The 57671-nt window shown below is 37.5% G+C and carries 59 protein-coding genes and 1 tRNA gene (2 of these 60 running past the window's edge); 47 read left to right on the plus strand and 13 right to left on the minus strand.

Annotation, left to right across the window (positions count from 1 at the left end):
* The 3 genes from glpK to AC6IWN_RS17230 form a co-directional block, all read left to right on the plus strand.
* A protein-coding gene (gene glpK, locus AC6IWN_RS17220) for a glycerol kinase GlpK (RefSeq protein ID WP_497989097.1) crosses the window boundary here: on the plus strand, positions 1-99 show its end. It extends 1392 nt beyond the left edge of the window; the window shows 99 of its 1491 coding nt (coding positions 1393-1491); its start codon lies off the left edge, out of view; it ends in the stop codon at positions 97-99.
* Positions 100-348: 249 nt separating this feature from the next.
* Entirely contained in the window at positions 349-1509 is a 1161-nt protein-coding gene (locus AC6IWN_RS17225) for a rhomboid family intramembrane serine protease (RefSeq protein ID WP_497989099.1), read from the plus strand.
* 42 nt (positions 1510-1551) lie between these two features.
* Positions 1552-2547, plus strand: coding sequence for an SCP2 sterol-binding domain-containing protein (locus tag AC6IWN_RS17230; RefSeq protein ID WP_497989101.1), 996 nt, complete (start codon positions 1552-1554; stop codon positions 2545-2547).
* A gap of 232 nt (positions 2548-2779) precedes the next feature.
* Here AC6IWN_RS17230 and AC6IWN_RS17235 read toward each other — a convergent pair whose 3' ends face one another.
* On the minus strand, positions 2780-3532 hold the full coding sequence (locus AC6IWN_RS17235) for an ATP-binding protein (protein ID WP_497989103.1): 753 nt from the start codon (positions 3530-3532) through the stop codon (positions 2780-2782).
* Between the two features lie 197 nt (positions 3533-3729).
* Between AC6IWN_RS17235 and AC6IWN_RS17240 the strand changes: the two genes are divergently transcribed.
* The 7 genes from AC6IWN_RS17240 to AC6IWN_RS17270 all read left to right on the plus strand — a co-directional run bounded on the left by AC6IWN_RS17240 (position 3730) and on the right by AC6IWN_RS17270 (position 9485).
* On the plus strand, positions 3730-4140 hold the full coding sequence (locus tag AC6IWN_RS17240) for an HIT family protein (protein ID WP_497989105.1): 411 nt from the start codon (positions 3730-3732) through the stop codon (positions 4138-4140).
* A 335-nt stretch (positions 4141-4475) separates the two neighbouring features.
* Positions 4476-4853 carry a BlaI/MecI/CopY family transcriptional regulator gene (locus tag AC6IWN_RS17245; protein ID WP_497989107.1) on the plus strand — a complete coding sequence of 126 codons (378 nt, stop codon included), beginning with the start codon at positions 4476-4478 and terminating at the stop codon, positions 4851-4853.
* Between the two features lies 1 nt (position 4854).
* Positions 4855-6177, plus strand: a complete 1323-nt coding sequence (locus tag AC6IWN_RS17250; protein ID WP_497989109.1) for a M56 family metallopeptidase — start codon at positions 4855-4857, stop codon at positions 6175-6177.
* Positions 6178-6181: 4 nt separating this feature from the next.
* Entirely contained in the window at positions 6182-7153 is a 972-nt protein-coding gene (locus tag AC6IWN_RS17255; protein ID WP_497989111.1) for a DUF362 domain-containing protein, read from the plus strand.
* A 13-nt stretch (positions 7154-7166) separates the two neighbouring features.
* Positions 7167-7349 (plus strand): twin-arginine translocase TatA/TatE family subunit, encoded by a 183-nt coding sequence (tatA, locus tag AC6IWN_RS17260; RefSeq protein ID WP_497989113.1) that lies wholly within the window; start codon positions 7167-7169, stop codon positions 7347-7349.
* A complete protein-coding gene (gene tatC / locus AC6IWN_RS17265) occupies positions 7333-8064 on the plus strand; it encodes a twin-arginine translocase subunit TatC (protein ID WP_497989115.1) in 732 nt (243 codons plus the stop codon). Before tatA ends, tatC begins: the two co-directional genes overlap by 17 nt.
* A 17-nt stretch (positions 8065-8081) precedes the next feature.
* Positions 8082-9485, plus strand: coding sequence for a 4Fe-4S dicluster domain-containing protein (locus AC6IWN_RS17270; RefSeq protein WP_497989117.1), 1404 nt, complete (start codon positions 8082-8084; stop codon positions 9483-9485).
* A 237-nt stretch (positions 9486-9722) separates the two neighbouring features.
* Here the strand turns inward: AC6IWN_RS17270 and murG are convergent, their stop codons facing one another.
* Positions 9723-10790 (minus strand): undecaprenyldiphospho-muramoylpentapeptide beta-N-acetylglucosaminyltransferase, encoded by a 1068-nt coding sequence (murG, locus tag AC6IWN_RS17275; protein WP_497989119.1) that lies wholly within the window; start codon positions 10788-10790, stop codon positions 9723-9725.
* Positions 10787-11038: a TIGR03905 family TSCPD domain-containing protein gene (locus AC6IWN_RS17280; RefSeq protein ID WP_497989121.1), complete on the minus strand. Its 252-nt coding sequence runs from the start codon at positions 11036-11038 to the stop codon at positions 10787-10789. Before AC6IWN_RS17280 ends, murG begins: the two co-directional genes overlap by 4 nt.
* Before the next feature lie 251 nt (positions 11039-11289).
* Between AC6IWN_RS17280 and AC6IWN_RS17285 the strand changes: the two genes are divergently transcribed.
* The 8 genes from AC6IWN_RS17285 (at position 11290) to AC6IWN_RS17320 (ending at position 18731) form a co-directional block, all read left to right on the plus strand.
* Positions 11290-11532 carry a hypothetical protein gene (locus tag AC6IWN_RS17285; RefSeq protein ID WP_497989123.1) on the plus strand — a complete coding sequence of 81 codons (243 nt, stop codon included), beginning with the start codon at positions 11290-11292 and terminating at the stop codon, positions 11530-11532.
* 88 nt (positions 11533-11620) lie between these two features.
* Positions 11621-11974, plus strand: coding sequence for a DUF5362 family protein (locus AC6IWN_RS17290; protein ID WP_497989124.1), 354 nt, complete (start codon positions 11621-11623; stop codon positions 11972-11974).
* 13 nt (positions 11975-11987) lie between these two features.
* Positions 11988-12602: a cyclodeaminase/cyclohydrolase family protein gene (locus tag AC6IWN_RS17295; RefSeq protein WP_497989126.1), complete on the plus strand. Its 615-nt coding sequence runs from the start codon at positions 11988-11990 to the stop codon at positions 12600-12602.
* Between the two features lie 37 nt (positions 12603-12639).
* Positions 12640-13026 carry an SdpI family protein gene (locus AC6IWN_RS17300; protein WP_497989128.1) on the plus strand — a complete coding sequence of 129 codons (387 nt, stop codon included), beginning with the start codon at positions 12640-12642 and terminating at the stop codon, positions 13024-13026.
* A 72-nt stretch (positions 13027-13098) separates the two neighbouring features.
* Positions 13099-13797, plus strand: coding sequence for a 5'-methylthioadenosine/adenosylhomocysteine nucleosidase (locus AC6IWN_RS17305; protein ID WP_497989130.1), 699 nt, complete (start codon positions 13099-13101; stop codon positions 13795-13797).
* Positions 13798-14101: 304 nt separating this feature from the next.
* Positions 14102-15046, plus strand: a complete 945-nt coding sequence (locus AC6IWN_RS17310; protein WP_497989132.1) for an AAA family ATPase — start codon at positions 14102-14104, stop codon at positions 15044-15046.
* Between the two features lie 69 nt (positions 15047-15115).
* Positions 15116-16324: a DUF58 domain-containing protein gene (locus tag AC6IWN_RS17315; protein ID WP_497989134.1), complete on the plus strand. Its 1209-nt coding sequence runs from the start codon at positions 15116-15118 to the stop codon at positions 16322-16324.
* Between the two features lie 22 nt (positions 16325-16346).
* Entirely contained in the window at positions 16347-18731 is a 2385-nt protein-coding gene (locus AC6IWN_RS17320; RefSeq protein ID WP_497989135.1) for a transglutaminase domain-containing protein, read from the plus strand.
* A 126-nt stretch (positions 18732-18857) separates the two neighbouring features.
* Here AC6IWN_RS17320 and spoIID read toward each other — a convergent pair whose 3' ends face one another.
* Positions 18858-19820, minus strand: a complete 963-nt coding sequence (spoIID, locus tag AC6IWN_RS17325) for a stage II sporulation protein D (protein WP_497989137.1) — start codon at positions 19818-19820, stop codon at positions 18858-18860.
* 314 nt (positions 19821-20134) lie between these two features.
* Here spoIID and AC6IWN_RS17330 point away from each other — a divergent pair, with 314 nt between their 5' ends.
* The 7 genes from AC6IWN_RS17330 (at position 20135) to AC6IWN_RS17360 (ending at position 27389) form a co-directional block, all read left to right on the plus strand.
* Entirely contained in the window at positions 20135-21337 is a 1203-nt protein-coding gene (locus AC6IWN_RS17330; protein WP_497989139.1) for a staygreen family protein, read from the plus strand.
* Between the two features lie 160 nt (positions 21338-21497).
* Positions 21498-22757 carry an MDR family MFS transporter gene (locus AC6IWN_RS17335; protein ID WP_497989141.1) on the plus strand — a complete coding sequence of 420 codons (1260 nt, stop codon included), beginning with the start codon at positions 21498-21500 and terminating at the stop codon, positions 22755-22757.
* 182 nt (positions 22758-22939) lie between these two features.
* Positions 22940-23662, plus strand: a complete 723-nt coding sequence (locus AC6IWN_RS17340; RefSeq protein WP_497989143.1) for a Crp/Fnr family transcriptional regulator — start codon at positions 22940-22942, stop codon at positions 23660-23662.
* Positions 23663-23910: 248 nt separating this feature from the next.
* Entirely contained in the window at positions 23911-24603 is a 693-nt protein-coding gene (ric, locus tag AC6IWN_RS17345; RefSeq protein WP_497989145.1) for an iron-sulfur cluster repair di-iron protein, read from the plus strand.
* A gap of 21 nt (positions 24604-24624) precedes the next feature.
* Complete coding sequence (locus AC6IWN_RS17350; RefSeq protein WP_497989147.1) at positions 24625-24852, plus strand: DUF1858 domain-containing protein; 228 nt, start codon at positions 24625-24627, stop codon at positions 24850-24852.
* Positions 24853-24866: 14 nt separating this feature from the next.
* Positions 24867-26081, plus strand: a complete 1215-nt coding sequence (locus AC6IWN_RS17355) for a DUF438 domain-containing protein (RefSeq protein ID WP_497989149.1) — start codon at positions 24867-24869, stop codon at positions 26079-26081.
* Positions 26082-26180: 99 nt separating this feature from the next.
* Positions 26181-27389 (plus strand): anaerobic nitric oxide reductase flavorubredoxin, encoded by a 1209-nt coding sequence (locus tag AC6IWN_RS17360; RefSeq protein WP_497989150.1) that lies wholly within the window; start codon positions 26181-26183, stop codon positions 27387-27389.
* Between the two features lie 82 nt (positions 27390-27471).
* On the opposite strand, the gene AC6IWN_RS17365 is transcribed toward AC6IWN_RS17360, so the two are convergent.
* Complete coding sequence (locus AC6IWN_RS17365; RefSeq protein WP_497989152.1) at positions 27472-29160, minus strand: methyl-accepting chemotaxis protein; 1689 nt, start codon at positions 29158-29160, stop codon at positions 27472-27474.
* Positions 29161-29415: 255 nt separating this feature from the next.
* Here AC6IWN_RS17365 and AC6IWN_RS17370 point away from each other — a divergent pair, with 255 nt between their 5' ends.
* Entirely contained in the window at positions 29416-30705 is a 1290-nt protein-coding gene (locus AC6IWN_RS17370) for a PAS domain S-box protein (RefSeq protein ID WP_497989154.1), read from the plus strand.
* A 14-nt stretch (positions 30706-30719) separates the two neighbouring features.
* Here AC6IWN_RS17370 and AC6IWN_RS17375 read toward each other — a convergent pair whose 3' ends face one another.
* From AC6IWN_RS17375 to rsmH, 3 genes are read right to left on the minus strand one after another with little or no spacing between them, the layout of a single operon-like run.
* Entirely contained in the window at positions 30720-32348 is a 1629-nt protein-coding gene (locus AC6IWN_RS17375) for a tetratricopeptide repeat protein (protein WP_497989156.1), read from the minus strand.
* A gap of 41 nt (positions 32349-32389) precedes the next feature.
* Positions 32390-32611 carry a hypothetical protein gene (locus AC6IWN_RS17380; protein WP_497989157.1) on the minus strand — a complete coding sequence of 74 codons (222 nt, stop codon included), beginning with the start codon at positions 32609-32611 and terminating at the stop codon, positions 32390-32392.
* A gap of 30 nt (positions 32612-32641) precedes the next feature.
* A complete protein-coding gene (rsmH, locus tag AC6IWN_RS17385) occupies positions 32642-33691 on the minus strand; it encodes a 16S rRNA (cytosine(1402)-N(4))-methyltransferase RsmH (protein WP_497989159.1) in 1050 nt (349 codons plus the stop codon).
* 457 nt (positions 33692-34148) lie between these two features.
* Here rsmH and AC6IWN_RS17390 point away from each other — a divergent pair, with 457 nt between their 5' ends.
* Together AC6IWN_RS17390 and AC6IWN_RS17395 are read left to right on the plus strand one after the other, a co-directional pair.
* Positions 34149-34676, plus strand: a complete 528-nt coding sequence (locus AC6IWN_RS17390; protein WP_497989160.1) for a YehS family protein — start codon at positions 34149-34151, stop codon at positions 34674-34676.
* 93 nt (positions 34677-34769) lie between these two features.
* Positions 34770-36167, plus strand: coding sequence for a DEAD/DEAH box helicase (locus AC6IWN_RS17395; protein WP_497989161.1), 1398 nt, complete (start codon positions 34770-34772; stop codon positions 36165-36167).
* Positions 36168-36295: 128 nt separating this feature from the next.
* Here AC6IWN_RS17395 and AC6IWN_RS17400 read toward each other — a convergent pair whose 3' ends face one another.
* From AC6IWN_RS17400 to AC6IWN_RS17410, 3 genes are all read right to left on the minus strand, one after another.
* Positions 36296-37372, minus strand: a complete 1077-nt coding sequence (locus AC6IWN_RS17400; protein ID WP_497989163.1) for an NADH:flavin oxidoreductase — start codon at positions 37370-37372, stop codon at positions 36296-36298.
* Positions 37373-37449: 77 nt separating this feature from the next.
* Positions 37450-38121 (minus strand): NAD(P)H-dependent oxidoreductase, encoded by a 672-nt coding sequence (locus AC6IWN_RS17405; RefSeq protein ID WP_497989165.1) that lies wholly within the window; start codon positions 38119-38121, stop codon positions 37450-37452.
* A 107-nt stretch (positions 38122-38228) separates the two neighbouring features.
* Positions 38229-38813 (minus strand): TetR/AcrR family transcriptional regulator, encoded by a 585-nt coding sequence (locus AC6IWN_RS17410; protein WP_497989167.1) that lies wholly within the window; start codon positions 38811-38813, stop codon positions 38229-38231.
* Between the two features lie 278 nt (positions 38814-39091).
* On the opposite strand from AC6IWN_RS17410, the gene AC6IWN_RS17415 reads away from it, so the two are divergent.
* The 6 genes from AC6IWN_RS17415 to AC6IWN_RS17440 all read left to right on the plus strand — a co-directional run bounded on the left by AC6IWN_RS17415 (position 39092) and on the right by AC6IWN_RS17440 (position 46616).
* Positions 39092-40801 carry a molecular chaperone HscC gene (locus AC6IWN_RS17415; RefSeq protein ID WP_497989169.1) on the plus strand — a complete coding sequence of 570 codons (1710 nt, stop codon included), beginning with the start codon at positions 39092-39094 and terminating at the stop codon, positions 40799-40801.
* Positions 40785-42188 carry a tetratricopeptide repeat protein gene (locus AC6IWN_RS17420; RefSeq protein WP_497989171.1) on the plus strand — a complete coding sequence of 468 codons (1404 nt, stop codon included), beginning with the start codon at positions 40785-40787 and terminating at the stop codon, positions 42186-42188. The genes AC6IWN_RS17415 and AC6IWN_RS17420 overlap by 17 nt, the downstream gene beginning before the upstream one ends.
* Before the next feature lie 212 nt (positions 42189-42400).
* Complete coding sequence (locus AC6IWN_RS17425) at positions 42401-42784, plus strand: hypothetical protein (protein WP_497989172.1); 384 nt, start codon at positions 42401-42403, stop codon at positions 42782-42784.
* A 275-nt stretch (positions 42785-43059) separates the two neighbouring features.
* Complete coding sequence (locus AC6IWN_RS17430; protein WP_497989173.1) at positions 43060-43227, plus strand: hypothetical protein; 168 nt, start codon at positions 43060-43062, stop codon at positions 43225-43227.
* 78 nt (positions 43228-43305) lie between these two features.
* The gene (locus AC6IWN_RS17435; RefSeq protein ID WP_497989174.1) at positions 43306-45651 is read left to right on the plus strand and encodes a P-loop ATPase, Sll1717 family; all 2346 of its coding nucleotides are present in this window, start codon (positions 43306-43308) and stop codon (positions 45649-45651) included.
* A gap of 194 nt (positions 45652-45845) precedes the next feature.
* Positions 45846-46616, plus strand: a complete 771-nt coding sequence (locus AC6IWN_RS17440; protein WP_497989175.1) for a hypothetical protein — start codon at positions 45846-45848, stop codon at positions 46614-46616.
* A 960-nt stretch (positions 46617-47576) separates the two neighbouring features.
* Here AC6IWN_RS17440 and AC6IWN_RS17445 read toward each other — a convergent pair.
* Positions 47577-47647 (minus strand) — tRNA-Gly (locus tag AC6IWN_RS17445).
* 264 nt (positions 47648-47911) lie between these two features.
* Here AC6IWN_RS17445 and AC6IWN_RS17450 point away from each other — a divergent pair.
* Entirely contained in the window at positions 47912-48751 is an 840-nt protein-coding gene (locus AC6IWN_RS17450; protein ID WP_497989177.1) for a peptidoglycan DD-metalloendopeptidase family protein, read from the plus strand.
* 75 nt (positions 48752-48826) lie between these two features.
* Here the strand turns inward: AC6IWN_RS17450 and AC6IWN_RS17455 are convergent, their stop codons facing one another.
* A complete protein-coding gene (locus AC6IWN_RS17455) occupies positions 48827-49342 on the minus strand; it encodes a transcription repressor NadR (protein ID WP_497989179.1) in 516 nt (171 codons plus the stop codon).
* A 195-nt stretch (positions 49343-49537) separates the two neighbouring features.
* Between AC6IWN_RS17455 and AC6IWN_RS17460 the strand changes: the two genes are divergently transcribed.
* The 12 genes from AC6IWN_RS17460 to AC6IWN_RS17515 form a co-directional block, all read left to right on the plus strand.
* Positions 49538-49810 (plus strand): hypothetical protein, encoded by a 273-nt coding sequence (locus tag AC6IWN_RS17460; protein ID WP_497989181.1) that lies wholly within the window; start codon positions 49538-49540, stop codon positions 49808-49810.
* Positions 49811-49848: 38 nt separating this feature from the next.
* Complete coding sequence (locus AC6IWN_RS17465; RefSeq protein WP_497989183.1) at positions 49849-50673, plus strand: M15 family metallopeptidase; 825 nt, start codon at positions 49849-49851, stop codon at positions 50671-50673.
* Positions 50674-50809: 136 nt separating this feature from the next.
* Positions 50810-51838, plus strand: coding sequence for an HD-GYP domain-containing protein (locus tag AC6IWN_RS17470; RefSeq protein ID WP_497989185.1), 1029 nt, complete (start codon positions 50810-50812; stop codon positions 51836-51838).
* Positions 51839-51852: 14 nt separating this feature from the next.
* Positions 51853-53433, plus strand: coding sequence for a DNA polymerase III subunit gamma/tau (gene dnaX, locus AC6IWN_RS17475; protein ID WP_497989187.1), 1581 nt, complete (start codon positions 51853-51855; stop codon positions 53431-53433).
* Between the two features lie 106 nt (positions 53434-53539).
* Positions 53540-53893 carry a YbaB/EbfC family nucleoid-associated protein gene (locus AC6IWN_RS17480; RefSeq protein WP_497989188.1) on the plus strand — a complete coding sequence of 118 codons (354 nt, stop codon included), beginning with the start codon at positions 53540-53542 and terminating at the stop codon, positions 53891-53893.
* A complete protein-coding gene (recR, locus tag AC6IWN_RS17485; protein WP_497989190.1) occupies positions 53893-54489 on the plus strand; it encodes a recombination mediator RecR in 597 nt (198 codons plus the stop codon). Before AC6IWN_RS17480 ends, recR begins: the two co-directional genes overlap by 1 nt.
* Before the next feature lie 12 nt (positions 54490-54501).
* Positions 54502-54684 carry a DUF6472 family protein gene (locus AC6IWN_RS17490; protein ID WP_497989192.1) on the plus strand — a complete coding sequence of 61 codons (183 nt, stop codon included), beginning with the start codon at positions 54502-54504 and terminating at the stop codon, positions 54682-54684.
* Between the two features lie 380 nt (positions 54685-55064).
* Positions 55065-55550 (plus strand): hypothetical protein, encoded by a 486-nt coding sequence (locus AC6IWN_RS17495; protein WP_497989194.1) that lies wholly within the window; start codon positions 55065-55067, stop codon positions 55548-55550.
* Positions 55551-55570: 20 nt separating this feature from the next.
* Entirely contained in the window at positions 55571-55696 is a 126-nt protein-coding gene (locus AC6IWN_RS17500) for a hypothetical protein (RefSeq protein ID WP_497989196.1), read from the plus strand.
* 167 nt (positions 55697-55863) lie between these two features.
* Positions 55864-56244, plus strand: coding sequence for a hypothetical protein (locus tag AC6IWN_RS17505; RefSeq protein ID WP_497989197.1), 381 nt, complete (start codon positions 55864-55866; stop codon positions 56242-56244).
* 139 nt (positions 56245-56383) lie between these two features.
* Entirely contained in the window at positions 56384-56806 is a 423-nt protein-coding gene (locus AC6IWN_RS17510) for a hypothetical protein (protein ID WP_497989199.1), read from the plus strand.
* A 33-nt stretch (positions 56807-56839) separates the two neighbouring features.
* Positions 56840-57671, plus strand: partial view of a preprotein translocase subunit SecD gene (locus AC6IWN_RS17515; RefSeq protein WP_497989201.1) — the 5' portion only. It continues 455 nt past the right edge of the window; 832 of the gene's 1287 nt are visible here — the first part of the coding sequence; it begins with the start codon at positions 56840-56842; the stop codon falls past the right edge of the window.

The raw sequence follows: 57671 nt of genomic DNA on the forward strand, positions 1-57671 counted from the left end.
GAGAAAATCTACGCATCGAATATGGACACATCAAAGCGTGACAGGCTGATTAAGGGATGGAAGAAGGCGGTAACCCGCTCTTTCGCCTGGGAAGAGTAAGTTGTTAGTAATTCATCTAAATGAAAGTGTGAGTCGATAGCTTGATTTATAGATAGGTTTATAGGTCTGCTTATATATCGATTTCGCAATTCTTTATAAAACTTTAATTATGAGGTTATTGACAAAAGTATCCTATGATAAAATATAATAAACATATTATTATACTTAGGGATTGAATGAAAGTTTTATAAATCAGGTTAATATATTGACATAAGAATATGTTATACTTTTAAGAAAAGGAATTATACAATGTTTGAAGATAAATTAAATGATAATTTAACCGGAGCAGGATTTCAGAGATTGAATTCGAACGCACAGGGTGTGTATCTGTATTATCGAGTGGAGGAAATTGGAGTATCCATATTATCCGTTGTTCAATCGATGCATGGGGATGAGATTACACAGGAACAATATACCCATATCCTAAAGCAAATCAAAGAGAATTTTCAGCAGAACTATAACCTTCCGGTGAGACTGCTTAGTCTTATTCTTACGCTTAACCCGGATAAGGTAAAGCATTTGTGTTCCTCGGATATGAATGATAGTCATTGGATTGTGGATTTATATCGCTATCGACTTATGATTTATGAAACGCAAGCGATTAACTTTTCGGGGCTTGATAAGATGATCGAACAGCTTCTTGAGTTAGAACAACAGGAGCAAGGCATGAGTTCTGGTAATGCAGAAAATACAGCAAGTGCAGGAAGTGCAGGAAGTGCATACAACCCCGACGAAACCGGTAGCAATTATTCGAATTCGCCATATGAACAGAAACAGGGAAAAGCCTTCTGGGCATCTCAGTTTACATTAGTCACGACGATACTAATTGCTCTTAACATCGTAATCTATATCGTCACTCACTATACGAATGCGTTTGGAACGCCAACCGAAATGTATGTTAAGGGCGCACTGTCCTGGTACTTCGTAGTGAATTACCATGAGTATTATCGATTCCTTACGGCGATGTTTATGCATGCGAATTTAGAACATATTTTTGGAAATATGTTAGTTTTATTATTCCTGGGAGCAAGCCTGGAACGAACCCTTGGAAGATTTAAGTATATTTTGATTTATTTTGGCTCTGGCATCCTTGCGGGGTTGGCTTCCTTCGGGTATAATATGTGGCAGGAGCATGCTGTAACGATTGCGCAACATACATCGATGGGAATCGGAGCATCGGGAGCAATCTTCGGTGTGGTAGGGGCGCTATTATATATTATCCTGATTCACCGTGGATACCATAATGGAATTAGTGCCGTACAGGTGATAATATTTACCGCTTTAAATATTTATAACGGAGTTATTGATGCCCAGATTGATCAAGCGGCTCATGTCGGTGGATTCATTGCAGGCTTTTTATTGGCACTTCTTCTTTATCGAAAAGAGACCTATAACAAAGTGAGTTCGTGAGTAAAAATACTGTAAGTAAACAGCAGGAGGAGAGATTGTAGAATGAAGATTAATATCTATTACGGTGGCAGGGGTTTGATTGAAGATCCAACACTCTATGTAATTAGCAAATTTACGTCAGTATTGGAAGAACTTCGGGTACAGGTGACAAGAATTAATCTGTATGAAGAGAAGAATGCAATCTCCATGCTGCCGAAAACCTTGAAGGAAGCGGATGGTGTAATCCTTGCAACGACTGTGGAGTGGATGGGTATTGGTGGCTTGATGACCAACTTTTTAGATGCATGTTGGTTGTATGCGGATAAGGAAAAGCTAAGCAAGCAATATATGCTGCCGATTGTTATGGCGAATACGGTGGGTGAACGAGATGCGGAGACTACACTGATTAAAGCCTGGGAAGTGCTTGGAGGAATTCCTTGCAATGGTGTAAGTGCTTATGTAGAAAGCCATGTGGAGTTTGAAACCAGCCCGGAATATGCAAAGATTATTGAGAAGGAGGCAGAAGCTTTTTACCGTACTATAAATCAGAAGAGTAAGATGTTACCGACAAGTCATTCTGTGATTCGACAGAATGTATTAAATAATACGATTGTGCTGACCCCTCAGGAGAGTGAGCAGCTGTCCATGTATGTGTCAGATGATGCATATGTAAAGAAGCAGAAGGAAGATATCGAGGAGCTTACACAGCTCTTTAAGGACATGATGGATAGCAACAGTACAGAGAGCGATCAGGATTTTATTAAGAATCTAAAGGATAATTTCCAACCGGTGGATGATTTTATCGCTTCTTATGCAATTACATTAACGGATGCGAAGAAAACCCTTATTATTGAGGTGAACGGAAAACGTCTCAAATGCTATTATGGTGAGAAAGCAGACGCGGATGTTATCGCTAAAACCACACACGCGATGATGAACAGACTTGTGCTGGGTCGTATTACATTTCAAGGGGCATTCATGTCCGGTGAATTAACTGCAAAAGGTAATTTTAAGACCTTGCGAACCTTTGATCAGGTATTCCAATTCAATATATTATAGAACGATAAATAGTAAATAAAATAATCATTATAAAAGCATGGCATATACGATTCAAACAAGAGCCGCTACCTGTAAGTTGAGACGGTTTTCTCTTAATAAGAATAGTAATTCGCCATGCTTTATTTTATACCAATTAAGATTTATTAGTGTGTTGAAAGCAATTATTAGATTTCTGGTTACGTGCACTTCGCTTGTTTAAGAAAGTTACTTATGGCACTTTGATTTTTTCAAACTACAAGGGCAACAATATGGAAAATGAGGTTAAATCTTCATCCGATTCCACACAGATACTTCCGTAGTGAAGGTCAATCACTTTCTTAACCAGAGCTAGTCCGATGCCGGTACCGCCTTTTTTGTACGTGACAAATGGAGTAAAGATATTGGAGATCTCATCTTCCGGGATTGGAGAACCATTATTTCCAATCTGAATCAATAGCTTAGAAGGAGCAGGGCATTCTCCTTCTTGATAGGACAAATGCACTCTTATGAAATTCCCTGAATCAGTTGCTTCTAATGCATTCTTAACCAGATTAGAAAAGACCTGTTTCATCTTAACACTGTCACATGCATAATCCTCAAAGTATTCTTCACAGTCAGGACTAATGGATAGAGATAGAGAAACGCCCTGAGTGAGAGCCTGTGGCATAAAGCTGTCGATAACATTTTGAATTAATTGTAATAAGTTGGTGCTTTCTTTATGTATATAATTACAGATATTTAATTGAGAAGCATCTGCCATGATATGTTCCATATCATTTAATAAATCCTGGAGCTGATCCCAGTATTTATACTCCCTTGCCTCCGGATGCTTTTGCTCTATATATTGAACTGTTCCCTTAAGCAACGCCAAGGGATTACGAAGTTCGTGTACAAACATGGAGGTCGTCTTCTTATTCTCGTCTATCATATTTTTAATGACATTTTCAAAATCAGGATTCGCTTTGACCATACATGCTAGAGCATCATTGTTAAATTCAGAAAACATAATGTAACCCCCTTTTTCCTCCATACAAATCGAAAAAGTATGTCGATTTGTATAACGCAAGAATAATTCCTGCAGTAAAATTAAATAAATAGTATTACGGTGTTGACATTGACCCAACAAATAGATAGTATCAAATTATGGAAAATTATGCAATCTTAACATTGCTACAAAAAGTGACATAGGAGGTTATTAACACAATGAGTAATTGTATCTTTTGTAAAATAATAGCGGGAGAGATTCCTTCTTCAACCGTATACGAGGATAATGATTTTAAGGCAATTATGGATATATTCCCTGCGGCGAAGGGACATGTAATTATTTTGCCGAAAAAACACTATCAAAATCTGTTTGAGCTAGATGAGGAGATATCGGCAAAAGCACTTGGGGTAGCAAAAAAAATTGCTATTGCTGTAAAAGATGAATTAAATTGCGACGGCATCAACATTCTTCAGAATAACGGAGAAGCTGCAGGTCAAACCGTGTTCCATTTCCATATGCATGTAATTCCAAGATATAATAGTGATAAGGTTCAGATAACCTGGAATCAAGGTAAGTATGATGAGGGTGAGGCAGAGTCCTTAGCAGCAGCAATCGCAGAAAGAATATAAATAAACCAAATACCCAGGGTTGTCACACAGATGTGTGGCAACCCTTATTACATATATAATTTTATATCATAATTAGCGTGTGATTATTATCATATTGAGAAGGTTTGTAGCTCTATGTGCAACAAGCGTATGAGGGATTCTCAGGAAGATAATAATTATACGCTATTTTTATATAAAATGTTAATATATGGTATTGACATTGATTTAAGACAGTTGTAAAATATGTATAACACAAATGTAGAAAATGACAAAGTAAGTGTGGAGTATTAAGAGTATCTGCACTATAAATGTGTGCTGATGTACCATTAGTGGGTGCCAGCAGAATGGAGACTGATATGAGAGAACTAAAAAAACTGCCTGATTCTGAATTTGAAATAATGAAAGTTGTTTGGTCAAATGAACCACCTATTTTTACCGGAACGGTTATGGAACAATTGGGGAAAGAAAAGGAATGGAAGGCACAAACGATCATTACCTTGTTAACAAGATTAGAAAAAAGGGGTTTTATTAGAAAAGAGAAAAAAGGGAAAGAGTTAACCTATTTTCCGATTGTTCAAAGAGAGGATTATTTAAAGTTCGAATCGAATGATTTTTTAAAGAGGTTTCACTCGAATTCATTATTTAGTCTGTTTGCTACTTTGTATAAAGACAAAAAATTAAGTGAGAAAGATTTGGATGAGTTGGAGAAGTGGCTAAAAGAAAAGAGGGAATAATATGAGCCGATTTTTATCTACGATGCTAAGTTGTTCAGTAGTAATGTCAGTAATATCATTAATATACTTGGGAGTACTTCCATATCTTAGAAAGCGATACTCAGCAAAATGGCTATATTATATATGGCTTATGGTAATCATCGGATGGATTATGCCATTTCGACCATATATCGGCTCAATCTTCATGACTTCAATTATGCCAAAGACGCAACAGTTACAAGGGGATTATAAGATATATAATCAACAGCTCTGCAATCTTCCAAGCCAATCAAATAGCATATCTCATATTTCCGTTATGCTGATTATGATCATCATATGGGCAGTGATTGCTGTGGGTGTAATTGGTTTCCAGATCTGGAGGCATGCACAGTTCCTTAAAATCGTAAAGAGATGGAGCAATGATGTTGAGGACCCGGAATTGTTACATCACTTATCACAGCTCAAGCATGAAATCGGAATAAAACATAAGGTGGCTATAAAAACATGCCCCACAATTGCCAGTCCGATGATGATTGGATTTTTTAAACCAACCATCTTAATGCCATCTGTGAAAATATCCTATGATGAACTGGACTTTATACTTAGGCATGAACTGTATCATTTAAAAAGAAAAGATTTGTGGTATAAAGCTATCGTACTATTAAGTACAGCGATTCACTGGTTCAATCCGCTAATCTATTATGTTGCAAAATCCATTGAGGTTCAATGTGAAATCTCCTGTGACGAATTATTAATAAAAAGAACTGATTTTACACAACGAAAGAGGTACGGAGAGACCTTAATCGGAGCAATAAGAAAAGGGAACAATTTACATACAGCGTTATCGACTGATTTCTACAGTAAGGAAAAGGTAATCAAGACCAGGCTAGTTCATATCATGGATACAACCAAAAAAAGTGCCGCACTCATCGTGCTGTGCCTAATATTTGTTCTAGTTCTTGGCTCCGGAACAGTGTACGGCTCCAATATTCTGGATGACTCTAAAACGACGCAAATTATTAATGTGGACGTGAAATCTCTTGAGAAGGGACAGCTTGCTTATATCGATGGATCTTACGTACTAAAAGCGGGAGATGTTATTAAATATGATATAACCTCTGATAACACACAGAGTATGTACGTCGATTTTATTAAAAAAGATAGTATAAAAGCCGACACTGATATACGATATCAGCCATTAAGGGGTTATATTATGGGATATCCTAATTGCCAATCCACAGTCTATAAGGGGTTGGAGGGAGAGTTTTGTGTATTAGTGAAATTCAGTGATTTAGATGCGGGAAACAATATTAAAGGTAAGATTGAAATAGTGAGAGGAGAATAGTGGAGTGGATAAAAAGATCAATAGAAGGCAATTTATCGGCTATGCCGGCGCAGGAATCATATCATTGGGATTATCAGGCTGTAAAGTATTTAACCAATCAGATGCCAAGTTAACACCAACCATAACCCCTACGAGTGTACCAACTGGTATACCGACTCCGAAACCAACTCAGCCTGTGGTGAAAACAGTAAGTGAATTAGTGGTTGCCCATGGAAATGATCCGAAAAGCTTGATTCAAAATGGATTAAAAGCAATCGGAGGACTCGGTAAAGTAGTGAAAAAGGGAAACATAGTAGTGATAAAACCCAATTTTAGTGTTATCCGAAGTCCGGAAGAAGCAGCTACAACAAATCCTGAACTGGTTGGGGCGGTTGTGAAAGAGTGTTTTAAAGCCGGTGCAAAAGAAGTTAAGGTAATTGATTTTCCTTTTATGAGTCCAATCTGTCTCAACAAGAGTGGTATTCAAGATGCAGTGGAGAAGGCCGGTGGAAAAGCATATTGCATAGACATGAAAAAGTTTTACAAAGAAGTAAATATGGGCGGTGTTGTCCTAAAGGATACATTGTACTCAAAGGATGTACTGGATGCAGATGTATTAATTAATATGCCAGTATTAAAGCATCATAATGTAACGAGGGTTACGATGGGATTAAAAAATATGATGGGATTGGTTTGGGATCGAGAGCATTTTCACAGCTCCGATTTAGAGCAAGGAATCGCAGAACTTACGGCTTACCGCAAACCGGATCTTATTATTATGGATGCAATAAGAGGGATTACGGAAAATGGCCCGATTGGTCCCGGTGCTATTAAAGAGTGGAATCAGGTTATCTTCGGAGTAGATCCTGTCGCAGTTGATGCATATGCAGCGGATTTGTTTGAGTTAAATCCTATGGATATAAGATGCTTATCAATCGCATATAGTCTTGGTTTAGGTCAGATCGATCTAAAGAAGATAAAAGTGCAAAAAGTGTGAAAGAGGTGATATCATGTTTGGAAATATTGGTGTGATGGAGTTAGTTTTAATTCTACTTGTTGCTCTCGTGATTTTTGGACCGGGGAAGCTTCCTGAGGTTGGGAAATCATTGGGGAAAAGTATCGGTGAGTTTAAGGAAGCCTTAAGAAAATCAGAAAAAACAATTAAGGATAGTTTGAATGATGATGAAAAATGAGACCATGATGCAACACTTGAAAGAGTTGCGGCAGGGTATAATAATCTCTCTGCTTGCCTTTTTGACGGGTGCACTCGTTTGCTACTTTTTGCTGGATGATACCTTGATGTCCATAGTATTTGATCCGATTCGCCATATTGGCAAAGATGTAGTGCTTACCGGTGTTGCGGAAGGGTTTATGATTCAGCTAAAGCTCGCATGTATTGGAGGAATCATTCTATCCGCGCCTATCATCTTATGGCAGATAATCTGGTTTGTATTACCCGCACTATATAAGAGTGAAATGAAAGTGTTCTTAATATATTTTTCACTCTCACTCGTATTATTTATCTCAGGAATTATGCTTGGGTATTTATATGTTCTGGGGATTGGATTACATACATTTTTAATTGATTATAATAAGGGATTTGCTACAATGATATCGGCAAGCAGATATATATCCTTTGTTTTAAGCTTTTTACTTCCGTTTGGATTAATATTTCAAATCCCATTGATAACATATTTCTTCAGCTATATTGGTTTGATTAAACCAGGTTTTATGAGGAAAAAACGAGCCTACGCAATTCTTATTATACTAGTCTTTGCCGCTGTACTTACACCTCCTGATATTCTATCACAGATTTTACTATCCTTACCAATGATATTACTTTATGAAATAAGTATCCTTATAGCTGCGTTTGTGGACAAAAAGAGAAAACGGAAACAGTCACAATAAAACGGGAGGATATTGTAATGAAGCAAAGGTTAATTACTATAGTTCGGTATACAGTTCAATTCATAATACTGGCTTTTTACGTATATTTGTTTACAAACCTATTTTATCCACTGGAAGGGCATGCTGATATCTTAAAAAAATTTTCCTGGCTTGATCCATGGGGGTTAATTAATTATATACGCGCACAGGGTAATATTCCGGTATGGACCGCGCTGTCATTGATTACAATAGCCTCCGTGTTCGTCCTTGGAAGAGTATTCTGCGGTTGGTTCTGTCCGTTTGGTACGCTACTTATGATTATTGATAAAGCAATTCGTTTTATAACCGGAAAATTAAGATTTAGAAGAATAGAAAAACTAAAATTGTGGTTAATAAAGCGTGTACAGCCATATCGATATGTATGGTTGATATTCCTATTCCTTTTATTTATCTTCGGAATCAATGTAGCATACATGCTAACACCTTTTGCATTGTTTAGCGACGGGATAGTGAAGAGTCTTATGGGTAAAATTCCGTGGCTGCTAATAATTGTTATTATACTAACAATCGTATTCTCTAGAATATGGTGCTCGGTTATATGCCCGACAGGTTTACTACTATCTGTTTTTAGCCATAATCGTTTGTTCAGATACCAAGCCACGGAAGGCTGCGTTCATTGCTCAAAATGTACAAAAGCTTGCTCCGTAGGAGCCGATCCGGTAGATACAGGAATAAGTAAAGATAACTGCATTGTGTGCGGTGATTGTAAAAGGGCATGTAAAACCAATGCAATCGAGTTTAAATTATTAAGTTTTAAGAAAAGTAGAGCGGAAGCTAAGTCTGATACTAAGTTTAATTCAAAGAAGAAAACCACTGAAAAAAAAAGGGAGCAAGTACATTCAAGGCGTCAGTTCCTCAAGTTTTCTGCTGCAGGGTTATTCGCCGCAGCGGTTGTTCTGGGGGAGAAGACGGTGTTTGCGATGAAAAAAGTTTTACGTCCACCTGGCTCCATATCAGAGGAGACATTCGCATCCGTATGTAATCGTTGTGGAAGATGTATGAAGGTATGCCCGAATAAGGCTTTAAAGCCAATGGGTCTTGAGAATGGGATAGAAACCTATGGAACGCCTTATATCAAACCACGTGAAGCAAGTTGCTGTTTATGCTTTTCCTGCCATGAAGTATGTCCAACGGGTGCGATAAAAAAGGTGGAATTTGAACAGGTGCATATGGGCAAGGCGGTTCTGTACAAAGATAGATGCCTAGTATGGGATCAGAACAAGTTGTGCTTAATCTGTATGGAGCAATGCCCAACCGGAGCAGTAAAATACGACGAACAGAATAGGCCTATTGTTCATACCGAGCTGTGCATTGGTTGTGGATCCTGTGAGAAATGCTGTGCAGTGAAAGGTGAAGCAGCTATTCGAGTTACACCCAAATAAGTAATTCCCCCAATAAATTAATTATAAAAGCTAATAAAAGGGTCATGATGATAACTTTATTTAACAAAGTTATTTTATCATGACCCTTTTGTGTAAATTTACATTATGATCAGGCGATCGAAAGCCTTGAGAATAAAGTTAAGATTCATATATGCGGAATTGCTTATCACTATGAATTGCGAAACAAATATTCTTATGAACTAATACATGGAAGAAAGCCTATTAATAAACGAATCTTTATTTACTTGATACTTCTTTGATCAGTTTGATTATCGTATCAATCGCATTATTTAATTCACTCTTATTCATAGCAGTGATATATTCCTCTTTTTTCTCCATAACCGCTTTGATGGATTCCATCAACGAAGCCGGTGTTACATTCTCCTCATTCAAAACAAGGGAAAAGCCTTGTTTCTCAAAGGACTGTGCATTTAGAATCTGATCGCCTCGGCTAGAAGCTGCAGGCAGAGGAATTAAGATATTTGGCTTTCTTAATGCAAGCAACTCGCAGATTGCATTTGCTCCTGCTCGGGAGATTGCAATGTCAGCTGCAGCAAACAGATCTCTAAGCTCGCCCTTAATGTATTCATATTGAACATATCCGACCGTATGGTTTAAGGACTCCTCCAGATTGCCCTTACCACATAGATGAATCACCTGATAATCCAGCAGAAGGTCAGGAAGAATGCTTCGAATTGCATCATTAATCGCTCTAGAACCGGTACTTCCTCCGATAATTAAGATAACTGGCTTATTGGCAGAAAAACCACAGAAGTCAAGTCCTTTGATGCGATTGCCGGTGAATAATTCTTTACGAATCGGAGTACCTGTAAGTACTGCCTTCTGCTCAGGAAGGTACTTCACGGTTTCAGGAAAGTTTGCACATACCTTCGTTGCAGAGGGCAGTGCCAGTTTATTAGCCAGTCCGGGAGTCATATCAGATTCATGGATGATTACCGGAATTTTATGTTTTTTTGCTGCGAGTACAACAGGAACGGTTACGAATCCACCCTTCGAAAACACAACATCAGGTTTTAATTTCTTCAATAATTTACTTGCTTCAAAATATCCCTTAACAACCTTAAAGGGATCAGAGAAATTCTTAGGATCAAAATATCTTCGTAACTTACCAGAGGAGATACCGTGGTAAGGAATCTGATATTCTTCAATTAATTTTTTCTCGATACCGTCATAGGAACCGATGTACTGAATGTCATAATCTGCATTTTTAAGCTCGGGTAATAAAGCGATACAAGGGGTCACATGTCCGGCGGTTCCACCTCCGGTTAAAACGATGCGCTTCATGCATTTTGCCTCCATTCCTTTAAAGCTTTTGCTAATTGATCCGGGCAAGAAGTAGGTCTAAAACCACATTGGATACCATCTAAGCGGGAAATTACTTCATCCACCTTCATTCCAATCAGTAGACTGGAAAGACCGCTGGCATTACCTGCACAGCCTCCGATAAATTCTACTTTGTTGATTACTCCACTGGTTTCATCAATGTCAAACTTTATTTCACGGCTACAGACGCCGGCTGGTTTATATGTCATATTATATCCCTTTCCTTTTGTTCTTTATATTTTATGAGAGTTGAATCATCTAGGGCACTCTTAATCGAGTACATTGTATATCAAGCCTCTGTTTTTTGCAATGCTTTCCTTGCAAAATTCATAGGAGAAGAGATATAAGAGAATGGATGGAAGGTTCTAATTAATTATTAATGTGCTTTTAAGTAATCTATACTTTACAGAGAATATGTTTAAGTGATACGCTTCCTTTAAAAGGGTAGATGGAGGGAATTATGATAACTATTTTTAATAGAAAAGAAGTTCTTATAACGATGGATGCACAAAAGTTTTATGAAATGACGGGAAAGCTTAGAGATGCAAATATTAAGTATGATTATAAAATCCGAAGCATGATGGGAAGTGGACAATCGCGAGTTGGCATGATTGGTCTGAATCATAAGTTAATGAATCAATACTACCTATATGTGCATAAAAAGGATGTTGAAATTGCTCAATATGCGATAAATAAAAGATAAAGAATTAATTATTTATGCAGATGATATATTCCTAGGAAGCTGATATAATAGGACTGTACTAAAGTGAAATAGGTGAGGAGAAGAACAGATGAATCAGAATTTGAAACAATTAGCCACCTGGTCAAAAGTAGTAGGTGTGTTCTTTATTATCGGTGGTGTTGTAGAATGTCTTACAATCATAGGAGTTATAGTTGGTTGGTTATATATCCTATTAGGGATTAAGTTAGTAAATGCATCAAAAGAGGCGAGAGACATGAATCGAATGCCAATTCCGGTCAACAGCAACTTGGATCGTATGCTTCGGGAATTCAAAGGCTTCTTCAAAGGTATGGGTATCTACTTTATTGTTGTTGCATCATTTGCTCTATTTGCAATTATCATTTTTTCAATATTATTGGTTATCACAGCCTTAAGAGGAGCTGGTGGAATAAATCAGTTTTAAGGTGGACACGAATATGGATAGAACGATTCAAACATTTATAGCGGAATTGTCCTCCGGCTCACCGGTACCCGGTGGAGGAGGAGCGAGTGCATTGGTTGGAGCTGTGGGGATAGCATTATGCTCTATGGTGGCGAATTTAACGCTGAAGCAACCGATGGACTCTCAGGACAGATTAGTATTAGAGAAGATCTTAGTAAGGGCGCAGAAATTATCCGGCCATCTGTTAGAATTGATACAGAAGGACGGTGAAGTGTTTGAGCCATTAGCGAGGGCTTACCATCTCCCATTGGAAGAACCGAACCGAGATCAGATTTTGGAGGAGGCTCTTGTGACGGCCGCTTCGGTACCTATGGAGATAATAGATGAGGTTCATCAAATCATTGAGATCATTGAAGAGCTGCTGAGAAGGGGAACAAAGTTTGCTATCAGTGATGTCGGAGTAGCCGCCTCCACTTGCCGCAGTGCCCTTGAGAGCAGTGCAATGAATGTATTCATTAATACTACACTCATGAAAAACAGGGAATATGCGTCAGTGTTGGAGATGAATGCACAGTCGTTACTATTGGATGGTGTAAGACGTTGCGATGTTGTCTATCAACAAATCATGAAAGATCTAATAACCAATTAGTTTAAAAAAATATGTGAATATACCAAAGGAGTTTTATATGGGCTTAAAAATATTTGTATTTGTATTTAATTTATTAATCCCTGTTATGATATTAATTCTGGGGTTGATTTTTAAAAATGTTTCCACAAAGATCAATTATATCTATGGTTACAGAACGGTTCGTGCCATGAAAAATCAAGATACCTGGGAGTTTGCCAATAAATATTACGGCTCTATCAGTATAAAGATGGGTATCATATTCACTACCATTGGTCTCGTAATTAGTTTGATAACTATGAATTACGATACAACGGTACAGGGAATTGTAATGATTATATGGGTCACAGTGCAAACCATAGCAATCATTGCTACGATTCCTCCGGTGGAGAAGGCATTAAAGAAAACTTTTGATGACAATGGCAATCGAAGAGTTGATGGTAAATAGTAAATAATTTAATGCATCATCAGCTGAGTTTAAATATTTAAGAGACAATGATAGGATAGATGGAGGTACAGGATGAAGAAAATTGGTATTATCGGTGCAATGGATGAAGAGGTTGCAATTTTAAAGAGTCGTCTAGAAGGGGCGACCATAAAGACGATTGCGTCCATGGAATTTTGTGAGGGGCAATTACGGGGGAAGGATGTTGTTGTGGTTCGTTGCGGTATCGGTAAGGTGAATGCCGCGGTATGTACGCAGGTATTGGCTGATTTATATCAGGTAGAAGCAGTAATCAATACTGGTGTGGCTGGTTCTTTGCGACAGGAGATAGATATTGCAGACATTGTACTTTCAACAGATACACTCCAGCATGATATGGATGCTACTGCATTCGGCTATGGGATTGGAGAAATTCCTAGAATGGACAAGTCCATTTTTGAAGCGGATAAACAGCTACTGATGCTTGCGCAGGACGTATGTGCGAACGTACTCCCTAATGTTGGAGTACATGTTGGCCGCGTAGTTAGCGGTGATCAATTTGTATCTGATAACGGCAAGAAGGGATGGCTCGTGGAGAACTTCGATGGATTCTGTACCGAGATGGAAGGCGCTGCAATTGCGCATACAGCATATTTAAACGGAATTCCGTTCTTGATTATTAGAGCAATATCTGACAAAGCTGATAACAGTGCGCATATGTCCTATACTGATTTTGAACATATCGCAATCGACAACGGTATCAAGCTTTTGGATGGTCTGCTTGCTAAATTATAAATTATGACGATGTACTTAAGTATAGTTATCTTCTGATTTAAAACCACTTATTTTCGTATCTTTAATTTGACTTCGAGGTATATTAATTGTCAAATTAAGATCAAATTAAGTGGTTTTTTATTGTTAAAGTTTGCTGCGATGGTAGTTTTTGGTATATAATTATTGTTAAGTTAGTATAAATGTAATTATTTCCTTGCGGTAAAATTGGTAATTTATTATAATTAAGCTATATAAGTAATAAGGGTGTTGGGAAGTTTAGTGGAAAAGGAGAGGTTTCCACTGAATCTAAAGATGGGAGGAGTTTATGGAAAATCAATTTAAATTATCTAAAATGGTACATAACATGGAACAAATCATCGTAGGAAAGCGGGAAGTAATTGAGCATACCTTAATTACACTTTTGGCAGGAGGTCATCTTTTGTTGGAGGATGTACCGGGTGTGGGTAAGACGACACTAGCTAAAACACTAGCACAGACAATAAATTGTGGATTTACAAGAATTCAGTTTACACCAGATACGCTCCCGAGCGATGTTACAGGGTTATCAATCTATAATATGCAAACCGGTAAATTTGAATATTCCAGGGGAGCTATCATGAACAATATTGTCCTGGCGGATGAGATCAATCGAACATCGCCTAAGACACAAGCAAGTTTGCTAGAAGCGATGGAGGAAAAGCAGGTAACTGTGGATGGGGTTACTTATCCGATTGGGCTTCCATTTATGGTTATTGCAACACAAAATCCGGTTGACTACCTTGGTACTTACAACCTGCCTGAGGCGCAGTTGGATCGTTTTATGATGAAATTATCCATTGGATACCCACATGTAGGTGATGAGCAGGTGATGGTAGACAGATTTTTAAATCATCAGCTTACGCAGGCGATAGAAGCGGTTGTGGAAGGGTCTGATATATTATTGATGCAAAAGGAAGTTGAGCAGGTAAAGGTAAATCAGGATCTGGTTACATATGCAACAAAAATAATTCATGAGACCAGAAGAGACAGTAATATTTTACTTGGTGCAAGCCCCAGAGCAACACTGGCACTACTTCGTGCAGGACAGGCGATGGCTTATCTGTCGGGAAGGAGTTATTGTATCCCGGATGATATTATTAAACTGGTAGAACCGGTTCTTGCTCATCGAATCATCATGTCGCCGGAAGCAAGACTATCCCAAATCAAAGCTGGGACGGCTTTAAAAACAATCCTAAATAAGATAGCGGTACCTGTATTGGCATCAGTATAGGGGGTAATGTAAAATTTTACACTATAATTTTACCTGAGGGCTTAAAGTCCGCAGCATATGAGGAAGGGCATGGTTATTTTTATGAGAATAAATCGTATGGTTTGTTTTTTGCTCATCATCGGAAGTGGGGTATATGCTTCCTATTATGGAGGTAATATTTCTTACGCACTATTCTATCTGGCGCTTTTGCTTCCCGTCTCCGCCGTGCTTTATACACTGTATGTCTATACCCGATTTAAGCTATATCAATCCATGGAAAGCTATATCGTGGTAAAGGGAGACTGGACAAAGTATGACTTTGTTGTGGCAAATGAGAACTATATTACATTTCGAAATATCAAGGTTAATTTTTTAGGTGATAAATCAACGATAGAGTCAGCAATATCTGGTACGGAGTATAGTTTACTACCAAGTGAAAGTGAGAGATTAGAGACACGACTTCGGTGTAATTACCGTGGAGAGTATTTTGTAGGAGTAGATTCAATTGAGGTAACTGATTTCCTGTTTCTATTTAAAATAACGTATCCCGTCAGAAGCAAGATAAATGCAACAGTTTTGCCACGTATTGTGCATCTGGATCGAATGGCAATTGCACCTTCTCAAAATGATGTGAAGAATCCGATGCGATTTTCTAATTCGGCGGAGGAGGAATTGGACACCGAGGTAAGAAAATATCTTCCGGGTGACTCAAGGAAGAAGATTCATTGGAAGGCTTCCGCTAGAATGAGAGAGCTAATTAGTAGAAAGTATCAATATATTCCTAAGGCACAGACCGTCATCTATATGGATTTGAAGAAGATTAAGGATGACGATATGAAGGTAGTTATTACAGAGGATAAGATTATCGAATGTGTGCTGGCTTTGTCAAACTTTTACGCTCGTCAAAGAACACCCTCACATATTGTCAGCAATATGGAGGAAAGAAAATTGATTACAATCCGTTCTGTAGAAGAGTTTAATGCATTCTATAAAACCTGTGCAAAGATACGATTTGTGTCAGAACAGCCTATCACAGAGTTGATGAAGGAAAAGATTCTGTTGGAGGGTCAGGGATTATTCTATGTGGTGGTAACACATGATTTGACGAAGGAGTTATATATGAATTCGTTGCAGCTGGTGGAGAGCGGTAATCATGTAAGTATCCTGTGGGTATGTGATGACACTTCAGATAGTACGAAGAGCCTGGCAGAAGGGATGAAGCTATCGGGAATTAACGTATATCAGATTATGTCGGAAGATGAAATTGGAGAGGTATTAGCTAAAGGGAACGTATTATAGCAAATGCTTGGGGGGCAAGAGAATGCTAAAAGACAGAGAAAAACTATATCAGGCATACCATACCATGTTAAGCATGTCCTTAACATGGGCGTTTGTGCTGGTGCTGAATCAATATTTTAATCTTAAAATGCCGATGTGGCAATCCGCTGTATTTTCGTTTATTCCGGTAATACTAGTCAGTGTATTTATTATAAATCGTAAAAATGTAATTAGTTATATTGTGGTCGGTGGCACGATATCCGTAATAGGTGTTATTCTATTTATAACAAAGATAAACCTGGTAAAGTGGATTCAGGAGTTTATTCATTGGTGTAATACTTATAATGGAAGCAAGCGCCTATATCAAATGCGTTTTGCTTATTTAGCGATCTTTTTGTTAGCAATTGTGAGTGCGGTTTTATTCTATCTGTTGATAAAAATTGAGTTTACGAAGATATGTCTGGCCATTACCATTATCATCATGCTGTTTGTGCTGAGTATTAACAAGATGGATGTAAGCAAAGTAGTTGTTGGCATCAGTATCTTTTATATACTAACTGTTTTGATTGAATTGTTTGGAATAATCTATTGTAAAAGGGTAGGAAGGCAGGATAAGAAGGAAGGGATACTTTATCTGGTACCTATTGGCCTGATCATAGCTTTCATTGCGGTAGCACTTCCTTCAAAATCGGAGCCAATTCGATGGACATTTGTTAAAAACATATATACCAGTACAAGGGAAGCACTTGAGCAGGTGCAATTGGATTGGGATTTCTACTTTGGCGGAAGTGGTGAGTATTTTACGGTAACAGGATTCTCAGATAAAAAAGGAGATCTTAGTTCCGGAAGTGAGTTACATACGGGAACGAAGGATGTGCTTGGTGTTGGAGGATTGATCGGTGGAACAAAAGTGTATCTGACCGGTTCCATTAGTAACGAATATACCGGGCACAGCTGGGAAGCCAGTAAGAATAATTACTTTGAAGGAGATAAGGAATATAATCTTGACTATCTCGAATTGTTCTATGCACTTTCAAGAAGAGATGAATACTCATTAGAAAAATATGCATTTATGCGTAGAAATCATGTGAATCTCACTTATGTTAATATTAAAACGAAGACGGTATTTTTTCCACTTAAAACCTGTAGATTTACCACCGAAAATGACTATCAGTTCTTAGATCAGGCACCGCAGATTACATTTTCAAAGAGAAGAGGAAAAGGGACTGTGTATGCAGCCGATTACTTAGATCTGAATCTGGAAGGCAAGGCATTTCAAACGATGTTGCGGGAAGCTGATTCTTTTACCTATGGGAAGGCACCCGTGGTAAGTGAGAAGAAAGTGAGAATATTAGAGCGCTACTCCTTAACCAGTGGTCAAATATTTAACCCGGAGAATATGGAGCTTAATTACCAAAAGCTGAAGGAACGTGAGCAGATGATTCGCACCCAGTATACTCAGCTACCGGAGGAACTGCCTGACAGAGTGAGACAGCTAGCACTTCAAATTACTGCGAAATATGACAATGATTTCGACAAGCTGAAGGCAATAGAAGCCTATCTGAAAAAATATCCCTATTCCGTAAAGACGGATAAGGTTCCCAAAGGACAGGACTTTGTAGATTATTTTCTGTTCGAGGGCAAGAAAGGATATTGTACCTCCTATGCTTCAGCGATGGCAGTGTTGGGACGCTGCATCGGCGTACCAACCAGATATGTGGAAGGCTATGCTGCTGAGATGAAAGAATTTAAAAAAGACAAATATGTTGTACGTAACGATTGTGCACATGCCTGGACAGAGGCTTATATTAACGGTGTTGGTTGGATTCCCTTTGAGGCGACTTCTCCCTACTATTCCAACAGATATCTAAAGTGGGCAGAGGAAATACCTAAGGTTAATACGAATAAAGGGACAAAGAATAACTATGACCATCCTCAAAATACAAATCAACATCAAAAGGATATAAAAAATAAGGATAAGAACGGCAATAACGAAGTGTTAAGGATAGTGGTTATATGTTTCCTTGTAATCTGCGGTATCATCCTTACCATACTCTTGTATTACAATATTCTAAAGCTTCGATATAAACATGAATTCAAGCAAGCAGATTATAGTAAGAAGATGTACCTTCAGTTTCTGCATATATTAAGATTATTAAGTAAAATGGGATTCCCTCTTGATCGACAGGAAACCATTCAAATGCTTGCAAACAGGGTAAAGAATCATTATCTTTTTGATCGTGTCACTTTCCAGGACGTAGCCACGATCTATATGAGCTATCGATATGCAGAAATGCCGGTAAGTAAGTATCAATATAATCATGTAACACGATTCTATGAAGGGCTATACGAACAATATAAGAAAGAACAAAAGCCCTATAAGATATGGCTTGAGGAATTTGCATTCCTCGCCAAACGAAACAGATGATTATGTATTTACGAGGGACGGTGAAGTGGCTGGGGGTATCAGATTACTCCCAGCCACTTCACCTGTCTATGTAAATAGGAAAGGCGAGGATATAAATAGCTAACCTAATTTTTAATGTTCACAAGCTTATTCTCCGTCAGTCACGTTGGCGAACTTCACCCCCGTGTAGTAGTAGCTGAGGATTTCCTTGTAAAGAGAACCTTCCTCTGCCATGGCATTGGCGCCGTATTGGCTGAGCCCAATCCCATGTCCGGAGCCGTTGCAGATGATACGAGCTTTTTTATCATACTTTTCTATGTAGAAATGGCTGGACGGTAACCCCACCACCTTAGTGAATTCATCGCCGGATACAGATTTGCCGTTAAGATCCATTTTTAAGACGTAGCCAGAACTGTCCCTGGTGGTCACTTTGACCTGAGAGAAAAATTTATCTTCGGATAAACTAATCTTAGTGTAATATTTATTGAGTATAGCAATCAGATCGGATACGTCGTACTCTTGGATCTGAAGATAATGGGTGGAAGTGACATCCTGTTTGCTGGGAATACTGATCAGGTAAGGAACTTTAGTTCCCCAAACCTCAGAAGCATTGCGGGTAAAGCCACTACCGGTATCAAAAAATAGAGGTAAAATTAATTTATCATCATATACAAGAACCTGGTTCTTGGTGGAATATAGAGCATTTTCTATCTTAGAAAAGTAACTTTGATAATCATTGCCCCAAAACTTCTTTAAAGAACCTAAACTAATATAGGATAAGCCCAATTCAGTGGTGGTGAATTGGGTTTTGCTCTTATTACCGTCTGAAAGTAGAGCCATGTTGTATAAAGCATAGGTTCGAGCTATGACAGCCTGTGCTTTTAATGCTTCTGCCTGATATCCGGCCGGCATGTTGGCAGCAACAACCCCGATCAAATAGTCATCGAAGGAGAGCTTATCCTTGGAGCCATTTTCATCGTTATAAATCGTAAAATTCATAGCTTGTATCGATTCCGGCTTCTCTTTGTTTTGAAATAGTATTGTAATTGCAAATGGTATTAAGAGAACCAATACACATGCAATCAGCGCTTTTCTAATAACCTTCTTCATAACCCCTCCTGAACTTGTAGCATTAATACATTATATTATGTCATTTAAGGTTTATGATACTTATCGTTTGGCTTGTACAATTATTATTTTGAAGCAAACCACGCAGCCTAAGCACCAACGACTTCATACAGTTGATTGAGAATATATGGTTCATAATTCTTTAGGTAACATAAACTTTTTGCATAATGATGAGATGATAGATGAGAAGGACTTTTGACGCCCTAATCCTCATAGGTTAACGTGAGATGTGTAACACATCAGGAGTAAGCGTCATATATTATCAATATTAATACATATATAGGAGCAGTGCGTTTATGAGTAAATTGGATCCGAGAAAGTTATATGTGACATACAAAGATGGAGTTACAACAACAGATCCTATCATACCAAGAAGGTATACATTGACACACTCCGACATTACAGGAGAGCTGTTTTTGGATATAGGACCTGATTACGCGAATGATAAAATAACGGAAATGAAAGATGATGTACGAGGAGAATGGGTGGAGAATATCGGAGGTTATTTATATTACATATACCTCGATGTAGACGGTGGGTCAGGCCGCGGAATCACCGGTGTTCGTAATTTTATATTCCGAAGGGAACTGCCATTAGCACTGGAGGCAATACGATTTGGGGATAGGGATTTTTTTGAGGCACACCCTGAGTTAAATTTTGTACCAATTATCGTATTCTTTCGATCAAATAATCTCAGATATAATTCAATGGAAAACTGGGGGATGTTCACGGATTATGACATAACAAAAACTCCAAATGTGAAGCAGCTAAAAGCGATGAATATGAATAAAGTAATAATTGATACTAAATACGGAGATGTGAACGGGGATGGCGTTCCGGACACTGTAATTTTATATGGGACTCGAAGCGATGATAATGAAAGCACATATATAATGAATATCTCAGTAGTTATTGAGGACGGTCGGACGAAGGCTCTGAAAACAATCCTTCCTCAGGTTAACTCCGGTTATAATCCAATGATATTTCTAGGGGATTTTACAAAAGATAAAGTGGATGAGATTAAGTTAAGCATGGATACCGGTGGTAGCGGAGGATATGGTGTATTCTACATTTACTCAGCTTTTGATAATCAAATAAATGAATTATTTAATACGGATACATATAATTTGCAGAACACCTATACTGTTCGATATGAGGATCAGTATAGGGTTAATGTAAGTAGTGACCAATTGGATACACAATTTATAATAGATATTAGTGATAAGGGAGAGTCATATTTGTCACAGTATTATCATGCGAATGAAGAATTAATCGACCCGACAAAGGGGGAGGTGCTATCACTTAGTTCATTAATTCCATTCATTAGTAATGAGAAGGAAGGATATTACGAGCTATCGGCAATTCAAAGGATAATCGGTACATATAATGCGGATACACTCGGTTATATCCAAAATCAGTTAAGCTGGAATGGGAATAAATTTGTTCCGACTCGTTTGTTGGTTTCAGTGGGTGGAACGAAGTTATCAACGCCTTATTAAGATTATCATCAATATTCCAACTTTAATGTAGTGATTTAAGCCTGTAAATCCCAACATATGTAAAAAGGTAACAATTATTTCTGGTTTCCCCAATAATATGTTTGTGATATAGTAGAAAGACTAGCTAAATTATTACAATTAAGTTTACAAAGGAAGAGAGATGATTGTTATCAAACTAAAATTTTTGGATACGTATAAAGGATTGCCTAAGAACATGTATATATTGTTCCTAGCTACTGTTATCAACAGATTCGGTGAATTTGTTTTTCCGTTTTTGGCGATGTATCTTACCCTGAAGATTGGACTCTCCATCGGAGAAGTCGGTATTATCGTAACAATAGCATCGTTGATCGGGATTCCATCCTCCATCATTAGCGGAAAGCTTGCAGATGAATTCGGAAGAAAGAAAACTTATCTGATTGCGCAGGGTGGAGCAGCCTTAACATTGATTCCATGTGCATTTATTCAGGAGCCTATGATTGTTATAGGGCTGATACTATTATCGACCTTCTTTGGGGGAGCGGTTCGGGCACCGATGCAGGCCATCATAACGGATATTCTTCCCCCTCATCAAAGACAGCAGGGAAATTCGTTACAATACATAGGTATCAATTTAGGTGTGGCAATTGGGCCGGTGGTAGCAGGATTCTTGTTTAATAATTTTCTTCCAATGCTTTTTATCGGCGATGCAATTACTTCATTTATAGCAATCATTTTAATATGGAAGTATATCAAAGAGGGGAAACCGGAGCAAATTCATGCAACGGCATATACGGATAAAGAGAAATTTGAAAAGGGTAGCACCATTAGTGCTTTACTTAAACGACCACAGATCATACTATTTTTAATCATATACATTTTATATAGCTTTGTTTATACACAACACAGATTCTCATTACCACTCACAGCCGATTCCGTATTCGGAAGAAGTGGCGCAAGTAAGTTCGGTATCTTAATGTGTGTAAATGCAGTTACTGTGTTAGTATTTACCGTAGGGGTTACTGCACTGACGAAGCATAGAAAGCCATTGACTAATATCGCGATGGCAGGTCTATTATATGCGGTCGGATTTGGTATGCTCGGTTTCATTCATAGTTTTCCGTTATTTATCCTATCTACGGTGATCTGGACGATTGGAGAGATTCTGGTTGTTACGAACTTTAGCGTATATATGGCAGATAACAGCCCCAGTAATTTCAGAGCCAGATTTAGTGCCATCGGTTCGTTAAGCTGGTCGATCGGAGCAGCAGGTGGAACATCCATAGCGGGTAAGTTTATACAAGAAGTTGGGCTAAAATATATCTGGCCTTTGAGCTTTGTACTGGCACTTCTGGGTACGGTTGGTATGTATGGAATTTATCTGAGAGGTAAGAGAAAAGAAATAGAAAGTGATCCTGTTTATGAATCAATAATACAGTAGTCAATAAAACACAATAATAAAAACAGAGCTGCATAGATAAGTTATGTCAAAATCTATTAACAGCTCTGTTATATTTTATAGTATAATATATAAAAATAACTAACAATGAAGTTGTCATAACTTCTAATTAAATAAAGCTACAAGCATCTATAATAGAACGAAAGAAGAAGGGAGTATGTCTTATGTCAGAGAATGTTCATCAATGTACCCATTGTCATAATCAGCTATGCCTTCATAAGGTTCCTATATTCGGCGGACTAAATCATGAAGATATGTTTCGTATATCTGAATTAATCTTACACAAATCCTTCAAGAAGGGAGAAGCGATATTCTCCTTAGGAGATAATCTGGATTCTATCGTCATTATTAATGAAGGAAGTGTTAAAGCGTATAAATATACCCCGGAGGGCAGGGAGCAGATTCTTTATCTCTTTTCAGAAGGAGATTTCTTCGGAGAACAGTATCTATTAACACAAAGAAAAGCAACTTATACCGTTGAGGCATTAGAGCAGGTATATATATGTATGCTATCCAAGGAACATTTTCAAAAACTATTACTTCAATATCCGGACATGGGCATTAAGATCATCGAAGAATTAGGGAAGAGGATGATTCGGCTAGAACATTCCATGGAGAGCATGGGAGTGAGAAATATTGATATGAGAATTAATGCACTCCTGCTGGACTATTCCGCTAAGTTTGGGAAAGAGGTGGAGGAAGGGGTACTGATTCGTCTCCCTCTAAGCCGAGAGGGTATGGCTAATTACCTTGGAATAGCAAGGGAGACAGTGAGCCGTAAATTAAGCCAGCTTGAAAATGACGGAGTAATACGTTCGGTATCAAATAAAGCTCTATTAATTCTGGATCAAGCAGCCTTAGAAGAAGGTAGTGATAATATACAGTAAGCAGTGGGATAGGACTTGATTTCATCAAATGCTATATTGCTTCAGTTATAAAATAATAATGATAATTATTTTACAATGAGTCAAAAAAAATTAATTAAATTAGTTAAATTGAGAGAGAAAAGTGTGACTGCAATCACATCTTTTCTCTTTTTGTATGACTATAATAAGTAACATAAAGAAGCAATTAACAATTCATCTAATAAAGATAGTTATTCTGTAAAGAGAACAGGATAAAGAAGGGGGATTATATGAGAAGATATCAGGATAAAAATGTAACGATCGGTGAAGTAGTAGTGGAATTACCGCAAGCGACAGAGGTATTTAAGGAATTTGGTATAGATTTTTGCTGTGGTGGACATCGTAATTTTATTAAGGTAATTGAGGAACAGAAGATCAATCAAGAGAAATTATTTGATAGACTGGATCAAGTGTATGACCAGCGTAAGGCAAGCTATGAGAAGGCAGATAAAAAGTTTGATCAAATGAGTCCGGAGGTGCTGACCACTTACATTGCGGATACCCATCATGAATATATGAGACGGGTACTCCCGGAGATTTCTGAATTACTGAATACCTTAGTGAGAGTACATGGCAAAAATCATGCAGAGCTATTTGATGTGTACCGGGTATACGGACAATTAAAGACAGACTTAGAACAGCATTTGTTAAAGGAAGAGACCATGCTATTCCCGGATTTTGACCAGATTGATGAGAACAGAGAAGAGATTACAGCGTTAACTCGAACCATCATCGAGGAGCATGAGGGAGCAGGAGAGTTGCTCACCAAACTTCGTGAGCTTACGAATGACTATCAGGTACCAACAGATGCTTGCAAGACTTATGCAAGAACTTATCAATTACTGGAGGAGATGGAGGATGATCTCCATCAGCATATTCATCTTGAGAATAATATCTTACTTAAGGAATATGCAAAGCATTAAATTAGGTGAAAGGGGTAGGCTATGAATAAAGTAATTTATTTAAATAAATCAATTTATGAATTGACCGGTGAATACCCTGAGATGATTGAGATACTGGTGTCGCTTGGGTTTACAGATATTACAAAGCCGGGAATGCTAAAAACCGCGGGTAGATTTATGACATTACCAAAGGGAGCGACTTTAAAGAAGATCAGTTTAGATGAGATTAAAAAGACTCTTGTTGAGAAGGGATTTGAGTGCAAGGATTAGAATGGAGGGATATTATGAGTGAGTTTATAAACAATAGAGAGTATCGTCAACAGACGATGAAAGAGATTATTAAACAGCTTCACGAGGGAAAGTCGGTGGAAGAGGTTAAAGAACAGTTTGAAGAAGCATTTCAAGGGGTTTCGGCGACGGAGATCTCGGAAGCAGAAGGTGCATTAATCAAAGAAGGGCTACCGGTTGAGGAAATCCAAAAACTATGCGATGTACATGCAGCGGTATTCAAAGGTTCCATTGAGGAGATTCATCAACCAACGGATCAGACAAAGATACCCGGACATCCGGCACATACATTATTCCGTGAAAATAGACAGATTGAACTGATTATACAGAAGGAAATCGAACCTTTTCTATCCGGTGAAGCAGACGGGATAGAACGAGATAAGCTATTACAGGGTATGGAGGAGTTATTGAAGGTCCATATTCATTACCTTAGAAAAGAAAATCTTCTATTCCCATACATGGAACAATACGGAATCACAGCGCCCCCTAAGGTTATGTGGGGAGTGGATGATGAGATTAGAGTACAGATTAAGGAAGTGAAGGCACTGCTAACCCAGAAGGATGGTAACGCTATTGAGATAAAGCAAAAAGCAAAGGATGCAGTGGAACGGGTTAAGGAGATGATCTTCAAGGAAGAGAATATCATGATCCCGATGCTGTTAGAAACACTGACCCAGGATGAATGGAAGGTTATCGCGGATGAAAGCAAGGAGATTGGATATCTGGTTGATAATGTTCCGGTATGGACTCCGGTGAAGGATGAGAAAGTAGAGGTTGCCCAGGATCCAAAGGAGAATCATGAGCCCGGCCGTGTAAGATTGCCATCCGGAGTGTTCGAAGTGGAGGAATTAACCGCTGTGTTGAATTCGCTTCCTTTTGACATCACTTTCGTGGATAAAAATGATCTTGTGAAATATTTTTCCGAAGGAAAAGAGAGAACCTTCCCACGTACTAAAGCCATCATCGGACGAAATGTATCCAACTGCCATCCACCGGCTAGTGTTCATATCGTAGAAAAAATTGTTGAGGACTTTAAGAACGGTGTGAAAGATCACGAGGATTTCTGGATTAGGATGGGAAATAAACTTGTACTGATACGGTATTATGCCGTTCGTAGTGAACAGGGTGAATATCTTGGAGTGTTGGAGGTTACACAGGACATCAAACCAATCCAGGAGATCGAGGGCGAGAAGAGACTCATGTCGGAATAGCATTAGAAAACATTAGGAGGAATTAGTGTGAAAAATCATAGATTTTTCACACGCAAATTTGTGCCTGCGGCCCAAAGTTTGCAGGCTATGTAGAAAGGCATGGTTATTAATATGGGTAAGAATATAACAGATAAAGTAACTTGGGTAGGAAAAGTGGATTGGGAGCTTAAGAGCTTTCATGGTAAGGAGTATTCAACACGAAGAGGCTCCTCTTATAATTCATATTTAATACGTGATGAAAAAATAGTATTAATTGATACTGTATGGCAACCCTTTGACAAAGAGTTTGTCACTAGATTAAAGCAGGAGATTGATTTAAATAAGATTGATTATATCATAGCGAACCATGGAGAAATCGATCACAGCGGCGCTTTGCCAGAGCTTCTTCGGGAGATACCGGGAACCCCTGTATATTGTACCGCGAAGGGTGCACAGATATTAAAAGGGCATTATCATGAGGATTGGAACTTTGTTACGGTAAAGACAGGGGATACGCTAGACATTGGTGAGAGTAAGCTTATCTTTGTTGAGGCGCCCATGCTACATTGGCCGGATTCAATGTTTACTTATATGACAGGGGAGAATATTCTGTTCAGTAATGATGCATTCGGACAACACTACGCTTCGGAATCTCTCTATAATGACTGTGTGGATGAAAGCGAGCTCCATGAAGAGGCAATCAAATACTACGCAAACATATTGACCCCATTTAGCGGTCTGGTAACAAAGAAAATTCATGAAGTTTTGGGCTTTAATCTTCCGGTTAATCTCATCTGCCCAAGCCACGGTGTAATTTGGAAGGAAAATCCTACACAAATCGTAGAAAAATATCTTGCCTGGGCGGATAACTATCAGGAGAATCAGATTACAATTATCTATGATACGATGTGGAACGCAACCAGAAAGATGGCGGAGGCGATAGCCAGTGGAATTCATGAAGCAGACCCGGAGGTTACCGTTAAGCTTCATAACGCATCGAAGACGGATAAGAATGACATCATCACAGATATCTTCCGTTCGAAAGCAATCTTAGTGGGTTCACCAACCGTGAATAATGGCTATCTTCATTCCATTGGCGGATTAATTGAGATGGTAAAGGGGCTGAAGTTTAAGAACAAGGCAGCAGCGTCCTTCGGAAGCTATGGTTGGAGCGGAGAAGTGGTGAAGCAGTTAAATGAAGAGCTTACGAAGAGCGGATTGAAATTAATGAATGAAGGACATCGTTCCTTGTGGGTTCCGGATGTAGCAGAGATCGATAAAATCAGAGAGTATGGAAAAGAATTTGTGAAAGAACTAGAGAAGAAATAACTAGGTAATAGGTAAGATGATAATATAGATTAAAGCACAGCAAGTTGGGGTGTGGTATTCCCCAAACGACTGTGCTTTTTTTCTAGATTTTGAAGCGCTTTATATGGTTGGCTAGATGAGTGAATAATTGAACCATTTCATTACTTACAGTAGTGGTTTGCTCATATGCAGATAATTGCTCTTCCATGGAAGCAGATGCTTGTTCTGTAGAGGCAGAGCTTTCCTCCGCTGAAGCAGATAGGTTTTGAAGTCGGTCAAGAACCTCATTTTTCTCACTATCCATAACCGCACTGGATTGATCGATAAGCTTAGTAAGATCTCGAGAAATATTTATTAGATCTGCAATTTCTTTATATTTTTCTTCAGTGTTCTGTACATGATCAACTTGTTCCAGTATGATTAATTCTAAATCCTTCATAGTATTGACCGTTACGGAGGAATTTGTGATAAGTCCTTTAATAATTTGCTCAATTTCATCCGTAGTTTCTGAGGAACGCTGTGCTAATTTTTTAATCTCTGCGGCTACAACAGCAAAACCTTTTCCTTGTTCACCGGCTCTTGCTGCTTCAATGGAGGCATTTAAAGATAAAAGATTTGTTTGCTCTGCAATCGCGTTAATTAACTGAGTTGCATCTTGTATTTTTATTGCGCTTTCATTGGTATGTATGATGTCGTTATAAATATCCTGCGCTGATTTTTGAGTCTTATTAGTAATAAGCGTTAAGTCATCAACGGATTGCAAACCATGTTGTATTGCAACATTGATTTTATCAGAGCTATCAGTGAGCATTCTTACAGTATTTCTTGTTGTATCAATATTCTCGCCTAGAGTAGTAAGCTTTTCAAAACTTTCAGCGGTACTTTGTGCCTGATCAGACGTAACAGAGGAGATTTCATTAATGGTCTGTGTGATTTCCTCCGTGATTTCCAGAGACTGCTGTAATGTATAGTTTAGCACTTCTGATTTTTTAGATGATACGTGGGAGGCATTGGTCACCTCTTGTAGTATACTGTTTACATTGTCAAATAGCTCATTGCAGCATTTTGCCATAGTACCGAATTCATCTTTTGATTGAAAGGGAATCTGCTTTGTTATATCAATGGTTTCCCCATCCATATCTTTCAGGATTCCGGTCATGATACGTATTCTTTTTATGATTAAAGATTGAAGAGTTATGTAGGTTCCAAATATCATAAAGCATAAGAGAACCATCACAATCAAAGTATTAAAGCGGGTATTATAGGTATTGGTTCGGATGTTTTTGCTGCCTTGTTTAAAGGATGATGTAGATTTATCTAGTAAGTCCTGAACTTGCTTATCTAATTCCTTTGCAATATCCTCAAGGGTAGTCATATATAAATTACCCATCTCAGTACCACTTTGAATATATGTTCTAGCCATAATTCGGCCATGCTGATAATAATCACTAAGTCTTGATTTCAGCTTATCAGCAGAACTCTTATCCAATCCAAGTGTTTGTAATTTATCAATATCTTTTACCGCCTTATTATAGCATTCTTCCGCTTCTTGAAAACCATCATTATATCCCGGTTTTGATTTCGTTGCAGATATTTCGGTCAAGTACTGTCCGATTTCAATGATTTCCTTTTGTAATTCTAATGCAGTAAGCATAGTAGGAGTTCCTTTGTTTTCGTGCTTGATACTGATCTTCTCGATGTTAGTTAATGAAGTGAAGATAAATACGGTAAGAAGTATGGCACATACAATCATAGATGACATCATTAATGTGAATTTAGTAGATATTTTCATGTTACCTCCGGTTATAAATGTTTTTTAATGTGATTGGTTATTCGCTGGAAACTATGCATATGGAGATGTTCCATTAAAATACATAAATTGGAGCAGCATATACAAGGTTACTACTGAATTCTCAAATTTTTCTCAAATTAATATAAAAATAAAATAAAGTAGAAATAAAATAATACATTTACAACTTATTTTATAAGTGTTATTATATTAGTTTAGTGACAAAATTATATAGGACAGAAGTGAAAGAGAGTATATATGAGAACGAATCATAATGAATACAATACTGAAACGGAAAAATTAGAATATTATAAATTACTGGCTGTTGATAATACGGTGGAATGCGTATGGGTTTATTCCTTGACAAGCAGTAAGTTCAAATATATCAGCCCTTCGGTGGAATCCCTGCGTGGAATGACAGTAAAAGAGGCATTAGATGAAACTTTGGAGGATTCGCTTACTTCAGAATCAATACAAAAAATAGAAAAATCAGCAATAAGACGTTTCCCACGATTTGTTGCAGGGGATCGAAGTGAAGAGATCGTATCAGAAATCAGTGAATTTGAGCAGTACTGCAAGGATGGTTCGATAAAGATATTAGAGATATCCACAAAATTGGTTTTGGATGAGATAGATCAGGGAATTAATATTATCGGTGTATCAAGAGATATAACAAGCAGAAAACAATATGAGCGTATGCTGCTTGATAAGATTAGAAAACAGACAGAGATCATTGAACAGCTACAATGGGGAGTACAGGATAAAACAATCAATATACGAATCTATTTCTTTCACAAATTTTTAGTATATGGAGTAAACCAGCAACATCCGGTTCGTTGGCAAACAGCCAAAAATGAAGAACTATTTGCGTTTTTAATAAGCAGAGAAAGTACTTCTGTTAGTAAATATGATATCATCGAGTGTCTGTGGCCGGAATTGGATTCGGACAAGGCCACTACGTATTTACATAATACGCTTTACTCCATGAAAAAAGATCTTCTGAGTGTGGGGATTGAGTTCATTACAAAATTTAAAAATAACCATTATATCTATTCTATGCCGGAGTACTATTCCGATCTAAAGAGGTTCAATGAGATTATTAACTATACTGTTCAACCATATGAAGGTCTTGATAATGAGGCAGTAACTCGATTCGGACAAATACTTTCACTCTACATGGGAGATTATCTCGAACATGATGCTTACGGATGGTCACTGGTGGATAGCTCCAGATACAGGGAAATGTTTTCTGCAGCAGCGTTTTCCCTTGCTAAATACTACTACATTAAAAATGATTATCCATCTACAAAAAAGATATTATTAAGGATGCTGGAAATAGATAACCTGAATGAGGATATTCATGAGCTCTTATTACAGGTATACGTGCTAAACAAGGATTATTTGGTCTTCTTAAAGCACTACCGGGAGCTAGAGGCCTTATTGCAATCAGAGTGCGGGACAAAGCCAAAAAGTTCGATTCAGGATTTGTTCAAAAATTGCCATGATGAGGTCATGGTGGCAGTGGATTCTCAGATTACACATTTTTGAGATATTCTGGCGGGTTAATCCGCCAGAGCCTCATCAATGATCCCCTTAAGGTTAAGGCTATCCTCAAATTCTGGATCAAGCTTTAGGGATTTCTCGAGGTGTTCTAAAGCCGTATCAAGTACCTGCAGATTATAATAACACAGAGCGATTTCGTAATGAATGGAGGTATCTTCACCGTAAAACTCCAGGGAAGTTTGAAATAGTTCTATAGCATCATAGTCATATCCGAAGTAGGCTAGTATGGTTCCTAGACAATAACACAGATCACCTTCTTCGCCGATTGGAAAATAGCTTTCCCGTACTCCATCAATGATTGACACCAGCTCTTCTCTTGGAAAGTTTTCTTCACTTTGAATTCGGCTAAGCAGTGTATTATAGAATTCCAGGAAGGTCCTTGAATCATACATAGTGTATCGCAAAAAGGTCAGCAGTTCCTTTGTGGTTAGGGATGCATGATGAGGAACAACAGCCTTCTTAAGGATATAAAAATCATCCGGACCGATGCTTTCGATAATCTCATTATAAGCCATAGTCGTCTCTACAAAAGCATGTGAGCGCCTACTTAGTAAGAATAAGGACATTGTTACATTCTCATGGTCATAGAGGGTATGAATTGCTTTTCCACCAAGACGATTAAAATAAAGCTCCATTGCATGAAAGTTCACAGTCAGAGAGATGGAACCGTGCTTTGACAAGTAGGGATGATATATCCGCTCCATCGAGGAGATATTACGATATCCTTTATCCGAGGAGAGTAACACAATATCGTCATTGAATAGTTTTCTTAAGCGATTAATACACCGTAGTGCCACAATCGGTACAGAAAATGCACTATCACTCAGAAGCTCCTTATAAGATAAGAGGATATCATTCAGATTATCATCCTCATAATATTCATTCCCCTGAATCAGCTTGTCCGTATATTCATAATCCAGACCTGCCAGTATGGAGTGATCCTTCGAATCAACCGCAGCATCGGTAGAGGTCACGGTAATCAAACCTTCATAGAGCTCACCGTCATTCACATAGAAGGTATCCTGAGGCAGACTGTCGAAGGTATAGTTAGCGAATAGTATAAGAGGATTTTGAAGGTTGCCTTTGCTTAGAACTTCACCGGAGTATCGTAATGTAAGCTCGTCATCCTTCGTCATATCAAAGGTGGCACAGTCCAGCACCCCGCTCTCGAAGAAGGGTTTCAAATAGCTATGACCTAACCAGTACTCTACATTTCGCTCTGCAAGATCTGTAATAAGGTACTTGAACTTTAACCCCTTAAGGGAGGAGTGTTCAATCATCTTAAGGAATCTTTTTAAAAATGTATACGTAAACCGTCCCACACCGGCAGCAAGCTCCATGATATAGATAGTGGAGTCCTTGTTAAAATCCGTATCATATACGATATCCCTGCAATAAGAGAACACAGTCTTTGCATAGAGATTTGCGATGTAAGGGTTGGTCGTAATATATTGAGGTACAATTCCTCGAATCCAAGCCTCAGGGCCTTGGTTTTCATAGAAATCGGATTGTAACTTCCAAACCATCGACTGAGAGAGGGGTTTGTCTGATTCCAGAATAGTTGTATTTTTATTAATGGTTGTGTCATTACTTGATTTGATGGATTGTGATTTATTAGTTTGTGGCACGGTGCTTCCTCCTAGGCTATGGTGTTCAGTGAGAACGCTTACTAATATACATTAGTGGCAGGGATAATTCCTTGTACAACGATACGATCACCATCTCTATAGCCGTTTACGGCATAGCTTCCGATTAGCATAAAGTCCTCATTTTCCCCAAGTGTAAGCATTTCATTCATGTTGGCTTTTATCAGTTCGATTACAGCCTCTCTTTTTTCTTCCGGTTCTATATTAAATATTATTTTTAAATTATTATGAGCCATGTTGTCCAAGTGCATCCTCTCCTTATGTTTTGTGTAGAATTACGCTTTTATCGCCCAACGTAGCTTAGCAGAACGTGCACGGCTATTGGTATTGCATTCTTCTTGAGATGGTCGAATAAAATTCGGGGATATCTCTTGATAGATGCCTTCCTGGTATAAACGCTTGAAAGATTTCTTAACGAGGCGATCTTCTCCGGAATGAAACGAAAGGATTGCAACACGTCCGCCCTTCGCAAGTGCATTCGGGAGCTTATCTAAGAATTCATATAGCACTTCAAACTCTTTGTTAACATCAATACGTAATGCTTGAAAGCAACGCTGACAGGATTTTTTAACGGCTTCCTTTCGTTCCTTTTCCGGAATGAATTTTAGAGCATCATTGATGATTTGTTGGAGTTGTGTCGTTGTTGAAATGTCAGTTCCTTTTTTGATTGAGGAAGTAATGGCACGGGCAATTTCTGCAGCATATATTTCATCCGCATTCTCTAGCAACATACCGTGTAATTCTTCTAGCGATATGGTTTTCAGGCGTTCCGCCGCAGATATCCCTTTGTCTGGATTTAAGCGTAAATCAAGTGGTCCCTCAGTCTTATAGGAGAACCCACGGTCGGGATTGTCAATCTGCATAGAGGAGACACCCAAATCTGCCAATACAAAATCCAGCGGTCCCGCTTCACCAGCGATTTGGTCAATCCCTGAAAAGTTCATGTGTTTTATCGTTAAGATCTCCGGCCCGTAACCCAAGTTCGCTAAGCGCTCCCTGGTACGTGGTAATTCAACCGGGTCTTCATCGGTTGCATATAAGTGACCCTCTGAATTCAGACATTTTAACATCTCTAGAGTATGGCCACCATAACCCAAGGTCGCATCTAATCCGGTTTGTCCGGGAGCGATCTGTAAGAATTCTAATATCTCCTTCACGCAGATCGAGCGATGCATGCCGGCAGGGGTATTGCCTTTTTGAATAACCTTTTCTATTGCATCAGCATATTTTTCGGGTTGCAGTTCCTTATATTTATCTTTAAAAGCTTTTGGGTGAGTGCCCTTATATCGCGGACGTCTTTGATGTTTTTGCTCTTGATTATCCATTATTGTATCCACCTTTATATTCACTATATTAAATATTGTAACAAATCATATGATATCAAATACATTTCATAATAGCAAACGCATAAAAAAGATTATATAAGGAAAAGAAAATTATAGTAAAGAGATCAGCAAAAATAGTTTTTATTGCATAAAACTGAATACCCATGTAGAATTGTTTAGTACTTCATGGTAGTATTAGGTCTAGAATAAAAAAGTGATATTAAGTTTCTTAACGTGGTATAATGATAAAATGGTAGGATTATTTAGAAGGATAATTCACAAACACACAAAGGGTAGACATGTATTTCTAATGTGAAATATATGATTTTTGAAAAATAAATCATTGTATACTGAATGAACATGATTGATACGCATATATTCGGAAGTAATTATACGGAAGATTGAGTGATTCTTCTAAGGATTTATACTGCCCCTAAGTGGCAGCAAGGAGGTTAAGTTGAATAACAACGATATATTAATAAGATTAAGATATGCGCTTGATATTAGGGATATAGATATGTTGGAGATATTTAAGTTGGGTGGAATAACGGTAATGAGAGAAGAGCTGCAAAGAATGTTATTAAAACCCAAGAACGATGCGGATATCGATTCGGACAAGTATGAGTTTATCGCGCATGATGATATGAGAAAATGTAATAACTTCATGTTTGAGTCTTTTTTGAACGGATTCATTATATTCAAAAGAGGAAAACAGGAAGCTAAGCCAGGTGAACCACAAAAAGAAGTATTTATGATTAAGGATAATAAATCGGTCAATAATGTATTTCTGAAGAAAATTAAAATCGCACTGTCGCTCACAGGTGAGGATATGATGGATATATTTAAACTAGCAAACGTCAATCTATCAAGCAGCGAATTAAGTGCAGTATTACGTAGAGAAGGTCAACGTAACTATAAAGAATGCGGAGATCGATATGTCAGGAACTTCTTAAAGGGCTTGGCAATGAAAAACCGTAAGATATAACAGAGACAATGATAGGTAATCGAGAGAGGAGAGTATGATGTATACATAATCTACATCATACAAGTTAATATGCAATTTAATGAATTAAAGGTTATGCCAGATATATTAAAGGCACTAGAGAAAGAAAATTATTCGGTTCCTACACCGATACAGGAAAAGGCAATCCCCTTTATATTAGAAGGAAGAGATCTGCTGGGTTGCGCACAGACGGGTACCGGTAAAACAGCAGCATTTGCAATACCAACACTACAACTACTCGCAGAAGACAAGTCTTCACACACTTCCGATAAAAAAATACGTGCATTAATTGTAACACCAACCAGAGAGCTTGCACTTCAAATATATGAAAGCTTTTGCACCTATGGGAAATACACCAAATTAAAAGCATGTGTTATCTTTGGTGGAGTTTCTCAAAAACCGCAGGAGGAAGAACTACGCAAAGGGGTGGACATCCTTGTAGCAACTCCCGGTAGATTAAATGACTTAATTAATCAGAAACACATTGATTTGAAGAATCTGAAAATATTTATCTTAGATGAAGCGGATCGTATGCTTGATATGGGATTTATCCATGATGTGAAGAAGATTATCGCTAAAATACCTGAGAACAAGCAAACCTTGTTATTCTCAGCTACCATGCCACCCGATATCGCTAGGCTGTCCCAAACGTTACTCAAGAATCCTGCAAAGGTTATGGTAACACCGGTATCTTCCACCGTCGATATCATAGATCAATATTTGTACTATGTTGATAAAGGAAATAAGAAGGATCTACTTCTACACATATTACAGGATAAATCCATTGTGTCAGCATTGGTATTCACCCGTACAAAGCATGGCGCAGATCGATTGGTTCGTCAATTATCCAAGGAGAAAGTGACGGCACAAGCAATTCACGGCGATAAATCGCAGGGAGCACGTCAAAGTGCCCTACGTGATTTTAAAAACAAGAAGCTTCGTATCTTGATTGCTACGGATATCGCTGCAAGAGGAATCGACATTGATGAGCTTTCTCATGTAATTAATTATGATCTTCCAGAAGTACCGGAAACCTATGTGCATCGTATCGGACGTACCGGACGAGCTGGCCAGGAAGGTGTAGCAATCTCCTTTTGTGATTTTGATGAGAAGGAATTACTTCAGGACATCGAAAAGCTGATAAGAAAGCATCTGAAAGAGGTTAAAGATCATCCTTACCCATTGATGAATAACTTCCCCGCACCAAAGAACACACAGCCAAGGAATAAACCAAAGGCAGCAGGGGGAACGTCAGGGAAATCTCAGAAAGCTTCGTCCGAATTAGTCGTTGACCCTAAGAAAGGTTCTTCCAGAAGGAACTCCGCACAAACTGCTTCTCAACAGGTAGCAGGTGTTGACCCAAGCAAAAAGTATCGCATGACGGCGGATGGAAAGCTGAAGGAAAAGAAGAGTTTTATGAGCTTCTCTAAGAAGGGGAAGACAGGGTCAGGGTATTCCAAGAAAAAGAAGTAGAAAAGAATTGTAATAGAGTTGGGATAAATGATAGTCATTACAATGATTATATATTAAGACAAGAAGACCTATAGCACACAAAATGTGTTATAGGTCTTCAATACTTACATTAGCCAAATTCATTTTTCTTATTTGTATACTTTACACCCAAACCCATTATTAAAAGCAAAACATTTATTACAGGATAGGCATTTTGATTTTCTTCTGTCGCCTGATTTCCAAATGTTGGGCAGTTCTGGTTCGCATATAAGGGGACGGCATAAGCTTATCGCTTGAATATCTCCTATATTCAAATACTCTTCAATCTTATCGGGTGTGCGATAATTGCCGACACTGATTACGGAGGTCTTCACTTTTTCCGCAATCTGCAATGCATTTTGAGCAAATGCACCTTCTTGATCAGAAGCGGACATTCGTCTGGCAGAAAGGCTATCCATTGAGATGTTGATACCACCGCTTACTTCAATTCCGTTTATACCTAGTCGATCCAACTCACTACATACCCATGAACAATCTTCAAAGCTAAGTCCTCCGTCTATGTAGTCTTCGCCATTCAGTTTAATCCAGATGGGATAGTCTGCCCCAACTTTTTCACGAATAGCAGAATAGACTTCAAATACAATTCTTGCACGATTAGATATATCTCCGCCGTATTCATCGTTTCTTTTGTTATAAAAAGGACTGAGAAATTCACTGAGAAGATAGCCGTGAGCACCATGTATCTCAACTCCGTCGGCTCCTGCTTCTTTGCACTGCTCAGCAGTCAGGGCAAAGCTCTGAATTACACTTTGTATTTCTTCTATTGTCATGGCTTTGGCTGTTTTGTCAGGGGCTAATACTAAATCTGAGGGAGCTAGCGGTGCATTTCCGTTATCAGGTAATGCTTTTGCACCACAATGCGCTATTTGAACAATAACTTTGCAATCATGGATATGTGACCTGCGAACTAATTCTGTTAATCCGGTTTGAAATTCATCTCCATACGCTTTTACCATAGTGGGAAGTGCTCTTGAGTTTTCATCAACTCCCATCATGCTGGTAATAGCTGCGCTTGTTCCTCCTATCGCAATCTCATCATAGATCGAAATCAACTTCTCTGTGATATGCCCGTTGAGGTCAGCGCTACCCTCCTGGGTTGCGCTACGTATAATACGGTTTTTTAAAGTCATTCCGCCCACTTTTGTATTCTCAAAAATTGCTTTCATACTAATTAACTCCTTATTTTTTGATTTAGTTACAACTGATTTACGAACTTGCATTAATAATGAAAACGGATTGCTGATTATTTAACCCATTGGATTAATGCTTCTTTTGACCCTCTTGTTTTTGAATAAATGATTACTTCATCCGGTCGATATCCAAAAGCAACTAATACACTCACTCCAAAATGCTTCGGTTCAATTAAACCTTCATTCGCTAAGATCTCCTCAAATCGAACTCGATCAAATCCCTCCATCGGGCAAGAATCGATACCTAGCAAAGCACTTGAAGTCATCATATTACCCAACGCAATATAGGTTTGCTTACAAGCCCAATCAAAAAGTTTTCTTTCAGTATTCAAATCAAAATCATTTATCTGAAAATTCTTATAAAATTCCCCCTTCATCTTTTGTACCTCGTCGGGCAATCCTTGCACATCCCTTAAAACCATATTGATATAATCTGACCCATACTTTGTATCAATGGCCTTACGTGCTAATATAACGACAAAGTGGCTTGCTGTTGGTAATTGACCTTGCCCACCCCATGAAACCTTCTTAAGTTTTTCGCGAAGTTCATCGTTTTGTATAACTAAGAATTTCCATGGTTCAAACCCAAATGAACTGGGTGATAATATTCCACTTTCCATAATTGTCTGAAAATCGTTCTCCGATATTTTCTTGTTAGGATCAAATGCCTTACAAGCATAACGAAATGTAGAAGCATCTAAAATTTGATCATTAATGTTGTTCATCTTCATCTCTCCATTCTTTTTTATATTTATTGTTATTATTATGGTTGCTGATTTTATAAAACATATAGTAATTCTAGACCGAACGTTCTAAAATACCTAAAAATAAATTATTTATCAAGAACCGATAATGAAAAAGCAGCTATACGGTGTAATTTTTCTTTGCTGGTGGAGTTTCTAATAAGAACTCTAATCCCAAGCAATGTATTGTGCAGGTATTCTGCTAATATCTCAGCATCAGTATCACATGAGATATCACCCTCATGTTGCCCCTTTTGAATAAGCTTCATTAGAAAATGCTCTGTTTGAGCGAATGCTTTTCCTGCTCGCTCCTTTACTTCGCCATCTCTGAGGCTCAGTTCTACTGAAGAATTTACAAACAAACACCCCCACTGCTGCTCCACATTCCATCTGCCTTCAATTACTCGGTCAAACATTAATTGAATCGATTGCTTTGCGGTACTTTCTTTTAATACTTCGTTCATCAATGAATCTTGCATATGCTCTCCAAAAAGGTCTAAAACCTTCATGAACAACGAATGCTTATCACCAAAAGTATCATATAAACTCTTTTTATGAATTCCCATATGTTCTACCAGATCATTCATGGAAGTGCCTTCATAACCCTGTTCTAAAAATAATTCCATCGCTTTTCTAAGAACTTCACGTTCCTCAAACTCCTTACTACGACCCATTTTCTCACCTCTATAGAGGCATTATACTCATTCTGGAACGATTGGTCAAGAAAAATATTATTCGATTTTATTTAATAATTGCAATGTAAAAATTGTAACTTTGAGGCAGGTTCTCTTGTGAGAAACAGAGCTTCCGATTTATCAACCAAATATATCCTTGTAATAAAATGTATATTATATTATCATAGAAATAGGCTGATAAATGTAGTTTTTTGGCATGTAAGTGGAGGGTGATATAGAGAGTATAAATAATAGGATACATCATGGAGGCTAAAGGAATGCATACAGTTGGAATTGATCTAGGAACAACGAACAGTCTGATTGCCGTTTGGATGGAAGAAGGACCGGTTATTATTCCGAATGTCTTTGGGAAAAACTTAACACCTAGCATCGTCAGTATTGATAAGAATAATGAAGTGATTGTAGGAGAAGCTGCCAAGGAGAGGCTCATTACCTATCCGGACTGCACCGCTTCTTGTTTTAAACGTTTCATGGGAACAGATAAAGTATATAAATTAGGGGGACGTAATTTCAGAGCTGAAGAGTTGTCGTCCTTTGTATTAAGGTCTTTAAAAGAGGATGCGGAAATATTCTTAGGAGAACCTGTTACAGAAGCAATCATTAGTGTTCCGGCATATTTTAATGACAAGCAACGCAAAGCCACAATGAAGGCAGCAGAATTAGCCGGTTTTACTGTGGAACGCTTAATAAATGAACCTACTGCAGCTGCGATTTCATATGGCCTGAACGATCCCGATCAGGAAAGCAAATACATGGTACTGGATTTGGGTGGTGGGACTTTTGATGTATCAATTTTAGAGATGTTTGATGGAATAATGGAGGTGCATGCAATTGCTGGGGATAACTATCTTGGCGGTGAGGATTTTACGAAACTAATTATTGAACATTTTCTAAATGAAACATCGTTGAAAATGCATGAACTCACTTCAAAAGAGCATTCAAACATCTATAAAAGGGCAGAAAATGCCAAATTTAAATTAGTGAAAAAACAAAATGCTATTATAAAGATGCTAGTTAAAAATACTGAAGTGGAAGTTCAGATTACGCCTGAGCGGTATGAAAATTTATGCTTGCCTCTACTGAGACGTTTTATGAAACCAATTGAGAAGGCACTTCGTGATGCTTCCTTCGAGATAAATGATATAGATAATGCTCTTCTGATTGGTGGGGCCACAAGAATGCCTACCTTCCGTAATTATGTCAGCAAGTTGATGGGTAAGCTTCCTTACGTAAATATCAACCCAGATGAGGCGGTTGCGCTCGGAACGGCAATTCAGGCAGCTATTAAGGAGCGGAACGAGGCACTAAAAGAAATAGTATTGACAGACGTCTGCCCATATACGTTGGGAGTTGAAACAACTCACCGTTCGGCAGAAGGAAGATATTCAGGAGGACACTTTAGTCCTATAATTGAACGAAATACGGTAATACCAGCAAGCAGGGTAGAAAGATATACTACCATTTCTGATGATCAAAGAAAAGTTATATTCGGGGTATTCCAGGGCGAGAGCCGTTTGACTAATGAAAATCTGAAGCTCGGAGAAGTTGGCGTCATTGTTCCAAGCGGAAAAGCTGGTGAGGAAACAGTGGATGTCAGATTTACATACGATATTAACGGAATTCTTGAAGTAGAGGCAACTGTAATTTCTACAGGATCAAAAAGAAGAATTGTAATTGAGCAAAATCCAGGACAAATGACAAATGAAGAAGTTGAACGTAATTTAGATTATATAAAACATTTAAAGATTCATCCTCGTGACCAGCAGATAAATAGGCTGCTACTGGAGCGTGGTAATAGGTTATATGAAGAATGTTTGGGTGATATGCGAGATTATGTGAGCGAGCTTATGAGGAATTTTGAGGATGTACTTGACGGTCAGAATGAATTTGAAATTCGAAAAGAAGTTGCAAGGCTTTCAGAGAGTCTGGATAAACTGGAAGGAATAAAAGATGATAGCAAAGAGTGATTGGGTACTTTTGGACATTGAACCAACTACGGATGTGCGACAAATAAAAAAAGCGTATGCTAAGAAACTTAAATTATATTCGCCTGAAGATGATCCGGTTCAATTTCAAAATTTAAGAATGGTTTACGAAAGAATATTACAGTATGTCGAGCATGATAATTCCTCAAGACATACAGAAATTGCTTTTGATACCGAAGCTTCTACACATATTGATGATACTTTATATGATCCTTATGGAAAAGAGTCTGAAGTCACCGAAAAAGAACATATTAAATCACGATTCCATGAGATAGAATATGGTGAGGTCGGAACTTGGGAATTCTCGGATGCGGAGTCTTCATATGAGAAATTTACAAAGCAGGTAACTGATTTATATGCGAATTTCAATAATCGAATGAACCTAAAAAATTGGGATGAAATTATTAAGGATGAGGTGATGTGGGATGTTGAAACATATCGTATCCTGAAAATATGGTTTTTGGATTTCCTGTACGACGGGCATTTTGTACCGAGTGAAGTTATACAGTCATATAATAAGTATTTTCTGTGGGAACTAGATAGTGAAGAATACTATCAAAAATATGGTGAAAATTTTTTAGCATATATAAAGGCACAGATAAATGGAATCATTACACCTGGATATGAGTATCTAACGGAAAATTGCTGCGAAGATATTGAGGCATATATTAGTTACCGCGAGAATGGATTTGCGCAATATCTAAGCGGTGATTGGGATTCGACTCGAAACTTAAGTATTGCTTTAGAAATGATACCTGAAGATCCATATTTATTATGTATTTTAGGTGCATATAATGATGCTGCGGATAGTTCAGATGGAATGAAGTATATCAAATCAGGAGCAGAATTCTCTACGGATCCATGGAGAATCTTTTTGTTTGGTGGACAGTTATTGCATCGCATGGGAAAGTATAAAAAAGCATTGCGTTATTTTAGAAAAATCCCAAACACTTCACATTATTATATTAAAGCACTGACAGCCATTATAGATTGTCTTTGTAACATGGAAAAATTTCATAAATGCGGCTCTTTGCTCCGGAGTATAATAAAGAAAAACAAGGAAGATTCCGAACTAAAAGATATTTTACTTAAATATTATGATACGATTTTAGGATTTAAAAAGCGTAATCCTAACAGTCTTATTTTTTTGTATGAAGCACGCAAACTATATCCTTATATAAGAATGCGTGGAGAAAAACCCCAACATAAATATACGCCTAATTATATTTTGCCCTCGCTAAAGCTTGTAGCTATAGCCATATTAGCCGTACTTTTACTCATATGTATCATTGTAACAAAAGGAGGAATTGCAGTAGGGATAGTAATTGTTTATGGTTTGGCATGGATTTGTTCACGTGGTAAAAACTAGGACAGGGTGTGAAACAAGTGATTACTTATATACGATGTTGCCAAATGATGAGTTGATGTGTGAGTACAGTATACAAAAGTGGTATTTAGATGACGCGAAATGTATGATGTTGGAGTACAAGATATTGATGATTGATAATTAAGTGTTTGAATCTAGCAAATATGTTAGTTAGGGTTGAGATTATTAATTCACTTAGTAGAGAGGTGGTAGTTATGAAGCATAACAGATCAGTTATTATAATTATTGGAGCTCTTTGTTTAGTTCTTTTGGTTTTTGCTATATTTAAAACTCAAAACACGGATGCAACTTCCCCTCAGAAAGTTTATTCCAGTAATCATAAAGCGGACTTTATTGTACTTGATAAAAAGGTTTATCTTAATGCTGAAGATAATGAATGGGTAGACCAACTTTCTTTCAGTAAAGGAGAGTTATTAGGACATATCAATAGAACAGGCAGAACAAAGAACTTTGCTGATTGGGATGCTACTAAAGTGGAGGAAAATACGAAAGTATTCAAATGTAATGAAAGAGAAGATATTGTATTAATCGAAAAAAGTAATAAGTTGGTTTCATATTTGGCTTATGTTGAGGGATGAGCTGAAGATGTTCCTGGAAATACATATTAAATGCTAAAGTGTATGAAGCGTAGATAATGTTATTAGATATAAAATCATACGAAACAACGAGTGATATAATTCGGACAAGGCGTGTCTCATTGAGATTGTTCATTAAATTATAAGATTAAGGTTCCTGATGTTTGAGGAATCTTATTTTTTGGTGAAAGAAAGTACTTAAAAGGAATTTGATAACGTCTGCAGGGTTGGTACCTCTTTAAAATGTTTTAAAAACAGTTTAAGGAGGTTGAATTGAGATGTCACTATTTGTCCGGATACTTAAGGTATGCTGTCCGGATAATTCAAGAACAATCTCCGGATGTGGCAAGAATAATCAATATGAAGGAAGTATAAGAAAGATATATTATTATTTTGTTATATATCATAATTTTAAGAAAGAAAATGTTAAATTGTTGAATATTTAATGTAAAAGTGTTACAATAATATGGATAAATTAGGATGGTACACTATGCTAAATAATAATTTATATTGAGGTGAATTTTATGGATGAAATACAAGGATTTTTAGCATATTCTAATGAACCTAAATCATTAGAAGAAACACTAGAAGCTGCTATAATAAAATTAAATAATACACACGTATTTGATATAAGAAGTTGGAAAAGTATGAATATTACAGGTAAAATTATCATAAAACAAATTTGTCTTGAAATAAGTAATAAAGATATATTTATTTGTGATTTAACTACTATGAATTATAATGTACTTTTTGAATTGGGTTATGCTATAGGGAAAAATAGAAAAATATTTATATTGCTTGATAAAAACATACTAAGCGCGAAAAAACAATTTGATACCTTAGGGCTACTAAAAACTATTGGCTATATATCATATTCTAATAGCTCAGATATTATGAATTCATTATTAAAGTACAATTATGACGAAAAGACAGATAGTCTAATTGAGACTATTGTTAAGTCTATGAATTCATACGATGATGTACCCAATGTATTTTACTTAAAGAGTTTAGTAGAATCAGAAGCATCAATTAAATTAGCAAGAACGGTGAGTGATCAAAAGATTAAAGTAACTATGGATGATCCAGCTGAAACAAGTAATAGAACTCTTTCTTGGTATATTGAAAGCTTATATAAATCAAATGGAATCATAGCACATTTATTATCAGATGATCATGAAGATAAAATTATACATAATGCGAAATCATCATTAATATGTGGAATTGCATATGCTTTAGATTTACCGGTATTAATGTTGGCTCATAGTCCTTTCGTGTCTCCTATTGATTATAAAGATATTATAGAAGTACATGAAACGGCTGCTGAATGTCAAAAAATTGCTGAAGAATGGTTTGAAAATCATCGCGATAAATTAAATGAAGTTAAGTCGTATGAAAGATATACAAGAGATGAATTAAAAGCGCAAAATGATCTACAAAAGTTAAATATAGGTGATATAGTGGCGGAGAATGAAGTTAATCTTTTGACTGAGTATTTTGTTCGCACTACATATTTTGAGGAAGCGTTAAGATCAAATCATACTATCTTTATAGGGAGAAAAGGCTGTGGAAAGACAGCTAATTTAATAAATTTAAATAATGAGTTAGATAATAATCATAATCATGTATGTATAATTAAGCCAGTAGCATATGAAATAGAAGGTGTATTAGATGTTTTACGTAAAGATTTATCAAGAGCCGAAAGAGGTTATTTAGTTGAAAGTTTGTGGAAATTCTTAATATATACTGAGTTGGCAAAAAGTGTTTATAGAAAGTTGAAAGATAAACCGGCTCATTACCAATTTATGGCAGATGAAAAAAGTATTATAGATTACGTCGAAAAAAATAAAAATATTATTTTGCCTGAATTTTCCGTTCGATTAGATTATGCAATTGAACAATTAAAACAAAAAGAGCTTAATACTTCATTAATAGAACAGAAACAACGCATAAGTGAATTATTGCATAATAATATAATTAATAGATTAAGAAATGTGGTAGGAAACTATTTAAATAAAAAAGAGAAAGTAGCAATTTTAGTAGATAACTTAGATAAGGCATGGAATATTAATACGAATATAGAATTAATGAGTGAATTTATTTTTGGATTACTTGATGTTGGTGATTCGATTTTAAAAGATTTTTCGCATGAAGATCATTGGAGACAACCGGCTAATATATCACTCATAATTTTTTTGAGAGATGATATTTTTAATCAAATATCTAGGTATGCACCAGAAAAAGATAAATTACCAATTAAGAAAATTTTATGGGAAGATCCTGAAGTTTTATTAAGAGTAATTGAAGAAAGAATGTATTCTGATGAGCAAAATATTAATGTATGGAATAAGTATTTTACTAAAACTGTAAAGGGACAAAATCTTAAATCCTATTTATGTGAATTTACTATTCCTAGACCAAGAGATATGGTTTATCTTGTTAAGGAATCATTAAGTAATGCTATTAATAGAAAGCATTTAAAGATTGATGAAAAAGATATTATAGATGCACAAAGGACGTATTCACAATTCGCATTAAATACACTTATAACAGAAAGTGGAAGTCAAATATCAAAATTAGAGGATTTTTTATACGAATTTGCTGGCTCTAATGAAATTATATATCAGGACGAAATTATAAGTTTCATCGAAAATTGTAACCTTGATTTATCTAAATCTAATGAAATTATACAGTGTTTGTGCAACTTATCTTTTTTGGGTATTGAAACAAATGAAAACAGTTTTACTTTTATTTATAATGAAGAAGACTTTTCTAGGTATAAGGTAATGTCTAAAAAGTTAGTAAAGTCAAGTAAAAAAATTAGATATAAGATACATAAAGCGTTTCATTCATATTTGGAAATTAAAATGTAAATCAATATAAAATGTAAAAAATAATCAAACGATATATCTGACAACCTACAGTTGAAAATTCTATTTCATGAGAAGTCCATTATCCACATAAAAAAATGAAGAACTTATGGGGATGTTGTACTTCAAAAATTAATTAACATTAATAATATTTGAGAAAATCTGACTTATATTATCATATTACAAAGGAGGAAGAAATGGGAAGTCAAATAGCTAACTATTTATCTACTAATTATATTGAGGTTATTTTTGGAGGTATATTTTGCATTATAGGCGTTATTTTGGGAGCTATATGTGGTGGTAAAAAGGAAATTCAATCTTTGAGTAATTCAACTACGATTAAACAAATACAAATTTTAATAATTAATAAGTATAATCAGCCAGTTCCAGAAAAAAAAATTGTGAAAAATTACAATACTAAAAGCTCAGATGACTCAAAAGAAACACTAGGGATGTTACTTATATCAGGTATTGTTGCTGTAACTTTATATGTGAAATTTCATAATGAAATTATGACAGGCATAATAATTTTTAATCTTTTTACAATTTTATTATTATTGACATTGGTAATATTATTAAACAGAAGTAATCAGCTTGATAATATGAATAAAATGTGGTCTTTTATGTGTTTAGTGATTATAATATATAATTTTGTCTCGCTAATTATTATAAATAATCAGGATTTAACAATAACAGAGGGTATAAAGAGCTATTCTCGAATAATTACATATGTTGGCGGTTTTATTTTCCAGTTAATTCCCAACCTAATACTTTTATGTATTATTATTTATTTAATATCACTTAATACTTTTTTAAAGAAGGTCAATAAAGTCAACCGATTTTTGATTAATAAATTAAATTTTATTACACAAAAACCAAAATTTATAATTGGTTTTATTTGTATAGTTATAATTATTTCAATTATTTTTTCATCAGGATTATATTATAGTTTATTTCAGAGAGGATGAATTAGGTTAACGTGATTTGTGTCATAAAATAATATATTCTGAAAACCCCACAGTTGGAGTGCTAGAATCCATTGTCTGTAATAGATTTGCAACAAAAATAAAATATAAGCTACTTACTTATTATAAGTTTATAATGAGATAAGTACGTTTATATACTTCACGTAATTATTGAAACCTAATTTTGTTTGCTAAAACAAACATTTCGAAAAAGTATCCGCTTAGAACCTAGCTATGGCTGATATTCTAAGAAGTATTGTAGATAACTGGGATTAAAGTGATTCCAAAAACCGTGGAATTACATAGAAAGAATTCACAATTGACTGAGAGCGCTTGCATATTCGCCCCTATTCACTTTTACAATTACCTAATTAGAATCGTATAACCTAGAAACCAAGGATCATAAGTCCTTTCAAATTAGGTTCAATATTAAATTTTCTATAGAGGAAACTGGGAATCAAAAAGTCTTACCCAAAAGATGGAAAGGCCTCGGAACAATAAAAGATGCTCACCAGTGGATTCCCATTTTATTCTTCCTGACTCACTTATATGTATCACATAATAAAAAAGTAGTAGTAGCACTCAAACCCAGTGCCACTACTATTTTTAGTCATTCGGATAACGGGTAATCGAAACGTCTTTCCGAAGACCCCGGAAAGACGTCACAAGAAAAAGACATTTCGCCAGAGGGCTCATGCTTTTTCTTGCAGTGTCCACTTTTTATGGTCTATCCACACAAAATAAAAAAGGTCTAAGCCACATAAAACATGTGTCCTAGACCTTTTCTATTTTAAGCGGATAACGGGAAAACCCTGATTCCGAAAACACCGGAATCACGTAGGAAGAATAAAACACTCGCCAGCTGGCTCCTGTTTATTCTTCCCGACTCACTTATATGTATCACATAATCAAAAAAGGAACTATAGCTCAAGAAAACCTGAGCCTTAGTTCCTTTTCTGATTAAGCGGATAACGGGAATCGAACCCGCACTGCAAGCTTGGGAAGCTCGCGTTCTGCCATTAAACTATATCCGCATAACTCAATTTTACTCAAGTGGCATAAATTGTCAACCCAATTCGACCAAATTTATTCAAAATTGTAATTTATCTGAGACTAAAATTTGTTTAAATGGAAATAATAAGGTATGTAAATTACAACTTTGTTTCTAAGGAAAGCCAACCGAGGAAAAACGAAGTGTAACCTCATACGCATTGCTAGGGGAAGAAAATAATTCAACTAGGTGTATGGAAAACGTATAAATAAATTTTTACAGAGAGAATATTGGTGAGGTGATTACAGTGAAGAAGAACAAATTTAGTGAGTTTTTCAAGGGAAAAGGGTATTATGTGTTATTGTTTATCGGTGTAGTTGCGATTGCAGCAGTTGCCATCATCGGATCACAGTTGTCAGCAAAACAAGGTGATCAGAATTATGTCAATTTGAACGAATCGGACACAGCCAAGAATGATAATAATCAAGTGGCTGACAATAAGCCGGTAACAAAGGCGCCTACAAAGGATCAAAATACTACGAAAAATCCTATAACAAATGAGAACCAGCCGGTGAATAACAATGCAGCAGAGCTGGAGGGTTATAACGAAGGCAAGACCGGAACAAACAAACCACAGGTTGGCGACACCAAAGGAAATGCAGTTGAAACATCAGGCAAGAATGTAAAAAATGATTACAAGGCTGAATTAGCGAAGTTGACATTCAAGTCTTCAGACGGATTGGTTTGGCCGGTAAGCGGTAATGTTCTTATGAACTATAGTATGGATCATACTGTATATTATGCAACTTTAAAGCAATACAAAGTAAATCCGGCTATCATAATTGATGCAAAGGTTGGCAAGGAAGTAAAATCCGCAGCAAGAGGTGTTGTAACTAAAATTGATGCGAAGAATGATGAAACCGGTTATACCGTTACCGTAGGTATCGGCTCCGGCTATAATCTTACCTACGGGCAGCTTGATAAGAAGAGCGTATCCTTAAAGGTTGGCGATGTTGTTCAAAAAGGTGCTGTAATTGGTAAAATTGCGAATCCGACTAACTACTATGTGGTTGAAGGAAGCAACTTATACTTTGAGGTTATGAAGAATTCCAAACCTGTTAATCCTATGTTGCTATTAAAAGATTAAGCTTATAAAAAACGAGTAGAATGATTCAGGGATTGCCTTGAATTGTTCCACTCGTTTTTCTTTTGATATACTTTGTTATGATTCTATTAGGTAGCCCTTTTTCTTCAATGCTCTTTCGATTCGATCTAACATCTCCTGTGATTCTGCTTCTACGGTGTGACGGTGGATACCGTCTGTTAATTCCTTTAGCGGAATAATCTTTTTGTCATGAACCTTTTTCACAAAATCATAAACATCCTGTCTGTTTCGTATAATTAATGCAGTAGTGATATCGCCGTAGATCTCATGGGTCACAAGTACATCCAGTATCTTGCCGCCGTTATCGACGATGGTGCATAGTTCATCTTCTATCTGCTCATTGGTATGTTTTACTTTGAATATCTTTTTAACCATGGAGGATTCGGATTGAACCAGTAAATATCCCCTCGTGGTAGCGATAATATTAATGTCAGCTGCACGCAGCAGTGCTATATCCTGAACAATTACCTGGCGGCTAACACCAAGCATACGGGACAGCTCACCTCCGGAGATGGGTTCCCCATTCTCTTTTATAATTTTTATCAATTGTTCCCTGCGTTTGCTTCCCTCCATTAGCGTCTCCTTCTCATCGATCTATCAATGGATTGCTTGGTTGACGAATAATGTGATGAACATATATAATACTAGTAATGTGTAAGCACATCAACCCATTAATATTACAAGCCTTGATAGCATAATTATATACTGCGAGGCAGGGATTGGCAATGCTTTTTGATGTGAAGTATACCGTGAAGAGAGGATAGGAACATGTTTCGTTTATGGGCAAAAGTTTTTAAGGATAACCGCATGGTTAAGGATATGGTAGTGTGTGATGACAGTAAGGATGTTCGTAGAACTCAGAAGGTTTTTATGGCCATAGATGAAATCTGCAATACATATGATTTGTCAAAGCCGATTTGGCTAAATGTTACTATAGAGGATTTTAAAAAACACGATAAGACAAGGTTTACCAAGGATAATTTTATTGAATCGATTGACTTTGATTATCTGGAGATACATGTGATTGAGGAAGACGACTAAGGGACTCCGGAACCGTAAGGGGAAAGGCTTGGTGGCTTATGCGTAAGACAATCATTGCAATGGGGTTTCTGCTTGCGATAATCCTACTTGTACTAAACCTTTTACCAAAGGATAAGACTGTGGCAAAGCAGGATAATAGGGACGGGATTACATTAACACCGTCAATAAACAAGGCGATGAAGGCTATTCACACCCCCACTCCTACGATTACAAAGCCTATAAAGCAAATAATTCAAGGGAATAAGGAGGAGAAATCCGCGGAGGCATCGAATCAGGATATAGTTGATTTTTACTATGAGAGAATACCGACATCTGTTAAAACAAGAATAATGGGGAAATCCTATGGTGAGAATTGTGATGTGCCCATGGAGGATTTACGATATGTCTCGGTTCTCTACTGGGGCTTTGATAATCAACCCCATAGGGGAGAAATGATTGTAAATCATAAGATAGCATCGGATACGGTTGACATTTTTCAGGAGTTATATGAGAAGAAGTATAAGGTTGAGCGAATGGAACTCGTGGACAATTACGACGCGGACGATAATACATCCATGGCTGCGAATAATAGCTCCTCATTCAATTACCGTAACATTGATGGGACAAAGAAAATATCTTTGCACAGCTATGGCTTAGCGATTGATATTAATCCTCTCTATAATCCCTATGTGAGAGGGAGTGGGGACAACACCGTAATCACTCCGGTTAATGGCGTGAAGTATGCAGATCGATCCCTGGATAATCCGTATTATATTAAGAAGGGTGACATCGCCTATCAGGCATTTATTAAGAGGGGTTTTACCTGGGGCGGAGAGTGGAATACCCAGAAGGATTATCAACATTTTCAGAAAACCTTTGACTAATCAATCTAGCATAATCTCTTATGAACCAGTAGTTTATGGTCATAGATGACAACACAAATCATTGTTTTAAAAACAGAGCTATGGTATAATATCGCGTAAGTGAGCCAAATCTGTTTTGTAAGGGGGTGGCGGATGGATGCATATATTCTTAGCGGATTATGAGAGTGAATTATATCAGTTTTCGGAGCATGCTTTGAAGGAACATCATAAGGTGCTGCCACTACCGGAGGATGATAGGCTTCTGCCGTATTTTAAGAGTAACTCGGCGGATGCGTATATACTTATGCTTACCCAGGGGGATAACAGAGCATTTCGAACTTATGATATTCTAAGGAGAATTCCGCAGGTACAGCATAAACCGATTCTGTTTCTTGCGAAGGAACCGATGCAAGAGGTGGAGAAGAGAGCACTTTTGGCTGGGACGGATGATTATCTGACGATGCCCATTACTCCACAATTGCTGCTCCATAGAGTCAATACCCTAATGCAGCTGGCGAATCTTCGAAAGAGGAAAAACTATGTGGATTCCTACGAGGAGGAGATCTCCGTTATCTTTGCAGAACTTATGGAATGCAGAGATATGGATACGGGAGATCATCTGAAGAATACCACGAAGTACTTTAAGATCCTATTAAATGAGGCTTATCAGGAACAGCGGTATAAGGACATCATATCGGAGGAAGACTATCATGATGTGGTGCGTTCTGCCATGCTTCACGATATCGGAAAAATTGGTATATTGGATGGTATTTTGCGTAAGGAGAGTAGCCTTGATTATGACGAATTTGAGCATATGAAAACACACACCACACTTGGAAAGCAGACCTTTGATAAGATCATTCTGGAATCGGGAGGATCGAAGTGGTTGTACCTGGCAAGAGATATGGCCTATTATCATCATGAACGCTGGGATGGTGTCGGGTATCCGGATGGCTTGAAGGGTGAAGAAATTCCATTTTATGCGAGAATGCTTACGATTGCGGATGTGTATGATGCACTTACCTCTGACCGAATCTATAAACAGGCATATTCCCATGAGAAAGCAGTAGAAATGATTCGGGACGGTCGGGGAACTTCCTATGACCCGGATTTGGTGGATATGTTTATTAAGGTAAATAAGCGTTTTGAAGAACAATTGAATTTTTCTCGATACGCCAGACAATAGAAAGGAAGTAGCCTATGTCATATACGGCGCTTTATAGAAAGTTCCGCCCGGATAATTTCTTGGATGTGAAGGGACAGGAACACATAGTAACTACATTAAAAAATCAGGTAAATGCGGATAGAATTGGACATGCTTATCTGTTCTGTGGAACCAGAGGAACTGGTAAGACGACGATTGCGAAGCTGATGGCAAAGGTCGTTAACTGCGAACATCCGGTGGACGGCAATCCCTGTAATGAATGCAAGATGTGCAAGAGTATTGCTGCAGGGAACTCAATGAATGTAATTGAAATCGATGCTGCCTCTAACAACGGTGTGGATAATGTACGTGAGATTGTGGAAGAAGTAAGGTATTCTCCTACGGAAGGTAGATTTAAAGTATATATTATTGACGAGGTTCACATGCTGTCCGCGGGTGCGTTCAACGCACTTCTTAAGACAATTGAAGAGCCGCCGTCCTATGTTATCTTTATTCTGGCTACGACAGAGGTTCATAAGATTCCGATTACGATTCTCTCAAGATGTCAACGATATGATTTTAGACGTATTACAATCGATACGATTACGGAGCGATTGGTAGAGCTAATGAATACAGAGAATGTTGAGGCAGAGGAGAAGGCGCTTCGTTATGTCGCAAGAGTGGCAGATGGCTCCATGCGTGATGCCTTAAGCTTATTGGATCAGTGCATCTCATTTTATCTGGGTAAGAAATTAACCTATGATAATGTGTTGGAGGTACTGGGTGCAGTAGACACGCAAGTGTATGCGAGATTACTGGGCTATATCCGTTCCCAGGATGTTGGGGCATGTATTAAGCTGTTAGAGGAGATAGAGAATCTCGGGCGTGAGCTGGGTCAATTTACGATAGATTTTATCTGGTATATGAGAAATCTTTTGCTAATCAAGACAACAGCAGATGTATCTGAGGTTGTCTTTGAGATCTCGACAGAGAATCTTGAGGTGTTAAAGCAGGAGGCGAATCAAATCGATGAGCAGTCTCTGATACGATACATCAGAATCTTTTCTGAGCTATCCAATCAGATTCGATATGCTACCAGAAAGAAGGTTATGGTAGAAATCGCTTTGATTAAGCTATGTAAGCCGGAGATGGAGCAGAACCTGGAATCAGTAAATGCTCGTCTACGTCTTCTGGAGGAGAAGCTTGAGAAGGGCGTGGTGGTTAGTGCGAATGCTGCACAGGTTACAACCGGTGCATCCCAAGTACAAGAACCTCAAGAAGTAGAAGTACGACCAACCATTTTACCGGATGCAGTTCCGGAGGATGTGAAGGAAGCAGCCACAAAGTGGAGGAATATCGTAACACAGATTGCAAAGAAATCTCCGTCACTGGGGCCGGTACTAAACACTGTAACACTCAGTGTGGATGGAAATGCATTGTTGCTGGTGGTCAAAGATCCGTATGATAAGGATATGCTTGATAGAGAAAATCACATGCAGCTGATTAAGGATACGATTGGTCAAGTGATTCAAAAAAAGGTTCAGGTCAACACCCGTTATCTGGATCGCAATAAAGATAAGATGAATGAGGTTCCAGACTTATCAAAGATTATTAAGGTACCGATTGAGTACGAGTAATAATATGCTACGATTATAATAAAATAAGGATACAATAAATCATATAGTTGTATTATTATAATAGAAATATAAATTAAAGGAAACGATTTGAAAGGAGTTTAAGAATATGGCTAAAAGAGGTGGATTTCCGGGTGGAGGCGTTCCGGGAAATATGGGTAATTTAATGAAACAGGCTCAAAGAATGCAAAAGCAGATGGAGGATAAAACCAAAGAGCTTGAAGATAAGGAATATGAAGCAACAGCTGGTGGTGGCGCGGTAACAGTTAAGGTATCCGGTAAAAAGGAAATCGTATCTGTGAAACTTTCTCAGGAAGTGGTTGATCCGGATGATGTTGAGATGTTAGAGGATCTGATTGTGGCAGCAGTAAATGAAGCACTTCGTAAAATGGAAGAGGAGTCCTCTTCTGTTATGGGTCAAATTACAGGCGGACTGAACGGTCTTGGAGGCTTTCCTTTCTAATGGATTACTATAGCAGGCAAATAACGAAGTTAATAGAGGAATTGTCAAGGCTACCGGGAGTTGGAGCCAAGACAGCGCAAAGACTTGCATTTCACATAATTAATATGTCTGAAGAGCAGGTGGGCAGTCTTGCAGATTCAATCGTAGAGGCGAAAAAAAATATTCACTATTGTAAGGAATGTTTGACCCTTACGGATAAAGAGCTTTGTCCGATTTGTTCATCACCAACTAGAAATAAGAAGTTGATCATGGTGGTAGAGAATCCGAGAGATCTGGCCGCTTATGAAAAAACCGGCAAGTTTGACGGGGTATACCATGTTCTGCACGGGGCTATTTCTCCGATGTTAGGCATCGGGCCTGCGGATATCAAGCTCAAAGAGCTGATGCTGCGTCTTCAAGGTGATGTTGAGGAAGTGATTATTGCTACCAACTCGAGCCTAGAGGGTGAGGCAACTGCGATGTATTTGAGCAAGCTGATTAAACCGGCAGGGATTAAGGTGAGTAGAATCGCCAGCGGTATTCCGGTGGGCGGAGACCTCGAATACATAGACGAGGTTACGCTGCTTCGAGCATTTGAAGGTAGAGTGGAACTGTGATAGGAGATAGATATGGCAGGTATAACAAGCTGTGACAGCTGTATGAATTATGTTTATGATGAGGAATATGATTGCTATGAATGCCAAATCAATCTCGATGAGGATGATATGGGTAGATTCTTAAGCTACAGCGAATTTAGCTGTCCGCATTATCAATTCCAAGACGAATACAAAATAGTTAGAAAACAGATATAGGTTAATTGGTGTTCAATCAGTATCCAAGTTATATGATATATATGCAAAATTAAAGTAAAGTATAAGGGCTGACACGACAGCCAGATTCAATGATAAAACAGGCATAAGAGCCGGGTTGTTCTATTTTATTGAATTTATAACTTTCTTGGTAATACTTACGTTCGAATAAAAGCGATGAATTCTGGGAATCATTCAAGCTTTGATTTGAATGTTTAGTATTACCGAAAAGTTATAATATGATAATAAAATAGATAACTCGGCTCTTATGTCGTTTCTAGAATAAGTTTCTTGTTGTGTCAGCTCTTATTCTGCGCTTTGATGCTTTTTCGCGAACGATATCGAATTTTGTTGAATATATTGGAGTAGAAAGGAGGAGCATTATGCAGGAACGTTATTGGAAAAAGTTAACGGATAAGAGATACCGATTAATATATATTAATGAATACTATAATCAATGTATATGGGTACAGAGAGCAATCAATTTATTGCTGGCGATCACCTCCTCGGGAGCAGTTGCTGCATGGGCAGTGTGGAAGGAGTTCCCTGTTGTGTGGGCTGGCGTTATCGCGGTGTCCCAAGTGATTACTGCGGTGAAACCCCTTCTTTCTTATGAGAAAAGGATTGAAGTAATTCATGGCATGATCAATCAGATGACCTTACTCTGTGATGAGATAGAATCAAAATGGTTTTATGTTGCCAACGGTTCGATGACAGAAGAGGAGATTAACAATTTGTATTATCAATATGAGAAAAAGTGGAGTGATATTGAAACGAATAGTTTGAAGGGGGATAGTATTCCCGCTGATATACGACTGGCACATATCGCAGATATAAAGAAAGACGATTATTTTAAAAACGATTTTTAATATTACAAGGAGGGTTCATTGTGAGAGCTTTAAAATCAGTAAAAGCTGCTAACACTTCGGATGAAAGACTGAAATCAATTAATATACCTCCACAGGCGACGGTACCCAAGATGCCACCTGTTCAACCTCCAAAAAAGTCAAATTAAATAGGTAGGAGATATGATTGGCTGTTACTGTAGTAAATATGTAGCAGCCATTTATTAATATTTTGCCAAGTATTATCAGGAATGTTATAATGAATTTGTGTTATATCTTTTAGCTCTCTAGTTAAGTTTGTTAACTTTTAAATATGAGTCATAGAAAGGGGTGGAACATGGAGGTTAAAGTTTGCAAAAACTGTAGAAGATTATTTAAATATATGTTTGGTCCGGAATTATGTCCTGAATGTTCCAGAGTGGTATGGGAAAACAAGCAGGGATCTGCCGCAGCGGACAATTCCCCCGGGGTAAAAACAAGGATTCTTGAAGATGAAGAAGAATATGACAAGATAAAAGAATATGTTTTGACGCATCCCGGAGTTACCATAGCGCAAATATCGGAGGAAAACGGGATTACACCGTCAAAAATTCTGGAGTGGATCAGGGAAGAACGCTTGGAATTTTCAGAAGATTCCGGTGATGCATGGTTTGCCTGTGAGCGATGTGGAACGAAGATTCGCAGTGGTAGGCTTTGTGTTCGATGTAAGATAAAATAGTATGTAAGAATCCTAGATGAAGACACCGCCATTTCTATGGGCGGGGTTAACATGTTTTGATATATTTTGGTATACAAAAACAGCAATTTATGTTAAATTAATAAGGTACGATAATATTCTGAGAGGAGCGTGAGAAAGAATGTTGAAATGGAAGAACAAGCACCAAACTTTCATAGTTTTGTTATGCTTTATTTTTTTGTCCAATTTAATTCTCACCCCTATGATTAGTGGATTTGGACGAACATCAATATACAATGCAGTCCTTTCAGACGAGTTGAAACCGGAGTCCACTTCTATGACACCGGTAAATAAGTTTTCCTTAATCACATCGTACTATAACATGAATGATATATTAACTGAAGTGAACTACTCCTTCTCTCAATATACGAAGTTAGCACAAGATCGACAATTAATATTTAAAAGTTTATATATAATGGCTTTATTGCTGGCCGGTTATTGCGTTCTGTTGTCTTATCGAAGATGTTTCATGAAACCAACGGTTCGCCATATCCCGCTGCTGTCCATATCATTAGGTGGACATGCTCCACCGACTATAATTTAAAAGAGAAATTATAAAATATGAAAGGATAAGAAAATGAAAAAAAATAAGCCAGTATTTTTTATAGTATTAGTGATTGCATTACTTATGGCGTATTCGGCTATTTTCGGAGTTAACTTTAAAGTGGGTGACTCCAATTTTAAAATTCTTGGATCTCCGGATATGCGTTTTGGTACAGACATCCGTGGTGGTGTTAAAGCTGCATTCCAGCCGGTTGGACTTGATCGTAAACCAACCCCTGGGGAATTAGAATCCGCACGTTCCATTATTGAGGTTCGTCTTGATCAGAAGAACATCTTGGATCGTGACATCACGATTGACAAGGAACATGGATTTGTAATTGTCAATTTCCCATGGAAGACAGGAGAGAAAGATTTTGATCCTGCAAAAGCGATTAAAGAATTAGGTGAAACAGCACAGCTGAAGTTCACCAATGATAAAAAAGAGCTATTAATCGAAGGATCCCATGTTACGAAAGCAGCACCTGTTATGGACAAACAGAACGGCGGCTACATGGTAAGCTTAACCTTCGATTCAAAGGGTACAGAATTACTGAAAAAAGTCAGTACAGAGTATCTAAATAAAGAGATGGATATCTACATGGATGACAATCTTATTCAGTCTGCAACAATTCAAGCTGTGATTAGTGATGGCTCTTGTGTTATCGAAGGAATGGAGAACTATAATGCAGCAAAGGCATTAGCAGAGAAGATTAATGCAGGTGCCCTTCCTTTCTCCATGACTGCTAAGAATTACTCCTCCATCAGCCCTCAGCTTGGTGCAGGTGCATTAAACGTAATGGTTCAGGCAGGTATTATTGCATTCTGTATCATTAGTGTATTATTGATATTCTATTACCGTTTACCTG

Source organism: Variimorphobacter sp. HTMS_6 (genome assembly GCF_059717775.1).

Bases quoted from the DNA above. Each gene is read 5' to 3' on its own strand.
- AC6IWN_RS17245 (WP_497989107.1), top strand. From the start codon at position 4,476: ATGAGAGAACTAAAAAAACTGCCTGATTCTGAATTTGAAATAATGAAA.
- tatC (WP_497989115.1), top strand. From the start codon at position 7,333: ATGATGATGAAAAATGAGACCATGATGCAACACTTGAAAGAGTTGCGG.
- AC6IWN_RS17340 (WP_497989143.1), top strand. From the start codon at position 22,940: ATGTCAGAGAATGTTCATCAATGTACCCATTGTCATAATCAGCTATGC.
- AC6IWN_RS17440 (WP_497989175.1), top strand. From the start codon at position 45,846: ATGGGAAGTCAAATAGCTAACTATTTATCTACTAATTATATTGAGGTT.
- AC6IWN_RS17335 (WP_497989141.1), top strand. From the start codon at position 21,498: ATGATTGTTATCAAACTAAAATTTTTGGATACGTATAAAGGATTGCCT.
- AC6IWN_RS17225 (WP_497989099.1), top strand. From the start codon at position 349: ATGTTTGAAGATAAATTAAATGATAATTTAACCGGAGCAGGATTTCAG.
- AC6IWN_RS17400 (WP_497989163.1), bottom strand. From the start codon at position 37,372: ATGAAAGCAATTTTTGAGAATACAAAAGTGGGCGGAATGACTTTAAAA.
- AC6IWN_RS17230 (WP_497989101.1), top strand. From the start codon at position 1,552: ATGAAGATTAATATCTATTACGGTGGCAGGGGTTTGATTGAAGATCCA.
- dnaX (WP_497989187.1), top strand. From the start codon at position 51,853: ATGTCATATACGGCGCTTTATAGAAAGTTCCGCCCGGATAATTTCTTG.
- AC6IWN_RS17285 (WP_497989123.1), top strand. From the start codon at position 11,290: ATGATAACTATTTTTAATAGAAAAGAAGTTCTTATAACGATGGATGCA.
- AC6IWN_RS17420 (WP_497989171.1), top strand. From the start codon at position 40,785: ATGATAGCAAAGAGTGATTGGGTACTTTTGGACATTGAACCAACTACG.
- AC6IWN_RS17355 (WP_497989149.1), top strand. From the start codon at position 24,867: ATGAGTGAGTTTATAAACAATAGAGAGTATCGTCAACAGACGATGAAA.
- AC6IWN_RS17250 (WP_497989109.1), top strand. From the start codon at position 4,855: ATGAGCCGATTTTTATCTACGATGCTAAGTTGTTCAGTAGTAATGTCA.
- AC6IWN_RS17480 (WP_497989188.1), top strand. From the start codon at position 53,540: ATGGCTAAAAGAGGTGGATTTCCGGGTGGAGGCGTTCCGGGAAATATG.
- AC6IWN_RS17415 (WP_497989169.1), top strand. From the start codon at position 39,092: ATGCATACAGTTGGAATTGATCTAGGAACAACGAACAGTCTGATTGCC.
- AC6IWN_RS17505 (WP_497989197.1), top strand. From the start codon at position 55,864: ATGGAGGTTAAAGTTTGCAAAAACTGTAGAAGATTATTTAAATATATG.
- AC6IWN_RS17395 (WP_497989161.1), top strand. From the start codon at position 34,770: ATGCCAGATATATTAAAGGCACTAGAGAAAGAAAATTATTCGGTTCCT.
- rsmH (WP_497989159.1), bottom strand. From the start codon at position 33,691: ATGGATAATCAAGAGCAAAAACATCAAAGACGTCCGCGATATAAGGGC.
- AC6IWN_RS17305 (WP_497989130.1), top strand. From the start codon at position 13,099: ATGAAGAAAATTGGTATTATCGGTGCAATGGATGAAGAGGTTGCAATT.
- murG (WP_497989119.1), bottom strand. From the start codon at position 10,790: ATGAAGCGCATCGTTTTAACCGGAGGTGGAACCGCCGGACATGTGACC.
- AC6IWN_RS17270 (WP_497989117.1), top strand. From the start codon at position 8,082: ATGAAGCAAAGGTTAATTACTATAGTTCGGTATACAGTTCAATTCATA.
- AC6IWN_RS17470 (WP_497989185.1), top strand. From the start codon at position 50,810: ATGCATATATTCTTAGCGGATTATGAGAGTGAATTATATCAGTTTTCG.
- AC6IWN_RS17435 (WP_497989174.1), top strand. From the start codon at position 43,306: ATGGATGAAATACAAGGATTTTTAGCATATTCTAATGAACCTAAATCA.
- AC6IWN_RS17460 (WP_497989181.1), top strand. From the start codon at position 49,538: ATGTTTCGTTTATGGGCAAAAGTTTTTAAGGATAACCGCATGGTTAAG.
- AC6IWN_RS17320 (WP_497989135.1), top strand. From the start codon at position 16,347: ATGCTAAAAGACAGAGAAAAACTATATCAGGCATACCATACCATGTTA.
- AC6IWN_RS17240 (WP_497989105.1), top strand. From the start codon at position 3,730: ATGAGTAATTGTATCTTTTGTAAAATAATAGCGGGAGAGATTCCTTCT.
- AC6IWN_RS17300 (WP_497989128.1), top strand. From the start codon at position 12,640: ATGGGCTTAAAAATATTTGTATTTGTATTTAATTTATTAATCCCTGTT.
- AC6IWN_RS17350 (WP_497989147.1), top strand. From the start codon at position 24,625: ATGAATAAAGTAATTTATTTAAATAAATCAATTTATGAATTGACCGGT.
- AC6IWN_RS17295 (WP_497989126.1), top strand. From the start codon at position 11,988: ATGGATAGAACGATTCAAACATTTATAGCGGAATTGTCCTCCGGCTCA.
- AC6IWN_RS17455 (WP_497989179.1), bottom strand. From the start codon at position 49,342: ATGGAGGGAAGCAAACGCAGGGAACAATTGATAAAAATTATAAAAGAG.
- AC6IWN_RS17495 (WP_497989194.1), top strand. From the start codon at position 55,065: ATGCAGGAACGTTATTGGAAAAAGTTAACGGATAAGAGATACCGATTA.
- AC6IWN_RS17360 (WP_497989150.1), top strand. From the start codon at position 26,181: ATGGTTATTAATATGGGTAAGAATATAACAGATAAAGTAACTTGGGTA.
- AC6IWN_RS17410 (WP_497989167.1), bottom strand. From the start codon at position 38,813: ATGGGTCGTAGTAAGGAGTTTGAGGAACGTGAAGTTCTTAGAAAAGCG.
- AC6IWN_RS17430 (WP_497989173.1), top strand. From the start codon at position 43,060: ATGTCACTATTTGTCCGGATACTTAAGGTATGCTGTCCGGATAATTCA.
- spoIID (WP_497989137.1), bottom strand. From the start codon at position 19,820: ATGAAGAAGGTTATTAGAAAAGCGCTGATTGCATGTGTATTGGTTCTC.
- recR (WP_497989190.1), top strand. From the start codon at position 53,893: ATGGATTACTATAGCAGGCAAATAACGAAGTTAATAGAGGAATTGTCA.
- AC6IWN_RS17365 (WP_497989152.1), bottom strand. From the start codon at position 29,160: ATGAAAATATCTACTAAATTCACATTAATGATGTCATCTATGATTGTA.
- AC6IWN_RS17465 (WP_497989183.1), top strand. From the start codon at position 49,849: ATGCGTAAGACAATCATTGCAATGGGGTTTCTGCTTGCGATAATCCTA.
- tatA (WP_497989113.1), top strand. From the start codon at position 7,167: ATGTTTGGAAATATTGGTGTGATGGAGTTAGTTTTAATTCTACTTGTT.
- AC6IWN_RS17490 (WP_497989192.1), top strand. From the start codon at position 54,502: ATGGCAGGTATAACAAGCTGTGACAGCTGTATGAATTATGTTTATGAT.
- AC6IWN_RS17315 (WP_497989134.1), top strand. From the start codon at position 15,116: ATGGTTATTTTTATGAGAATAAATCGTATGGTTTGTTTTTTGCTCATC.
- AC6IWN_RS17280 (WP_497989121.1), bottom strand. From the start codon at position 11,038: ATGACATATAAACCAGCCGGCGTCTGTAGCCGTGAAATAAAGTTTGAC.
- AC6IWN_RS17370 (WP_497989154.1), top strand. From the start codon at position 29,416: ATGAGAACGAATCATAATGAATACAATACTGAAACGGAAAAATTAGAA.
- AC6IWN_RS17330 (WP_497989139.1), top strand. From the start codon at position 20,135: ATGAGTAAATTGGATCCGAGAAAGTTATATGTGACATACAAAGATGGA.
- ric (WP_497989145.1), top strand. From the start codon at position 23,911: ATGAGAAGATATCAGGATAAAAATGTAACGATCGGTGAAGTAGTAGTG.
- AC6IWN_RS17510 (WP_497989199.1), top strand. From the start codon at position 56,384: ATGTTGAAATGGAAGAACAAGCACCAAACTTTCATAGTTTTGTTATGC.
- AC6IWN_RS17425 (WP_497989172.1), top strand. From the start codon at position 42,401: ATGAAGCATAACAGATCAGTTATTATAATTATTGGAGCTCTTTGTTTA.
- AC6IWN_RS17310 (WP_497989132.1), top strand. From the start codon at position 14,102: ATGGAAAATCAATTTAAATTATCTAAAATGGTACATAACATGGAACAA.
- AC6IWN_RS17290 (WP_497989124.1), top strand. From the start codon at position 11,621: ATGAATCAGAATTTGAAACAATTAGCCACCTGGTCAAAAGTAGTAGGT.
- AC6IWN_RS17405 (WP_497989165.1), bottom strand. From the start codon at position 38,121: ATGAACAACATTAATGATCAAATTTTAGATGCTTCTACATTTCGTTAT.
- AC6IWN_RS17235 (WP_497989103.1), bottom strand. From the start codon at position 3,532: ATGTTTTCTGAATTTAACAATGATGCTCTAGCATGTATGGTCAAAGCG.